A 56,394-nucleotide genomic window follows, 5' to 3' on the forward strand; every position below is an offset into this window, starting at 1 on the left:
TTACAAGAACATGAAATTATGATTGATGTGTATTTACATTTAGGAGAAGAGACCGGATCAGCTTGGGGCTGTGACTTAAGTTATGAATATGTGAAAATAAACGCTTGTTATCGTACATAAGGAGAGGGAAGATGAGCGATTATGTTGTAGTGAAATGCGGCGGTAGTATGTTGGATCAATTAAATGATGTGTTTTTTGATTGTATAAAGAAATTACAACAGAAGTATAAAGTAGTGATTGTTCATGGTGGTGGCCCAGAAATTGATGCCCAATTAAAAGATTATAACATCAACGTAGAAAAAAGAGATGGATTACGGGTAACACCAAAAGAAGTTATGGATGTTGTTCAAATGGTGTTATGTGGAAGTACGAATAAAAAACTCGTAATGAATTTACAAAAGCATAATTTACGAGCGGTAGGTTGTTCAGGATGTGACGGCAATCTACTTCAAGTTCAACCTATTAGTGAGGAGATAGGATATGTGGGAGAAGTAAGGTATGTCGAAACGGCTTTACTAAAAGGATTAATAAATATGAATTATATTCCTGTTATTGCTCCAGTCGGCATAAATGATAATGAGATTTATAACATAAATGCAGATACCGCCGCAGCTGGAATTGCGGCCGCGTTATCTGCAAAAGAACTCATTTTTATTACAGATGTAGATGGGGTATTACATGAAGGAAAGTTAGTAAAGAAAACCGATGAATTTGAGATTGTTAATTTTATAGAAAACGGTGTTATTACCGGTGGGATGATTCCGAAAGTACAGGCAGCACTAGCATCATTAAAAATGGGAGTGCAAAAGGTTAGTATCGTAAATGGGACGAAGGATTTTACCGAGGTTACAGGTGAGTGTATCGGAACGACGGTAACGAGGGGCGTGAGTATTGCATGATAAGTCATCTTTTTCAAACGTATGGGAGAAGAAAGATTGAGTTTGTAAAGGGAAAAGGAACGAAAGTCATTGATAATAACAGTAAGCAATATTTAGATTTCACATCAGGGATCGGTGTATGTAATTTAGGACATTGTCATCCTACTGTTATGAAAGCTGTACAAGAGCAACTGCATGAAATATGGCATATATCTAACCTGTTTACAAACAGCTTACAAGAAGAAGTCGCGTCATTATTAACAGAAAACATAGCATTAGATTATGTGTTCTTCTGTAATAGCGGGGCAGAGGCGAATGAAGCTGCTTTGAAGCTAGCCCGTAAGCATACTGAAAAATCTCTCGTCGTAACATGCGAGCAATCTTTTCACGGTAGAACATTCGGAACGATGAGTGCGACGGGGCAAAATAAAGTGAAAGAAGGATTTGGTCCGCTCCTTCCATCTTTTTTACATACGCCTTTTAACGATATAAAGGCATTAGAGGAAGTAATGAATGAAGAAGTTGCGGCAGTAATGATAGAAGTTGTTCAAGGAGAGGGAGGAGTCATACCTGCTGATCTATCTTTTTTGAAAGCGATTGAAGCATTATGTAAGAAGTTCGGGTCCTTATTTATTATAGACGAAGTTCAAACAGGAATCGGAAGAACAGGGACATTATTTGCTTACGAACAAATGGGAATAACACCTCATATCGTTACTACCGCTAAGGCGCTTGGAAATGGCATTCCAGTTGGAGCAATGATTGGCCGGAAAGAATTTGGAATATCGTTTCCTGCAGGGTCACATGGTTCAACGTTTGGTGGAAATTATATTGCAATGGCTGCGGCGAAAGAAGTATTGCAAATAACTAAGAAACCATCGTTTTTAAAAGAAGTAAAGGAAAAGGGCGAGTACGTATTACAGAAGTTGCAAGAGGAATTACAACATGTCGAATGTATTCAAAATATACGTGGTAAGGGGCTTATGATTGGAATTGAATGTACGCATGAAGTTGCAAGTTTTATAGAACAACTAGAAAAAGAGGGACTTCTCGTATTACAAGCAGGGCCTAATGTTATAAGACTATTACCGCCACTCATTGTAACGAATGAAGAGTTAGAACAGGCAGTATATATGATAAAAAAAGTAGTTTGTACAAAAAACGTATCAATTATATAAGGGGGAAGTTTTATGTCAACTGTACAAGTACCGAAATTAAATACGAAAGATCTTTTAACATTAGAAGAACTAACGCAAGAAGAAATTATTTCTTTAATTGAGTTCGCTATATATTTAAAAAATAATAAGCAAGAGCCTTTACTACAAGGAAAAATATTAGGCCTTATCTTTGATAAGCATTCGACTCGTACTCGTGTATCTTTTGAAGCAGGAATGGTACAGCTCGGGGGACATGGTATGTTTTTAAGTGGAAAAGAGATGCAAATGGGCAGAGGAGAAACTGTTTCAGATACTGCGAAAGTATTATCGCAGTATATTGACGGGATCATGATACGTACATTCTCACACGCGGATGTAGAAGAGCTTGCAAAAGAATCGAGCATTCCTGTTATTAACGGTTTAACGGATGATCATCATCCTTGTCAAGCATTGGCAGACTTAATGACAATATATGAAGAAGTAAATACATTTAAAGGAATAAAATTGGCTTACGTAGGTGATGGAAATAATGTATGTCATTCATTGTTGTTAGCGAGTGCAAAAGTCGGAATGCATATGACTGTTGCAACGCCTATAGGGTATGAACCGAATGAAGAGATTGTAAAAAAAGCGTTAGCGATTGCCAAGGAAACAGGAGCTGAAATTGAAATTTTGCATAACCCTGAATTAGCGGTGAATGAAGCAGATTTCATTTATACTGACGTTTGGATGAGCATGGGGCAAGAGGGCGAAGAAGAGAAATATACGTTGTTTCAACCATACCAAATTAATAACGAACTTGTTAAGCATGCGAAGCAAACATATCGCTTCTTACACTGTTTACCTGCCCATCGTGAAGAAGAAGTAACAGGCGAAGTTATAGATGGGCCAAAATCTATCGTATTTGAGCAAGCCGGTAATCGATTGCATGCGCAAAAAGCATTATTAGTAAGTCTATTTAAAAATGTAGAAGAGCTTTCCTAAATGATGTACACCTCCAGTTGTGAGACACAAATAACAATTGGAGGTGTATTTTTTTTATTGAAATGTCATATGTATATTTAGTTAACTATTTCGATATCATCTATAATAAAAGAGAAAATGAAATTTGTTTTTCGGAGTGTGTAAGGGCATACTAGGTATAAAAATATAGTTAAAGAGATGATGAGAGTGAAAACAACTAAGAAAACATATTCGTTTTTTCAGCGGATATGGAGAATATTAAAGTTTCAATATTATAAGTTGCTTCGATCACCAGAAGGAGCAAAGAAAGTATCGTTAGGTTTTGCGATTGGTTTTGGTTTAGAGATGTTGGTTATATATACGGCATCGCTCGTCTATTTAATATTTTATCCAATCGTCAGGTTAGCAAAGGGATCTTTTCCTGCCGCGGTTATTGGCAATATTATTGGGAAAATATCGTTTCTCCCAGTAGTTTTATTTCCGCTTGCGTATGCGCTAGGGAAAATGATTTATCCATTTCATGTACAAAAAATACATCATGAACCCTTTACGATATCGGACTTGTTTTCAAGTCACATTTTTACGATATTAAAGAGCTTATTACAGAGTGAAGTGTATGTATTAATTGGAATGACGATTTTAGGGGTTGTGTTTGGTGTAGTTTCATATTTCGTTGTGCATTATTTATATGAAAAGAACCGTAAGTTACGTTTGAAGAACAGAAAGAAAAGAGTGAGAGAACCACTCATGCAAATATAAAGAGTGTCACACTCATTTTCTCCTTTGAATATGTTTAAGAAAAAGGAGGAGAGAATGAATGTATTATTATTACGTACCTCAAGTATATCCATATGTAAATTATTATCCGGTTTATGATACGAGTAGGCAATACGAATTATATCGACAACAACAATTACCGCAAATACCATCGCAACAACCTACGCAAGATCAAAAACCATATTTAACGACATGGCCATATTCAAATGTATATTATGGTAATTATTACGAATCATAAAGCTGCTTCTATTTAGAAGCAGCTTTATGCGTTTGTTTTCAAAATTAAATTTTGAATGGTTTGAAGAGAGTGAATGAGCTTTTCACGTTCTGCCTCAGATAATGTTTGAAAATTTTCTTTTAGTTTGTCTAAAATGAATTGCTGATACTGATTTACTAACAATTTCCCTTCAGCTGTTAGGGAAATTAAAATGACCCGTCGATCTTTTTCGCTATAATGACGCTCTATTAGTTCTTCTTGAATCAGTTTGTTTAATAGAGGTGTCATGTTAGGCCGTGAAATCGCTAGCCGTTTGCCGATTTCGGAAACTGCTAATGTGCCATTCTCATGCAGAAGCAGTAATACTTGTGTATGTGATGGCGGCATATGTCTTTGAGAAGAAAATTCTCCAGGAAGCATAAATTTGCGATAAAAAAGAGGCACTAGCGAAAGAAGATGATCAACAATACGTTCCCACTCGCGTGATTCCATATAAAGGCCCCCTTCCACTCTCATTGTAACAAAAAAGACATGTTATAAAAATAGAATTGTTTCATGCGAATTTTAATATTTGTAGGCCAACACTTTTTTTGTAAAGGAATCGGCAATAATCGAATAGCCTTTATCATTTGGGTGTACTTGGTCAAAGAGTAAATCTTTCTTATCATTCGATATTAATTTGCGAATTGGTAAAACGATAGATGGTTGATTCGCTTTTGCAATGGAATAAACGGATTCATTCCAGCCGTCTAAAAACATATCTGCATAACTTGCGATGGAGTCATCGAGTTGTAACGGGTTATAGAGTTCAGAAAGAATGAGTAAAGCATCCGGATTTTGATCTCGGACTGTCTTTACAATACTTTTTACATCCGCTTCAAAATGAGCTTTTTCTTTATTTAACATTTTAATACCGTCTATAACACCGACATCACGATTTAAGCGAAACAAATTATTTCCCCCAATATTAATTGTAATGATATTTGCTGCTCTAATTTTTTGCTTTACATCTTCTGATTGAACCTTTTTAGCGAGACGATCTGTTGTAAGACCGTTTATCCCAAGGTTTTCTACAGTAATTGATTTATGAATTTGTGCTTCTATTTGTGTAGAGGCTAATTCAGCAAATCCCCCTTGTGTCGATCCATATCCTTTGGCAAGCGAATCACCTAGTACGAGATGATAAAAGGAATCGTTTGTTTGCTTATCAATCCAACTTGGAGTAGATGTTTTTTCTGTTTTTTCTTCGGGTTCATTTTGTTTTGTCTCATCGTTCTTTTCAAAATAAGAATAAGAAATGATTAGAAGGAGGAGACAAACAATTGTTAAGATGACTTTTTTCATAATTCATCCTCCTTGTAATTGGTAATTGTATCATATTCAGCAGTATTAGCAATGTAAGGGCATATTATATGTTTATGAAAAGTTTACAATAACTTTACAGAAAATTTGTAGAAGTATGTCAAAAAATATTGACGATATGAAAGGACATTATATATGATAATGTCAGATAAGGTGAAATTCTACATAGTGGGAGCTTTATCTCCCGTTAATTGCTAGTCTCCATCAATGGATCGTTTAAGGAGACTACTCGTTAGCGTAGGGTGAAATGAAAATCGTGTATCTACTAGAAGAAAAAAGGTATGTGGTTAGAGAATGCTAGAAATTCATTTCATTATTCTTTGGTAATTGTATAAGGGGGATTTTTTGTGAAAAAGTCAAAAAAAATGCTGGCTGGAGCAACTCTTGCTATTGGTGTCATAGCGCCGCAAGTATTGCCAACAACAGCTCATGCGGATGAGAAAGCTGGGGAGAGTACAGTTAACTTACGAATTCTAGAAACATCAGATATTCACGTTAACTTAATGAATTATGATTATTATCAAACGAAAACAGATAATAAAGTAGGTCTCGTGCAAACTGCAACACTTGTTAATAAAGCGCGTGAAGAAGCGAAGAACTCTGTCCTATTTGATGATGGGGATGCATTACAAGGGACACCGCTTGGAGATTATGTAGCGAATAAAATAAATGATCCGAAGAAGCCTGTGGATCCTAGCTATACACATCCATTATATCGTTTAATGAATTTAATGAAGTATGACGTCATCTCTCTTGGGAATCATGAATTTAACTACGGTTTAGATTATTTAAACAAAGTGATTAGTAAAACAGAGTTCCCGGTTATTAACTCAAACGTCTATAAAGATGATAAAGATAATAATGAAGAGAACGACCAAAATTACTTTAAACCATATCATGTTTTTGAAAAAGAAGTAGAAGATGAATCAGGGCAAAAACAAAAAGTGAAAATTGGTGTAATGGGATTTGTTCCACCTCAAGTTATGAACTGGGATAAAGCAAATTTAGAAGGAAAAGTGAAAGCGAAAGATATAGTTGAAACAGCGAAGAAAATGGTGCCAAAAATGAAAGCAGAAGGTGCAGATGTTATCGTTGCACTAGCGCATTCCGGTGTTGATAAGAGTGGATACAACGTCGGTATGGAAAACGCGTCGTATTATTTAACAGAGGTTCCTGGTGTAGATGCAGTATTAATGGGACATTCACATACTGAAGTGAAGGATGTATTTAATGGTGTTCCAGTTGTAATGCCTGGTGTCTTTGGAAGTAACTTAGGTATTATTGATATGCAATTGAAAAAAGTAAATGGAAAATGGGAAGTACAAAAAGAGCAATCGAAGCCGCAACTTCGTCCGATTGCTGATAGTAAAGGAAACCCACTCGTACAATCTGATCAAAATTTAGTTAATGAAATTAAAGATGATCATCAAGCGACAATTGATTATGTGAATACAGCTGTAGGAAAAACGACAGCACCAATTAATAGTTATTTCTCATTAGTACAAGATGATCCTTCTGTACAACTTGTGACAAATGCACAGAAATGGTATGTAGAAAAGTTATTTGCTGAAAATGGACAGTATAGTAAATATAAAGGAATTCCAGTTTTATCTGCAGGTGCACCATTTAAAGCAGGTGGCCGAAACGGTGCTACATATTATACGGATATTCCAGCTGGAACGTTAGCGATTAAAAACGTTGCAGATTTATATGTATATCCAAATACGTTATATGCTGTAAAAGTAAATGGGGCACAAGTAAAAGAATGGCTTGAAATGTCTGCAGGTCAGTTTAATCAAATTGATCCAAAGAAAACAGAAGAACAGCCATTAGTAAATATCGGATACCCTACATATAACTTTGATATTTTAGATGGCTTAAAATACGAAATTGATGTAACACAACCAGCGAAATACGATAAAGATGGAAAAGTTGTAAATGCTAATACGAATCGTATTATAAATATGACATATGAAGGTAAGCCAGTAGCTGACAATCAAGAGTTTATCGTCGCTACAAATAACTATCGTGGAAGTAGCCAAACGTTCCCAGGTGTAAGTAAAGGGGAAGTTGTATACCAATCACAAGATGAAACACGTCAAATCATTGTGAAGTATATGCAAGAAACACCAGTTATTGATCCGGCAGCAGATAAAAATTGGGCATTTAAACCGATTGTTGCAGATAAATTAAATACAACATTTGATTCTTCACCGAATGCACAAAAGTATATAAAGAAAGATGGGAACATATCATATGTTGGACCATCTGAAAATGAATTCGCTAAATATGCAATTGATATAACGAAGAAGAACGATGATGATAAGGAAACTGGTGGAGAGAATCCAACAACACCGCCAACAGGTGAAGGAAATAATGGAGAAAATCCAACAACACCGCCAACAGGTGAAGGAAATAATGGAGAAAATCCAACGACACCACCAACAAGTGAAGGAAATAATGGAGAAAATCCAACGACACCACCAACAGGTGAAGGAAATAATGGAGAAAATCCAACGACACCACCAACAGATGAAGGTAATAATACAGGATCTGGACAAACTACAACGGATAATCAAAACGCAAAAGAAACAACAACTGTAAGTGAAAAGAAAGAAGAACGTGATTTACCGAAAACAGGTACAAGTGTTGTTTCTACAATTGGAGCAGGTTTGGCGTTTGTTGGAGCAGGATTCCTTCTGTTATTTAGAAGAAAGAAAGCAAATAGATAGTGGAGAAATATAAAAAGGATTACCGATTCAGGTAATCCTTTTTGATATATTATGAAAGTGTTACAGCTTTTTCCTTCTTCCATGAAAGGCCAAATCCAGTAAAGCCGACGATAATTGTTACAACTGGACAAGCTAAGCAGAAGATTGCGAATGGAACGTAATCAAAAGTTGGAACGCCAAGGACGTTCGATAAGAACACGCCACTTACTCCCCATGGTACGAGCGGGTTAATAACTGTACCTGCGTCTTCTAATACACGTGATAAATTACGACGTTCTAAACCGACTTCATCATATTTATTAGCGAATGCTTGTCCTGTTAAAACGATAGATAAGTACTGCTCACCAAGTAAGAAGTTCACACCGATTGCAGTTGAAGCGGTAGAAATAATTAAGCGTGTGCTAGTTTTTACGAAGCTAGAGATGATATTCATTAGCTGCGTAATAATACCCATTCCTTGTAATAATCCTCCCATACAAAGAGCTAGGAAAATAAGAGCGATTGACATCATCATACTTTGCAGGCCACCGCGAGATAATAAGCTATCAATATCTTTCATACCCGTTTTAGAAACGTAACCGTCTTGCATAATTTTCATTAAATCAGTTAAAGAAGTACTAGGTTTAAATATAAATAGGATAATGATCCCTACTATAATTCCAGCAAGTAATGTTGGAACTGCTGGAACTTTTTTAAATGCGAATAGGAACAGTAATAAAATTGGAATAAGTGTAAAGATAGAAATCGTTGCATTTTTCTCTAATGCGCTAATGAAGTTTGTGAAGTCAACGTCTCCACTAGTACCACTTCCTAAAATGAAAAATGCGATAAAAGCAATAATGAAAGCTGGAACTGTTGTCCAAAGCATGTTACGAATATGCTCAAATAAATCTACACCCGTTACAGCTGGCGCTAAATTTGTTGTATCAGATAAAGGAGACATTTTATCTCCAAAGAATGCACCAGAAATAATTGCACCAGCGATTAGAGCAGGATCGTATCCGAGAGCACTACCCATGCCCATAAAGGCAAGTCCTACAGTTGCGGCAGTTGTAAAGGCACTACCGATACTTGTTCCAACAATTGCACAAACAACAAAAACAGTTGGAATGAAAATTTTGGGGGATACAAGCTGGAAGCCGTATACCATTAAAGTTGGAATTGTTCCAGCAGCGATCCAAACACTAATTAATACGCCTACAAGTAAGAATATAAAAATAGATGGAATACCAGCTGAAATACTACTTATCATTCCTTTTTCCATCGTAGACCAATCAATTTTTTTCATAAATCCAAATGCTAATAAAAGAACGATACCAAATAAAATTGGGATGTGTGGTGAAACTTCTAATTGAATAACACTAAAGCCAATGCAGAAAAAGATAAATACTGTTAAAAGAACAGATTCAATTTTTGAAACCATTGTTTTCCCCTCCTAAGTAATCTAAAATAGATCTTTTTTATATAAAATTCGCCAATATTGTTTATTTCCTTCTAAATTTTAGAATTTTGTGACAAATTACCGGTAATTGTTGTTTCTTTAATATGATACGGAAATGAATGGATAAAAAAACGTCCCTGCATATAATTATGCAGGGACGAAGAAATCGCGGTACCACCCTAGCTTGTGAAATGAATGTATCACAAAATAAAGGGTCGTATGATATGCGCTAATAAAATAAAAACGCCCCTGCAACATATGCAGGGACGAAAAGTTCGCGGTACCACCCTAAATTGTGAAACAGTGTCGTTTCACCACTCTTTAGATATAACGGTCTATAACCGTCTTTCACTACTCCTTACGTTTCGCAAAAGAAGCTCCAGGGGGTAATTCATAATTCGCTCTGTACTGGTTCGCACCGACCACCAGCTCTCTGAAAGCAGAAATCGAAATACTACTAAATCCTATCAATGCCGATTCATATGATGTTAGTTAAATTTTTATCATATATTCGTCTCACATGTCAATAAAAATATTCAATGATTTTTTAGGGAAATAAAGGAGAACGATTTTAATCCTATGAAAATGTGCGTTATAATGAATTTGAAAGGAGAGGAAAGAGTGAAGAAAAAAATAATTCTTTTTACCACTTTACTAGTCATTGGCGGAAGTGCTGGCATTTACACAGCTTTTGCAGCTGAATCAGAGCAGGCGAAGCAAAAGCAAATACAGCAGTTAGAAGTGAAGAAAGCGAAAGAAGCTGAAGAGAAGAAGTCGATGGAAAAAGTAGCTGATAAACTAGGGGTTTCTACGGAAGGAAAAACAAAAGAAGAGGTTGCGAAAGAAGTAAATACCGCAAGATTTGAGAAGCGCCATGATCTATTGATTGAACATGCAAAACAACTTGGAATTGAAACAGAAGGAAAAAAAGATGAAGAGATTATTTTAGAAATCGGAAAGATACAACATGGAAAGTAGAACAACTTATCTTATGATAAGTTGTTCTTTTTTAAGAACTACTTGATTTAAAAATAATTGACAGTCATTTAGATTTAATGTTAACTATATTTATAGACTAGTTAACATTAGGGGTGACAATTGTGACTTTTAGTAAGAGTACGACTGACAAACCATCACATACATATGAAGAGTTATCGGAGAAAAATAAAGCCTATGTATGGCATCCATTTACACAAATGAAGGATTATTTAGAAGAAGATCCTGTCATTATTGAACGGGGAGAGGGAAGAAAGCTATACGATGTAAATGGAAATGAATATTGGGACGGTGTTTCGTCTATTTGGTTAAATGTTCATGGACATCAAGTGCCAGAACTAGATGAGGCAATTCGTGAGCAATTAAATAAAATTTCCCATTCTACTATGTTAGGGCTTGCTAACGTTCCATCTATTTTATTAGCCGAAAAAATAATTGGAGTTGTACCAGAAGGTTTGAAGAAAGTATTTTATTCAGACTCCGGTTCTAGCGCTGTTGAAATTGCAATTAAGATGGCCTTTCAATATTGGCAGCATAAAGGAAAACCGAAGAAACAAAGATTTGTTACATTAAAAGAAGCGTATCATGGTGACACAATTGGAGCTGTTTCAGTGGGAGCAATAGACTTATTTCACCAAGTGTATAGTTCGCTTTTATTTGAAGCAATTAAAATGCCTTATCCATATACATATCGTTCTCCTTATGGAAATAATAAGGAGGAAATTGTAAAAAAACATTTAGAAGAAATGGAAGAGCTGCTGAAAGATAAACATGAAGAGATTGCGGCGATTATTGTAGAACCTTTAATGCAAGGTGCTGGCGGTATGATTACAATGCCAAAAGGATACTTAAAAGGGCTACGTAATTTATGTACAAAATATAATGTTCTATTTATTACAGACGAGGTAGCGACTGGATTTGGGCGTACTGGAAAAATGTTTGCATGTGAACATGAAAATGTAACACCGGATATTTTGACAGCCGGAAAAGGTTTAACAGGCGGATATTTACCAGTTGCAATTACTGTAACGACAGATGAAATTTATAATGCCTTTTTAGGAGGCTATGAAGAACAAAAAACATTTTTCCACGGACATAGTTATACAGGGAATCCGTTAGGGTGTGCGGTAGCAATTGCAAATCTAGAACTATACGAGAAAACAAATTTAATAGAAGAGGTGGCACGTAAAACAGAATATGTGGCGACGCAATTAGAAGACCTCTTTGCATATAAACATGTAGGGGACATTCGTCAATGCGGGTTAATGGTTGGAATTGAACTTGTGAAGAATAAGGAAACGAAAGAAGCGTTTGAATGGACAGAGAGAGTCGGTGTTCAAGTATGTAAACGCTCAAGAGAACTAGGTATGATTTTGCGCCCGCTCGGTAATACGATTGTATTTATGCCCCCTCTTGCTTCTACAATTGATGAGATTGATGATATGTTACGTATTTTGTATAAAGCAATCTCGGATGTTACGGAGGGAGAATAATGAGTGGCTTTTTTATAACAGCAACGGATACTGAAGTGGGGAAAACTGTAGTCGCCGGTGCATTAGCAGGTGTATTTAGAGAACTGGGATATAACATCGGGGTATATAAACCGTTGCAAAGTGGACATGTTGCATCAAATCCAGAAGGAGATGCAGCAAGGCTAAAGGCATTATCAGGTGTACCGACAAAAGAAGATGAAATTTGCCCTTACTCTATTGAAGAGCCGCTTGCCCCGAGACTTGCCATGAAAAGAGCTGGAAGTACAGTAACGTTAAAAGACATTATTCATCACTATAATGAACGATTGAAAGATTTTAATAGTCTACTTGTAGAAGGAGCAGGTGGATTAGCTGTTCCATATACAGAGGACGCTTTAGTAATTGATTTCGCAAAAGAATTACAACTTCCACTTATTGTAGTAGCACGCCCTACATTAGGAACAGTAAATCATACAGTTTTAACGATCGCTTACGCAAAGGCATATGGTTTAACAGTAGCAGGTGTCATTTTATCTGGCTGCAAAGAATGCGAAATGGAAAGAGTGCAAGAAAATAAAGAAATGATTGAAGAGCTAAGTGGGGTACCGGTTTTAGGTTTATTACCATTCTTTGCAGGTGAGTTTACAAGAGAAGAAGTCTTGGAATCTGCTAAAGAATATATAATGATTTCAAAATTAGAGGAGCTTATCCGAAATGAATCAAACGTGGCGCACACATCTTCAATCTAAATTGCAACAATTACATGAGCGAGAGCAGTATCGTAATTTGCATGTAACAGAACAAGCAGAAGAGACATGGCTTATTCGAGATGAGAAAAGGATGCTAAATTTAGCGTCAAATAATTATTTAGGGTTAGCTGGAGATGAAAGGTTAAAAGAAGCTGCTATCGCATGTACAAGAAAATATGGAACTGGGGCGACAGCATCAAGGCTCGTGGTAGGAAACTATTCACTGTATGAAGAGGTTGAGAGAAGTATATGCGATTGGAAAGGCACTGAAAAAGCCTTAGTTGTGAATAGTGGATATACCGCAAATATTGGAGTGATCTCTTCATTAGTGAGTCGTCACGATATTGTGTTTAGTGACAAATTAAATCACGCAAGCATTGTTGATGGAATTATATTAAGTGGGGCAGAGCATAAAAGGTATCGTCATAATGATTTGGATCATTTAGAGAAGTTATTGAAAACAGCGTCACCTGAAAAGCGGAAATTAATCGTAACAGATACGGTTTTTAGTATGGATGGTGATACTGCGTATTTAAGGGAGTTAGTAGAGCTGAAAGAGAAATACGGGGCAATTCTTATAGTTGATGAAGCACATGCGAGTGGAATATATGGAATTGGCGGAGCTGGATTATCTCATATAGAAGAAAATCTTGCTCGAAAAATAGATATACATATGGGGACGTTTAGTAAGGCTTTAGGGTGTTATGGTGCGTATTTGACAGGCGATGCAATTTATATAGAGTATTTACACAATATGATGAGAAGTTTTATTTTTACTACAGCTTTACCTCCAAGTACGTTAGGAGCAGTGCAAAAAGCAATTGAAATTGTGAAAGAAGATAATGAAAGAAGAGAGAGACTTATAGAGAATGGAGCATATTTCAGACACCATTTACGAGAAGCTGGTTTTGATATTGGAAATAGCTCAACTCATATTGTACCGATTGTAGTCGGTTCAAATGAAACAGCTTTACGGTTTAGTAAAAGGTTGCAACAGGTAGGGATTGCTGCAATTGCAATTCGTCCACCAACGGTTCCAGTTAATAGTTCACGAGTCCGTTTTGCAGTTACGTCCCAACATACAATAGCTGATTTGCAATGGGCTATCCACCATATTATACGTATTGGTAAAGAAGAGGGGTTTTTCGTATGAAAGAGCTAAAGATTATTTTTATTCCTGGGTGGGGAATGGAAGAAGGTGTTTGGACTTTAGTTCTGTCGTATTTTAAAGAATATTCTGTTCAATGTATCAATTGGCGTAATGTGAAAGAACAAAGTGAGTTTGCAGGTCGAGTAATAGATGTAGCAAAGGATGAAAATGTCATTTTAGTTGGATGGTCATTAGGGGCGTTAGCAGCAGTTCAAGCACATAAAAAGATTCAGACAAAAGGTATTGTACTAATTGGTGGTACTGCCAAATTTACAAATTCGAGCGACTATATGAGTGGATGGAATGCTTTGCATGTAGAGCGGCTGAAAAAGAATGTGGCGAGAAAGAAAGAAGATACGCTCAAGCGGTTTTATGAAAATATGTTTACAAAAGATGAACTGAAAGAGAATACGAGTTTTGAAGAGATTGCGCTGAATTTTAAAGGAGACTCGATTCAGTCATTACAATTAGGCTTAGATTATTTAATAGAAGCAGATATGAGAAACGAATTAATAGATGTCAAAGTCCCGCTGTTACTTCTTCATGGAGAACAGGATGTGATATGTCCATTATCTGCAGCTCATAGTATGACAAAGAATGCGAATGCTAAGTTAAAAGTAGTAAGTGAGGCTGGACATGCATTATGCGTAACGAATTTCGAATATTGCGCAAATGAAATCATTCAATTTGTAGAGGGGATACGACATGATCAACAAAACGTTACTACAAAAACGATTTAACGTGGCAGCTGTATCCTACGATCAATATGCAAATGTACAAAAAAAGATGGCGCATTCATTACTTTCTACATTGAATCGGCGATATAGTGCAAATTCATCGATACGTATTTTGGAACTTGGATGCGGGACAGGATATGTTACAGAGCAATTATCAAACTTATTTCCGAAAGCACAAATTACAGCTATTGATTTTGCCGAAAGTATGATTGCAGTTGCGAGAACTAGACAAAATGTAAACAATGTAACATTTTACTGTGAGGATATCGAAAGATTACGACTAGAAGAAACGTATGATGTCATTATTTCAAATGCCACATTTCAATGGCTAAATGATTTAAAACAAGTGATAAGAAATTTATTTCGTCATTTATCTATAGAGGGGATATTACTCTTTTCAACATTTGGACAGGAAACATTTCAAGAATTGCATGCTTCGTTCCAGCGGGCGAAAGAAGAAAAAAATATACAAAATGAAACATCGATTGGGCAACGTTTTTATTCGAAAAATCAGTTGCGCCATATATGTGAGATAGAAACAGGGGATGTACATGTTTCTGAAACGTGTTACATAGAGAGATTTACAGAAGTTAGGGAGTTTCTACATTCTATTCGTAAAGTAGGAGCGACCAATAGTAATGAAGAATCATATTGTCAAAGTCCCTCACTCTTTCGTGCGATGCTTCGCATATACGAAAGAGACTTCACGGGAAATGAAGGGATAATGGCAACGTATCATGCTTTATTTGTGCATATAACAAAAGAGGGGAAGAGATGAAATGAAACAAGTACAAACAAAAAGGGATTGGAAAAAACTTGCATACGACGTAGTAGAAGAAAAAATGATTACGAAAGAGGATGCAATAGCGATATTAGAAGCTAATGATACAGAAGTTTTAGAGATTATGAATGCTGCTTACATTATTCGCCATCATTACTTTGGTAAGAAAGTAAAATTAAATATGATTATTAATACGAAATCTGGATTATGTCCTGAAGATTGCGGATATTGTTCACAATCGATTATTTCAGAAGCACCGATTGATAAATATGCATGGTTAACGCAGGAAAAGATTGTAGAAGGAGCACACGAAGCAATACGCCGTAAAGCTGGTACATATTGTATTGTAGCATCTGGTCGTCGCCCGACGGATAAAGAGGTGAATCACGTAATTGGAGCCGTTAAGGAGATTCGTGAAACGACAGATTTAAAGATTTGTTGTTGTTTAGGTTTCTTAAACGAAGATCAAGCAGGACGTTTAGCTGAAGCTGGTGTACATCGTTATAACCACAACTTAAATACACATGCGAATAATTACGAAAGCATTTGCTCCACTCATACGTATGATGATCGTGTTGATACAGTTCAAAAAGCGAAACAAGCAGGTATTTCACCATGTTCTGGGGCGATTTTTGGAATGGGAGAGACAATAGAAGAGCGCGCTGAAATTGCATTTGAATTACAACGTATAGATGCAGATTCAATCCCATGCAATTTCCTTGTTGCTGTAAAGGGTACGCCGCTTGAAGGACAAAAGGAGTTAACGCCAGTAGAATGTTTAAAAGTACTGGCAATGATGCGTTTTGTAAACCCAACAAAAGAAATTCGTATTTCAGGAGGGCGTGAAATCAATTTACGTTCTGTACAGCCAATCGGTTTATTTGCAGCAAACTCTATTTTTGTTGGAGACTACTTAACGACAGCTGGACAAGAACCGACTGCAGACTGGGGTATGATTGAAGATTTAGGATTTGAGATTGAAGAATGTGCACTTTAAGATAGAAAAAAGCAAACTTGTAAAAGAGTTTGCTTTTTTTGTAAATAAAATGTAATAAATAGTTGTGAACGCTTGATACTATTGGCTTTTGAGCGAAAAAAAGAATTTTGGTGGACGAATTTTCCAAGCCCCAATTGTACATAGTAAATATGTAATTTATCCGACTTTAATGGGCAGTAAGACCCACACCTCAAAAAGCAGCGAAAGCAAAGAAGTTAGGTGGGGGTCGGGCTGCCATAAAAGTCCGATTGGTTCAACTAATAATCAGTGGGGGATGAAGCCCCCCACTGATTAAAGTTTCACTTTACATTGGGTTGGAGGATTTTACATGCACAAATATATATTAGCGATTATGACTTGTCTCATTTTACTAAAAGCGATAAGCGCTGATCCAGTTAAGGCCGCCGAAAATCCTGAACAAAAAGAGATGCAACAACGAATTGAACAACATTTTCGAACGAAAGCTGAACATTTTGGATTGAAAACAGAAGGGAAAGATTTAAAGGAAGTACGAAAAGAAATTACTATTATAGAAGAAGCGAAGAAAAGAGAGAATGTATGGAAAACAGCACAGACGCTTCGTATACAAACAGAAGGAAAGACAATGGATGAATTAATAAAAGATGTACGGAGAAAAGTGAAGAAATAAAAAAAGAGGCCGCAGCCTCTTTTTTTATGCCCATTGTTTTGATAAGTGAGCCATTTCAATTGCAGCAACTGCAGATTCATAGCCTTTATTACCAGCTTTCGTGCCCGCGCGTTCAATCGCTTGCTCGATCGTTTCAGTCGTCAATACACCGAAAATAACTGGGATGTCTGTTTGTAGTGATAAAGATGCAACACCTTTTGCTACTTCATTACAAACGTAATCGTAATGTGTTGTAGCACCACGAATGACAGTGCCTAACGTAATAACAGCATCATATTTCCCACTATTCGCCATCTTTTTAGCGATTAAAGGAATTTCAAATGCACCAGGAACCCAAGCAACATCGATATCAGCTTCTTCTACACCGTGACGCTTTAATCCGTCTAAAGCGCCGCCAAGTAATTTACTTGTAATAAATTCATTAAAACGTCCAACAACAACCCCAACTTTTAATCCTGTACCAACTAAATGACCTTCGAATACCATAATAAATCTCTCCTTTAATTATAAGTTTAGTAAATGTCCTAATTTGTTTACTTTCGTTTGTAAATACGTTTTATTCTCTTCTTTTGCTGGCATTTGTAACGGTACACGCTCGATTACTTCTAAATCGTAACCTTGTAAGCCAGCAATTTTTCTTGGGTTATTCGTTAATAATCGTAAATGTTGTAAACCTAAATCTTTTAATATTTGAGCGCCAATACCGTAATCCCGCAAATCAGCAGGGAAGCCAAGCTTTTCATTTGCTTCTACAGTATCGAATCCTTCTTCTTGTAACTTATAAGCGCGAAGCTTATTCAGAAGCCCAATGCCTCGTCCTTCTTGTCTCATATAAAGAAGAACGCCCTTTCCTTCACGCTCAATTTGAGCAAGTGCAGCATGGAGTTGTGGTCCGCAATCACATCGGCACGAGCCAAATACATCTCCTGTTAAGCACTCTGAATGAACGCGTACAAGTACAGGCTCTCCTGTTGAAATATCACCTTTTACGAGTGCGATATGCTCTTTCGAATCTAAGGAATTAGAATAGCCAATTGCATGGAAAGTACCGAAATCTGTAGGTAATGTAATTTCCACTTCTCGTGTCACTAATGTTTCATGGTGGCGGCGATAAGCAATTAAATCTTCTATTGTAATCATTTTTATATCAAATTGTTTTGCGCACTGTAGTAAATCAGGTACCCGTGCCATCGTACCGTCCTCATTAATAATTTCACAAATGACGCCAGCTGGCTCTGCTCCGCAGAGCTGTGCTAAATCGACAGCAGCTTCTGTATGACCAGCCCGGCGCAAGACACCACCTTCTTTCGCAATTAATGGAAAGATATGTCCGGGACGATTGAAATCAGCACCTTTTGATGCAGGATTTAACATTTCTCGTATCGTAGTTGCACGTTCGTGGGCACTAATCCCAGTTGTTGTAGAAACATGATCAATGCTCACTGTAAATGCAGTATGATGCGAATCTGTATTATGAGCTACCATTGGTTCTAATTGTAGACGTTCTGCGTACCCTTCTGTAATTGGTACACAAACGAGACCACGTCCATGTGTAATCATAAAGTTAATTGTTTCTGGCGTAATATACTCTGCTAAAGCGATAAAATCGCCTTCATTTTCACGGTTTTCATCATCACATACGATCACGACTTTTCCTTGTTTTAAATCTTCTAGAGCTTCTTCAATACGATGAAACATAATGCTTCCCCCTTATAGAAATCCGTTTTCTTGTAAAAAGTTTTCGGTCATTGAACCTGTTCGTTTTACAGGCTTAGTAATAAATCGTTCGATATATTTACCAATCATGTCACACTCAATGTTTACGATGTCACCGGCATTCTTTTCTCCGATAATAGATTCACTTACTGTGTGCGGGATGAGTGAAATTGTAATGGAAGATTCGTCTAGATCAAATATTGTTAAGCTCGTTCCATCAACAGCAATGGATCCTTTATGCAAACAATAGCGCAGCAGTTCATCAGAAATAGCTATTTTGTAATAGATGGCATTATAGTGTTGTTTTTTGTTTAATATCGTCCCAATGCCATCAATATGTCCTGAAACGAAATGTCCACCGAATCGTCCGTTTGCAGCCATTGCTCGCTCTAAATTTACTTTAGAGTGTAATTTGAGTAGGCGAAGTGATGTCGATTTCATCGTTTCGGGCATTGCATCCACTGTGAATGAAGTTGTTGTGAAACTCGTTACAGTCAAGCAAATACCGTTAACCGCGATGCTATCACCTAAGTGAACATCTGATAAAATTTTATTGGCATGAATCGTTAACTTCATCGCTTCGCCGCTTTGTTGCATGTTTGCAATCGTTCCTAATTCTTCTACAATTCCTGTAAACATTCCATCACCTCACTTCGGGCATGCGCAACAATTTTTATATCATCGCCAATTTGTTTCATCTCTTGAATTTCCAAGGAAAGTGCATCTTGTAATGTTGAAAAACCATTGCCGCCAAATAAAGTAGGGGCATTTTTTCCACCAATTAATTTTGGACTTATATAAGTTACAATTTCATTGAAATACTTTGTTTGTAAGAAACTTGCATGAACGGTTTGACCACCTTCGACGAAAAGAGAAAGAATTTGTTTTTCGCCGAGTAGGTGTAAAACATCCTGTATTTCAATCTGTTTCGTTTTCATTTGGAATATAGCTATATTTTCAGATTCATAAGAAGCTATTTTCTCTGGATTTACATCCGTACCAACTATAATCCATGTCGGTGCTAAACCATCTGTTATGACATGAGAAGATGGTGGCGTTCGTAAATGGGTATCTAAAATAACGCGTATAGGATTTTGCCCCCCGTTAGGAATTCTTGTTGTTAAATGCGGATTATCAGCTATAACTGTATTCACTCCAACAAGAATCGCATCGTGTGTATGACGATATTGATGAACATCAGCTCGTGCATCTTCACTTGTAATCCACTTACTTTCACCGGTTACGGTTGCTGTTTTTCCGTCTAAGCTCATCGCTGTTTTTATTGTTACAAACGGACGTTTCGTTTTCATGTAGTGAAAAAAGTAGCGATTTAATAAAACTGCTTCTGCTTCCAGAACACCGGTAGTTACTTCGATGCCAGCTTCCTCTAATCTTTTTTTTCCATTACCAGAAACGAGAGGATTGCAATCAAGAGTAGCAATTACAACCCGTTTGACTTCTTTTTTGATGAGCAATTCACAGCAAGGTGGTGTTTTTCCAAAATGGCTACATGGTTCAAGTGTTACATACACTGTGGCTCCTTTTGCTTTGTCACCAGCCATATGAAGAGCATGAACTTCTGCGTGTTCTTCACCAGCACGTAAATGAGCTCCCATACCGACGATATTTCCGTCTTTTACAACAACAGCACCAACCATAGGATTTGGACTTGTTTGCCCAGATGTTCCTTCTGCTAATTGCAGAGCAATCCTCATATATTCTTGATCTGTCATTTTCTTCACCTCTCCTAAAAAAATCAAAAAACCCCAAGGATTTTAATATCCTTGGGGCTTGGGAGACGTGATTTCTAGAAATATAGTTCGAATACGAAAGTATAGGAAAGAAACCTAACGATGATTGATATTTTGGCATAAGGAAGAAACCTAGCAAAAATATCAAATTTTTCAAACGCTAGTCGTATCTTTTTATTTCAGTATAGAAAGATAAGTATACAAAATAAAACATATATATAGATTTGAATTGAATCTATAAAAATATGCATACTGAAATAAAAGTGTATTCGCTATATAAAATTACTAGAAAACATATCCTTCTCCCATCCAGACTATACTGTCGGCCCTAGAGTTTCACTAGATCCACCGTTTTCGAGTTGAAAACGGGTCACGGACTTAGAAGTTTGCACTTCATCACCGCCGGTTGGGAATTTCACCCGACCCCGAAGGATGCTGTTTGCTCAAATTATAGCACAAAAAAAATAAAAGGCTAGTAAAAAGTATTCGAATGTGAAGAATTGTGTGAAAATATATGTAGGCTGAGATGGAGACAAAAGTATTAGAAATGTTGTAAGGAGAAGGGATATAACGGAGTTGCTAAAAAGAAAAAACATGCACAAAAAAATGTGCATGTCACATGTGAAATTATTCTGCCTCTGGTGCTCTAACAACAGATTCGAATTTACCTTTATGCGAAGCATCGCAATAAGGCATATTTTTTGATAAACCACAACGGCATAAAGAAAATGCCGGTTTTGCTGGGAATACATTCCCTTGTGAATCAACTAATTCCACGTCCCCTGTAACGCGAAAAGAGCCATTATCATTTACTTTAATTTGTACTTTAGCCAACGCTATCCCTCCTTCCCAAACGCTTAATTTCATCATATAATCAAGAGAAGTACTTGACAATATGAAAAGAGCACTTTCTTTGGAAGAGAAGAGAGTGTTATAATGTTTTTTATAACTGACTAGAGTAAGGTGACGAAAGATGGATAAACAATTACGTACATTACGAAATATTGCAAATGAGCGCACGTGGGCATCATTTTTGAATGATAATCATCCATATAGTTTGTTACACTGGTCCATTGCTGGTGTAGGACAAGAGTCAAAGGATGTTTGGTTACTGCAAGATGAGGTAACATTTCAAACGACAGAATTTCCAACGCTAGATGATGCAATAAAGTGGATTTCTGAAAATATGGAACAAGTTACAGACGTTTTAGCGCAATAAAAAAACAGGCTTATGCAAGCCTGTTTTTTGTTTCTTTTACATATGAGTTTAAAAATTGATCAACGGCTGCTTCATACTCTTCTTTATTTTCGTTATAAGAGCAAGCGTGTGCGCCGTGTTCTGCAATATAAAGTTGTTTATTGTTTTCCTTCGCTTCATAGAGCGCTTTCGTCATATCAGCTAAAATATAATCATCATCTTTACTATGAATAAAGAGGACGGGATTGTTAATGTTTTTTATACAATCGATTGGTGAAACTTCACGAATCGTATAACCGTCACGCACTTTTAAGAAAGCATTTGCTAAAGGTAATAAAGGCCATTTTGGTAAATGGAATTCAACCTTTAAACGGTGCTGTAATTGTCCGTAGAAATCAGAGAAAGGACAATCTGCAATATAGAAGTCAGCACCATCTTCTACAAGTCCTGCGTACTGAAGAAGTGTTGCAGCGCCCATCGATTCACCATGAATACCGAGTGTTATATTTGTTCCAAAACGACCTTTTAGCCAGTCAACTACAGATTTTAAATCATGCTTTTCATAGTAGCCATAGCTTGTTGTTTTTCCGCCAGTTTTACCATGACGACGATGATCATAAATAACGACATTATATCCTCTGTTTAAAAATAACCTTGCATATTTTACAGAGTTCATTTTATTTACAGTTACGCCGTGACAGAAAATCATAAACTTATTGGAATGACCAGCAGGAATGTAATATCCGTGAAGATCATATCCGAATTGCGAAGGAATATCAATTTCTTCTTTATGAAGAGCATCAAAATCCTCTATACGAAAATGTTTTTTCGTTTCTCTTTCGAGTATTTCTTCCTCTGTTTTTTTCTTTAAGTACATCACCTTATTTGTAAAGAAAATCCCAAGGGCAGTTATCGCACCTAGTATAGTAAACAATGCTGCAAAAAAACGTTTCATACTTTACCTCATCCTCCAAATACCGTTACATGTGATACACTTATATTGTATCACAAGGATAGAAAAGGGGAGAAATAGGAAATGGTGCATATACAAAAAATTACGCCAGCGATGAAAGAAACAATTCGAATGTTCATGTGTGAGAACTGGGGGAGCTCATTGATGGTTTCACGTGGTAAGGGACATCAGTTAGAAGAGTTGCCAGGATTTGTTGCGCTCTCAGAAGACAGAATAATCGGAATTGTAACGTATGAATTGATCGGAAATATGTGCGAAATTGTATCGTTAGATAGCTTTGAAGAAAGAAAAGGAATAGGGACAAAACTTGTGGATTGTGTATTAAGAGTTGCAGAAGAAGAACGGTGCAGGCAGGTTTGGCTTATAACAACAAATGATAATATGAATGCGTTACGTTTTTACCAAAAACGTAATTTTTTGATGACGAATTTATATGTAAATGCGGTGGAAGAGGCACGAAAAATAAAGAAAGAAATTCCGCGCATTGGGTATGATAATATCCCGATTTTACATGAAATTCAATTAGAATATAGTTTAGTGTAATGATGTAACAATTTTCAGAAATATAAATTATTAACCTTGACGAATATTGTAATTTAGGTTACCGTAAAATTGTAATCTATTACCATATTAAGGGGTGACGATGTGGCAACTATACGTGATGTTGCAAAATTGGCAGGTGTTTCAGTCGCAACCGTTTCACGAGTTATAAATGAAAAAGGATACGTTCATGAGGACACAGTAAAACAAGTAAAGGAAGCAATTGAGGAATTACGTTATAGGCCAAATAGTGCAGCAAAGCCACTATTTAAAGAGAATTCAACGATAATTGCATTACTTGTAGATAATCTATATGACCCATCAAACATCACTTTGCTACATTGTATTGAGGAAATAGCGTATAAAGAAGGATATCAAATTATTGTTTGTAATATAGAGAATAAAGATAGATACATACATATGTTGAAGGAAAATAACGTTGCAGGTGTTATTTTGACAAGATCCGTTTTTAAAAGTATAGGAGAAATCCCACTTCCGTTTGTTGTGATTGATGAAAAAAAATCTCATGCAAATTATTATGAAAGTGGCCAAAGAGCGGTCTTTTTATTAAAAGAAAAAGGTTGTCACTTTCTTGCTTATTTCGGTGAGGGCGAAGATAGTGAAGAAATGGAAGAGTACATATCAGGATTTTTAGACGCTGTTTGGGAGGAAGGAATCTCTTATCGAGAAGAATGTGTACAAGGGTATACGAATAAACAGTTTGTTACATTATTGCAAACTTATCCGTATATAGATGGAATTGTAACTTCAAATGATAAGATTACCTTTGAGTTAATTCGAGCAGCAAAAAAATTAAATATCCGTATACCGGATAAATTGAAAATTATTGGAATGAACGGGAGTATAGACAGTGAGTGGGCAGGTCCGTCATTTATGCAAATGGAAAGTTGTATCGAAGAAAATGGGAAAATAGCATTGCAACAATTAAAGGGAAAAATAAAAAAGTAAAAGGTGCGTATAAAACGCACCTTTTATAATGTAATTGCGGCAATAAAGCCGAATATAAGTAACGGTATATTGTAATGTAAAAAAGTTGGTACACACGTATCCCATATATGATGGTGTTGACCATCAGCATTTAAACCGGATGTTGGTCCAAGTGTACTATCTGATGCTGGAGATCCTGCGTCTCCTAGCGCTCCGGCTGTACCGATAATTGCAATGGTGGCCATTGGACTAAATCCAAGCTGAATACAAAGAGGTACAAAAATTGTTGTTAAAATAGGGATGGTTGAAAAAGATGATCCAATCCCCATCGTAACGAGCAGTCCAATTACAAGCATAAGAAATGCAGCGAGTGGTTTGTTATTCCCAATTATATGTGCACTCGTTTGTACAAGAGATTCAACATGTCCTGTTTTTCGAAGAACAGCTCCGAACCCAGCGGCAGAAATCATAACAAATCCGATAAAGGACATCATACGCATTCCGCTTGTTAAAATTGCATCAGCTTCTTTAAGAGGTAGACTACCACTAACTGATAAAACGATAATCCCCGCTAGAGCGCCGAAAATCATTGATTCTGTTGCTAATTGAACAGTTAATGTAGCTAAGATAGATACTAGCCCGAAAGTAATGCTTCGTTTTGTATAGGGAACGATTTCATTTTCAGTAGTATGAATTTGTTCTGTTTCATACGTACGAGGTTTTCGGTACGTAATAAATACTGCCACACATAATCCGATAATCATACCGATTGCTGGAATGGTCATTGCTTTTGGAATAAGTGTGACATCAAATGTAAGACCGCTTTGCGCAGCATTTGTTTGTAATACGTCATGATAAATTTTTCCGAATCCTGCTGGAATCCACATATAAGGAGTAATCAATCCGAATGTAATAATACATGTAACAAGTCTGCGATCCACTTTCAGCTCATTTAATACTTTTAAAAGTGCTGGAATTAAGATGGGGATGAAAGCGATGTGAACAGGAATCACATTTTGTGAGAAACAAGCCATCGTTAAAATGATAAATAGAATAAGTATTTTAGAGTAAACTTGTTTTTTCGTGTCTTGTTCATTGCCAATCCACTTTAATGCCGTTTGAATCATAGCATCTGGAAGTCCGGTTTTGGAAAGAGAAATAGCGAAACCACCAAGCATTGCATAACTTAAAGCGATTGGAGCACTGTTTCCAAGACCAGTTGTAAAAGTGTTAATCGTTTCTGAAATACCGAGTCCACCGATAAGTCCGCCTGTTAAAGCTCCAACAATGATGGCGACAATGACCTGGACACGTAACAAACTAAGCAATAGCATAACTGCTACTGCAATGAGTACAGCATTCATAATAAATGTAATCTCCCCAAAATTTTATTGTGTTAAGGCAAGGAAATATGAATCACCTTGCTAGATTTATACATAGTTGCGACATATTATTATAAATTGTTTTTTATGAAATGTAAAAGAGCCTTTTGTTACTAATGGTGAAAAGCTAGCTCTTGTTTAATGGATTGTAAAGAACGAGCGAATAATTCTGGCTCTTCTAAATCGGGAGAATGTGCTGAATTTGGGAACCAAATCATCTTTTTTATCGGTGCTTCTATTACATCACAATATTCCTGAACGAGTGCATAAGGAGTTTGATAATCATAGCGACCAGAACAAAAATAAACTGGAATAGATAAACTCGTAATAGAAGAAAGGAAATCGATTGTCAACATTTCTTCCCATAAAACGCCAGATTTTAAATTCCCTGCGAGAAACTTGAACCAATCTAATAGCGTATATTCAGGGGAAAAGAAGCCTTTTCGTATGAACGAAAAGGAAGATCCGTTTTGGATTGCTCCTCCGAATGTGCCAAGCCATTTTCTTTGAATAATAAGGCGTCTCGTATCTAAAAATGGCGGTTTTCCTAATTTTAAAAGGGACGCTAATGCTTTTTTATGATTATATTTTTTTGCAGAACGAATTAAATGCTGATATAGTAATTCCTCGTTTTGTTTCATATGTACAATTTGCCCAATACCGATATAAGCCTCGATATATTGTGGATAATGGTGTGCTATGTTAAGCCCGATAATACTTCCCCAAGAATGACCAGCGAGAAATAGTTTCTGTTTATTGAACTTTTTAAGTACATATTGAATCACTTCTTTTGCATCGGAAATGAATTGTTTGATTGTAAAATTTGCTCCGAAATCTTTCATTGAAAAGGATTTACCTGCCCCGCGCTGATCCCAATTAATTACGATGAAGTGTTTCTCCAATTCTTTTTGAAAATGACGAATAAATCCGATTTGTGCCATGCCTGGTCCACCGTGACAGCATAATAAAATAGGCTGCTCTACGTTTTGCCCGCGCATAAGGAGAGTTTGTTTTCGGTTGTTAATCATAACGCTTTCCATCGTAGCGATACTATTAGGAATGAGTTTTTTATTTTCATTATAGAACTGCGGGGTATTGCTACGAAAAAGCATATTGAAAACCTCCTTTTCTAAAATCGTATGAATCGCACAGGCTATTCGTTTTGCATATACTGTTAGAAAATCATTGTAACATACCATACTAGTGTCATTTCAATATGGGAGGAGGGAAATTGTGACGATTGGAGAAATTATCGATTGTTTAAATAGGCGTGAATCCATCGCTATTATAGCAAAACGTCTTGAAATAAGCCCGTATACATTATCGAAGAAATTAAGATTGATTGGATACGAATATGATGGAGAACAGAAAAAGCGTATTTTTGTAGGAGATGGAGAAGAACCGCGTCACTTACAACTCCAAGAAGCGACAGCCCTTCAATATGCGAAAACGGATTATCAACTATTAATTTATGAACAATTACAAAGTATTTATGAGTTATTAAGAAAGAAAGAAGAAGTAATTGCGCCCATGATGAATATAAGTACAGAAAAAAAGAAACGTACCTTTTCTATTAATAAAGAAATATTAGCAAAACTAGACGTTATATCAGAATCGAAAGGAATTCAAAAATCTAAACTTGTAGAAGAGGCGTTACAACAATTTTTACAACAATATGATTTTAACAACACATCACATATTGATAAATAAAGAAAAGGATACTATGTTCATTGTAAGAACGAGTATCCTTTTTAGGTTTCACATATATGACGGATAAAAGGTTTATGTGTATCTTTTACGATGAAAAATTAATATTGTTTATCTATGAGTGTACTTAATTTGTTTTTTGAATTCTACCATCGATAATTGGCTGAATAGGTTCTTTTAATTGTTTTACGTAATCGACTAGCGCTTCAAAGTCGTTTGGACCAGTCTCTGGATTTTTACCATTTTTAAATGATACAAATCCATCACCGCCAGAAGCTAAAAAGGCATTTGCCACTACGCTATACGTTTTAGATGGAGATAATTCTTCACCGTTTGTTAAACGTATATTTGTAACTTTTTCACCGTTGGGTTTATTTGCATCCCACGTATATTGAATACCTGAAATTTGAAGCATTCTCGTCGTTCCTTTTTGCCATTGTTGATTTAAAATGTCGCGAATATCTTGACCTGTTAAATCTACTTTAATTAATTGGTTTCCAAAAGGCTGAATGCCGTATAATTCGCCCCATGTAATATCGCCAGCATCTAAGTCATTACGAATGCCGCCCGGATTCATAAGTGCGATTTGAGTTTGCATCGTTTGGCGCTGGGCATCGGCAACTAAATTTCCAAGAGTGGACTCACCAGCATCGTTTTGTTTACGGTCGATAGGTGCTGTAGATTTTCCGACAACTTCATTTACAAGCGGTGCAATTTTTTCTTTATATTGATCTAGTTTTTTCTTTACTTGTTTATCAGGTTCTACACCTTCATGGTATGTTGTAACAACTTCAGCTTTTTTCTTTACAATATCTTTTGTTTTACGATCAATTGTTACATCTACATCTGAGAAAGCCATTCCGTAAGAGTTCGCTTGGACGATTAGTTTATTATTTACAGTACCATTTACATACGTATGACTATGCCCACCAAAAATAACATCAACTTCCGGATCTGTTTCATTTGCAATTCGAGTAAGGTCTCCATTTGTCACACCAGACTCATCTGTTGTTCCACCGACATGAGCAAGGACAACAATGGATTTAACACCAAGACGTTTTAATTGTTGCGCTGATTTATTAATTGCCTCTACCTCGTCAGTGATTTCTACATTTTTAAGCATAGTAGGCATCACGACATTTGGTGTATCAGTTGTAACGACGCCAATGAATCCTATAGGCACACCGTTTACCATTTTTACAGTAAATGGCGGTAAAAATAAGCGACCAGTGGATTTATTATAGAAGTTTGCAGCGACATAAGGGAAGTTAGCTCCTTTGAAATTGCCTGTTTTTTCGTGATATCCACCGTAAATGAGGCGTTTCATTTCATCGATACCTTCATCAAATTCGTGATTTCCAATTGTACCAACATCAAACTTTAAGTCATTTAAAAATTCAATCGTTGGTTCGTCCTGTAACAACGCTGAAACTGGTGGACTAGCTCCGACAATATCGCCAGCATGTACGAGAAGTGTATTAGGATTTTGCTTTTTACGTTCTTTTAAATAAGTAGCTAAGTAATCAGCGCCACCAGCTTCTTTGTTATTAATTTTTTTAACAGTATCTAGTTGTCCATGGAAATCATTAATACCAAGCATTTGTACGTCTATGTAGCGGTTTTGTTCAGCTGGAGTCTGAGATGGGGGAGCGGCAAATACGCTTGAAAAAGTAATGGTACTTAAAACGGCAACAGTAGGAATAATTTTCTTCCACATAATATAATTCTCCTTTTTTTATAATCTGACATCATACGACATAATTTTAATAGATTCATAGGATTATATCTATATAAAAATTTAGTTTTTTCGAAAAATTAACATATTTACAAAGAGTGAATAATAGAGTAACGCTCCTTTTTTGTTGTCGATTTCATGGTGTATCTACTATAATGGAGAAAAAAGTAAAAGGTGAGCAGCATGAAGAAAAAGAAACAAAGACAAATGCAAAGACAATCGCAAGTGAATCAACCAAAGAAAGAATCTCTTACATTAGGTGATCAATTAAATGATTCACTTATGCAGCAATTAAAGAATAAGAAAAAAGAGTTGCAAGTGAGAGAAGAGAAAAAAGAGGCAGCAGAACTGGAAAGAAAGCGTCAAGAACAAAAAGAACGTGAAAAGAATAAATCATTTGAAGAACTGTTAAGTGAAAGTAACCTTACTTGGAAAGACTTTAAATAATAACAAAAATGATCAGTGAAATAACGCTGATCATTTTTTTGACGAGCTTGTAAGAAAAGGGGAGTTAGAATGAGAAAAATTGTAGTTGTTCCGCATGAAAATCATTGGGGGGAAAAATTTCAAATAGAGGCTGAAAGATTAAAAGCAGCGATGCCAGAAACGGTGAAAATGCATCATATTGGAAGTACGTCAGTGCCGGGACTGGCAGCTAAACCAATTATAGATATGATTATGGAAGTGGAGAGTATCGACAGAGTAGATCATTGGAATGAATGTTTTGAAAAGCTTGGTTACATCGCAAAAGGGGAGAATGGTATTTCAAGACGCCGCTATTTTATTCATGGAACGGAGGAAAAACGTTCGTATCACTTACATGTGTTTGAAAAAGGAGATCCTGAGATAGTAAGGCATTTAGCATTTCGTGATTATATGATGGCTCATTGTGAAGAAGCTGAGGCATATGCAACTTTAAAGACAGAATTAGCTGAAAAGTATACATATGATGGTGCGTTATATTCGGAAGGGAAAACTGAGTTCGTACGTAATATTGATGAAAAAGCGAAGAAATGGATAGAAAATAACGTGAATGAATGAATTCGTATTATTGATGAATGTGTATAAATTTATTATGTAAACTGTACGTATGTTTTGACTTTTTGGTTGAATCTTGTTCAAATAAAGTGGTGGCTTATAAAAAAATGTAATAATGAAAGGGAGACGACTGTGCACATTCCAACAACTACACTTCATAATGGCGTAAAAATGCCGATGATTGGTTTAGGTGTTTATAAAGCGAAAGAAGGCGACGAAGTAAAACGAGCAGTAAAAACAGCGTTAGAAGTTGGATACCGTTCGATTGATACAGCAACTGTATATGAAAATGAAAGCGGTGTCGGAGAAGCGGTTCGTGAATCAGGGATTCCAAGAGAAGACATTTTTATTACAACAAAAGTTTGGAATGACGATCAAGGATACGAGGAAACACTTGAGGCGTTTGAGAAAAGCTTAAAAAAATTACAAATGGACTATGTAGATCTATATTTAATACATTGGCCAATAAGAGGGAAGTATGTTGATACGTACCGAGCGTTAGAAAAACTGTATGAAGAAGGTAAAGTGCGCGCGATTGGCGTTTCTAATTTCCATAAACATCATTTAGAACTGCTATTACCAAATTGTAAAGTAAAGCCGATGGTAAACCAAGTGGAACTTCATCCGATGTTAACACAATTTGAATTGCGTAATTTCTGTCAAGGTGAGCAAATTCAAATGGAAGCATGGAGCCCATTAATGAGAGGCGGCGAAGTATTTCAGCATCCGATTATTCAGGCTATTGCTACTAAATATGAAAAAACACCTGCGCAAGTTATACTAAGGTGGGATATTCAAAGCGGGATTGTGACGATTCCTAAGTCTGTTACACCATCTCGCATTCAGGAGAATTTTTCTATCTTTGACTTTTCATTAACAGAAGAAGAGATGACTCAAATTAATACGTTAAATCGTAATTTACATGTAGGAACGAATCCTGATAAATATGATACGTTATAAAAAGACGCTACCAGTATGGTAGCGTCTTTTTATCGGTGTAATGCGTACGTATCACATTTCACAATTTGCTGAAGCTGTGTATATTCTGCTGTTGTTAACTGTGTTTGTTTACTAGCTTGTACATTTTCTTGCAATTGCCCAATAGAGCTTGCACCAGGTATAACAGCTGCAACAGTTTCGTTATGTAAGCAATATTGAATAGCTGTTCCAGTTAAGGAGTTTTCTCCAATTATTTCTTTTACATTCGCAAGCGTCGCATATAATTCATCGTAAGAATAAGAAAGGTAATCTTTTTCTTTTACTCTTTCTATCTTTCTTGTATTGTTATCAGTTAATATTCCTTTCGCAAGTGGTCCGCGAGCAATGACGCTAATTTGATGTTCATTAAGAAGCTGGAACCATTCTTCAGGGCGACGATTCAAAAGGCTATATTCCATTAGAACACTAACGATATTTGAACGCTGTGCATATTCACGGATGACATTTGGACGTATAGAAGAAATACCGTAATAGCGAATGATACCTTCTTTTTTCAATTCTTCAAAGGCTTCAATTACTTCATCTATAGGATCTTCAATCGTCCCGCCGTGAAGTTGATAAAGATCAATATAATCAGTTTGAAGTCTACGTAAACTTTCTTTCACTTCAGCCTTTATGTAATTTTTAGAAGGATCCCAAGACCAGCCGTTTTTTTCTTCTGTCCATCGATTCCCAACCTTCGTTGTAAGGATAATTTGGTCTCGTTTTCCTTTTAAGGCTTTTCCAACAAATTCTTCGTTTAATCCATAATCATATAAATCCGCTGTATCAAAAAAATTGATTCCTAAATCGATTGCTTCGTCGATAATACGCAAGGCTTCTTTTTCAGATGTACCGAGGGACATACAGCCAAGTCCCATTTCTGTCACAAATAAATCTGAGTTTCCTAATTGACGTTTTTTCATAGTTCAACCTCCTTCTCCTTATTCTTATTGTACGCAAGGGAAAAGAGGTTGACAAACGTTTACTTTTTAGTTGCTGTAATCCACTCTTGTACAGTTGTATACTCTTTGCCATATTGTTTTAGCTTATGGCGAATTTGCCATGCTTTTCCGACTAAAGTGACGCGATTTGGTAAAATATAAACTTTCATTTCTATCACGCTCCTTTCAATGTGGTAAAATGTATGAGGAAAGAATAGGAAATAGAACAGGGAGATGAAGTAGTATGAGTAATCTTGCAGAGAGAACAGTAAAAACTGAGCCGATTTTTGATGGTAGAGTTATAAAAGTTCGTGTTGATGATGTAGTATTACCAAATGGAGCAATGAGTAAACGTGAAATTGTAAATCACCCTGGTGCAGTTGCTATTATTGCTATTACTGATGAGGGGAAAATTGTACTTGTTGAGCAGTATCGTAAAGCGCTTGAAAAGGCGATTATAGAAATTCCGGCTGGCAAGTTAGAACCTGGTGAAAAACCTGAGGTGACAGCAGTTCGTGAATTAGAAGAGGAAACAGGTTATGTATGTGAAAATATGGAGCTTATTACTTCTTTCTATACATCTCCAGGATTTGCAGATGAAATTTTATATGTATATAAAGCGACAGGTTTGACGAAAAAAGAAAATAAAGCTGCGTTAGATGAAGATGAGTTTGTGGAATTAATGGAAGTATCATTAGAAGAAGCAACTACTCTTATGAAAGATCTTCGTATTCACGATGCGAAGACGATGTTTGCAGTACAATATTTACAACTACAAAAATAAACACTCGCCAAAGGCGAGTGTTTTTAATTAATTTTTGCATATACGCGTGCATCACGTAAGCTACCATCTGGTGCTATGAAATCATTTTCCATTGTACCTTCTAGAATAAATTCTAAACGTTCTGCTAAGTTACATGCATTTGTATTTGTTGCATCAATACGAATTTCAATTCTTCGAGCGCTTAGCTTATCAAAGGCAAATTGAATGGCACCTTTCACAGCTTCGGTCATATAGCCTTGTTTTGTATAAGCGCTATGTAGCCAGAAGTGAAGTGAAAACTTTGGAATATCCCAGTTTTCAGGCTTGAGCGTTATAGCTCCGATGAATGTACCAGATACTTTATCGTATAAGTGAAAATCAAGTGTTTCACGAAGTAAAAACTGTCCGTGAGCGTTACGAACGATTTCTTCAGCACTTTCTTCTGTTTCAGCATTAATTGGCATCCACGGTACTAAGTCTTCTAGAGAAGCTTGTATTGCTTCATACACTTCTGCACCATCACCTGGAAATGGCTTACGAACCTGTAAGCGTTCAGTTTGAAATAATGTTGGAAAATCTAATAATAATGGTTTCAAGAGAAATCCCTCCTATTCTCTACTTTTTAGTTTAGCAAAGTAGAGCGGAATTTCAATGTTAATTCGTCATACTTTTTTCTTTCTTTCATACATTTTTAGTAAGAGTGTGAACGGAGGGAAGAAAAATGTGGAGAAAAACTTGGCAAGACCGTGTAATGTCTCACATACAGGAAAACTCTTCATTATATATATTTAACGCTGTTTTGTTATTGATGGGAGTAATATTTGGAGCGATTCTTGTAAATAGTTTACAATTAAATCAAAAACAAGATTTATCATTTTATTTGCAACGTTTTTTTGGACAAGTTTCTAAAGGAGAATTTGCTATTGCAGGCGAAATGTTTCGAGAAAGTTACTTTTCACAATTAAAATACATTGGATTTATTTGGATTTTAGGGATTTCAATTATTGGATTGCCACTCATTTTTATTTTATTATTTGCAAAAGGAGTAGTTGTCGGATTTACAGTAGGTTTCTTAGTAAGTCAGCATGGATGGAATGGATTATTATTAGCATTCGTTTCTGTATTGCCACAAAATCTCATTATCATCCCAGTATTTCTCGTTATGACAACAATTGCCGCAAGTTTTTCCTTACGCATGATTAGGCATCAATTTATCCGAAAAATAACTGAGCCGCTATTACCATTATTGATCCGTTATACATGCTTCTTTCTTGTAATTGGAGCGGTGTTAGCTCTTGCTTCTAGTGTAGAGGCTTATGCATCACCAGTTTTAATGAAAGAAGTCGTTGAGGCTATTAATAAACAATAAATACTTTATGAGAATAATTATCAATTTGTTTTTATTGTTTTTCTTTTGACAGAAGCCCTTCTTCTGATATAATGGTGTAAGAGTGGCGAGGAGGGAGTAGTACCGAATGGAAGAAAGAATTGAACGAATTAAGAAGCAATTACATGCAGCGAGCTACAAATTAACACCGCAACGTGAAGCAACAGTTCGTGTGCTGCTAGAAAATGAAGAAGATCATTTAAGCGCAGAAGATGTTTACCTCCTTGTAAAAGAAAAGTCGCCAGAGATCGGATTAGCAACCGTCTATCGAACTTTAGAACTATTATCTGAGTTAAAAGTTGTCGATAAGATTAACTTCGGAGACGGTGTTTCACGCTATGACTTACGCCAAGAAGGTGCGCAGCGTTTCCACCATCATTTGATTTGTACACAATGTGGTGCTGTACAAGAAATACAAGAAGATTTACTTGGTGAAGTGGAAAGGAAAGTAGAACATGACTGGAGCTTTAAGGTGAAGGATCATCGTTTAACATTCCATGGGATTTGTAAAAATTGTCAAGAAAATGAAACGGATGAAAAATAACCTTTTCCTATTTAACTAGGAAGAGGTTTTTTATTTGAATAAGGTATAAATTGGTGAAAGCTTGGCATATGTTGTAATAACTTATATTTTGGAGGAATTTACAATGCGCCGAGCTTTAAAATTAACTTTTGATGGGATAAAAGTATTTTTATTATTTACAAGTTGTACGATTTTGTTTTATTTCGCTATACTATGGATAAATGAAGAATATGAAAGCTATCATCGTTATGAAAAGCCAAAAGAAGAGACTGTAGAAAAAGTATCAGGGAATGAAGAGCCGGCAAAGGATGCTTTCGTAAATAGAATGATGTTTTTCTATGAAAATGGGGAGTAGTGTAGATTGGAAGATCAATTAAAAGATTTTATTCATTATATGGTTGTTGAAAAAGGACTAGCGAAAAATACAGTAGTATCTTATGAACGTGATTTAAAAAGTTATGTAAAGTATTTGCAAAATGTAGAACAAGCGAAAAGCTTTCACGAAGTGACACGCTTGCACATTGTTAACTTTCTGCAGCACTTAAAAGAAAACGGAAAATCTTCGAAAACATTAGCACGTCATATTGCATCGATTCGTTCGTTTCACCAATTTTTACTTCGTGAACGAGCGGTAGAGCACGATCCATCCGTACATATTGAAACGCCGCAAGGAGAACGGAAATTACCGAAAGTATTGTCAGTTGATGAAGTAGAGGCGTTACTGCAGACACCAAAAATGACGAGCGCTTTTGGGGTTCGTGATAAAGCGATGCTAGAGTTATTGTATGCAACAGGGCTTCGTGTTTCAGAATTAATTGCATTAAATTTAGAAGATGTACATTTAACGATGGGATTTGTTCGATGCATAGGGAAAGGGAATAAAGAAAGAATTATTCCACTAGGAAGTTTAGCGACGGAAGCGATTCAAAAGTATATTGAAAAGGGAAGAAGAGAATTGATGGGGAAAAAAGTAGTAGATGCACTCTTTTTAAACCATCATGGCAATCGATTATCAAGACAAGGATTTTGGAAAATTTTAAAACGATTAGCGAAAGAAGCAAATATTGAAAAAGAGCTTACACCTCATACGTTGCGTCATTCTTTTGCTACGCATTTATTAGAAAATGGAGCAGACTTACGTGCTGTGCAAGAAATGCTTGGACATGCAGATATTTCAACGACACAAATTTATACGCATGTTTCAAAAACTAGATTAAAAGATGTATATAAACAGTTTCATCCGAGAGCATAGGTACTATGCTCTTTTTTCATAGATTCAAAAGGCTATAGCACTTCACAGAAACTTCACAAACATTTCGTACATTGTTTTCAGCAGAAGACTAGAATATTACAATGTATTTCCTCTATACTAAATAAAGTATGAAGGAGGAAATGATGATGAAAAAACTTATTATGACTTTATTTATCGCGATGCTAGCATTGGCTGGCTGTAATACAAACAAAGAAGAACCGAAAAAAGAACAGAAACTAGAAGCTGTAAAAGTAGCAGTTCAAACAAATCCGAAAGAAATTAAACCTGGTGAAAAAACAGAAGTACAAGCACTTGTTACACAAGGAAAAGAAAAGGTAACAGATGCTGATGATGTAAAGTTTGAAATTTGGAAAGCTGGCGACGAAAAGCACGAGATGCTAGAAGGTAAGCATAAAGGAAAAGGTGTTTATGCTGTAGAGAAAACGTTCGAGACGGATGGCGTATACCATATTATCGCTCACACAAATGCGCGTGAAATGCATGTTATGCCAGAAGTAAAAGTGGCTGTAGGAAATGCGAAAGTAGAAGATGCGAAAAAAGAAAATAGTGATCATGGTGCAGGACATGGCGATCATAAAAGCGATACAATGATTCACCTTATGGCTGGTGACATAAAAGCAAATGCTGAATCAACAATGAAAGTTCATTTAAAACAAAAAGAAGAAGCTTTAACTGGTGCTGAAGTACAACTTGAAATTTGGAAAGATGGTGTGGAAAAACACGAATTCATTCCAGCAAAAGAAGGAAATAAAGGGGAGTATGAAACGAAACATACTTTCAAAGAAAAGGGTTCTTACAAAGTGAAAGTTCATGTTAAAAAAGGCGAATTGCATGAACATAAAGAAGAAACAGTAGAAGTAAAATAAAAAGGTAGCTCTTGAGAGCTGCTTTTTTTATTTTTATTCTGAAAATGATTAATGGGAAAGAACAAAACCGCCACTGATTAAAATTTCACTTTATATGAAGAAATAAATCATAAAATGATTAGCACTTCTGTGCATAATGGATTACAATAGAAGTGTGAAGAAAATGAGAAATTCTACGAAAATGTATTAAAAAGAAAGCGTAAACATGTTATGATATCAGTATCAGATGTCTGACATCTGACTTAGAAAAAACTAGAAATGTTTTTGCGTCGTTTCAAGGTAAACGAAATAGGTTAGAGAATGATTTAAAGAAGTACTGTTTGATAATGAGAACGAAAGATAATTCTTATGGAGAACAGTTTCACTTTATAGCGTTTTGAACATACTACAAGAAGTAGAACTGAACTTATAGGAGGTCGCAGTTATGAATAAATATAAACGTATATTCCTAGTCGTAATGGACTCTGTTGGAATCGGTGAAGCACCAGATGCTGAACAATTTGGTGATTTAGGATCTGACACAATTGGTCACATTGCTGAACATATGAATGGGTTACAAATGCCTAACATGGTGAAATTAGGTCTTGGTAACATTCGTGAAATGAAAGGCATCTCTAAAGTAGAAAAACCACTTGGATATTATACAAAAATGCAAGAAAAATCTACTGGTAAAGATACAATGACAGGCCACTGGGAAATCATGGGTCTTTACATTGATACACCATTCCAAGTGTTCCCAGAAGGATTCCCAAAAGAATTACTTGATGAATTAGAAGAAAAAACAGGCCGTAAAATCATCGGTAATAAACCAGCTTCTGGAACTGAAATTCTTGATGAACTTGGTCAAGAACAAATGGAAACAGGCTCTTTAATTGTTTACACTTCTGCTGATAGCGTACTACAAATCGCAGCACACGAAGAAGTAGTGCCGCTTGATGAGTTATATAAAATTTGTAAAATTGCACGTGAATTAACGTTAGATGAGAAGTACATGGTAGGCCGTGTTATTGCTCGTCCATTCGTTGGTGAGCCTGGAAACTTTACACGTACACCGAACCGTCATGACTATGCATTAAAACCATTCGGCCGTACAGTAATGAATGAATTAAAAGATAGTGATTATGATGTGATTGCTATCGGTAAAATCTCTGACATCTATGATGGTGAAGGGGTAACTGAATCACTTCGTACGAAGTCTAACATGGATGGAATGGATAAGCTTGTAGATACATTAAATATGGACTTTACAGGTCTTAGCTTCTTAAACTTAGTTGACTTTGATGCGCTATTCGGTCACCGTCGTGACCCACAAGGATACGGAGAAGCTCTGCAAGAATATGATGCACGTCTTCCAGAAGTATTCGAAAAACTAAAAGAAGATGATCTATTATTAATTACAGCAGACCACGGTAATGACCCAGTTCATCATGGTACTGATCATACACGTGAATATGTACCGTTATTAGCATATAGCCCAAGCATGAAAGAAGGCGGACAAGAATTACCACTTCGTCAAACATTTGCTGATATTGGTGCAACTGTAGCAGAAAACTTCGGTGTGAAAATGCCAGAATACGGAACAAGCTTCTTAAACGAGCTAAAGAAATAGGGGGATAAACAAATGAATCGTGAACTTATTACAAAATCAGCTTCATACTTAAAAGAGAAATTTCAAGAGACACCACAAGTAGGACTAATCCTTGGATCTGGACTAGGTGTATTAGCAGATGAAATCGAGAACGCAGTAACAGTACCTTACAGTGAAATCCCTGAATTCCCAGTTTCAACTGTAGAAGGCCATGCTGGTCAACTAGTATTCGGTACACTTCAAGGTGTAACAGTAGTAGCAATGCAAGGACGTTTCCACTTCTATGAAGGATACGATATGCAAAAAGTAACATTCCCAGTTCGTGTCATGAAAGAACTAGGAGTAGAAACAGTTGTTGTAACAAATGCAGCTGGTGGTGTAAATACATCATTCGAACCAGGCGATCTTATGTTAATTTCAGACCACATTAACTTCATGGGTACAAATCCATTAATCGGACCAAATGATTCTGAAATGGGTGTACGTTTCCCTGATATGTCTACATCATATACAGTAGAGCTTCGCGAAATGGCGAAACAAGTTGCAGCAGACTTAAATATTAAAGTACAAGAAGGCGTATACGTTGGAATGACAGGTCCTGTATATGAAACACCTGCTGAAATTCGTATGCTTCGTACACTTGGTGGAGATGCAGTTGGTATGTCAACAGTACCTGAAGTAATTGTAGCGCGTCACGCTGGTATGAAAGTACTTGGTATTTCTTGTATTTCAAATATGGCAGCTGGTATTTTAGATCAGCCACTTCACCACGATGAAGTAATCGAAACGACAGAACGTGTTAAAGCTAACTTCTTAGCATTAGTAAAAGCAATCGTAAAACAAATGAAGGGGTGACCTCACAATGAGAATGGTGGACCTAATTGCAAAAAAACGTGACGGACATGCATTAACGACAGAAGAAATTAACTTTATTGTTGAAGGATATACAAATGGTGATATTCCTGATTATCAAGTAAGTTCACTTGCAATGGCAATTTTCTTCCAAGATATGAACGATCAAGAACGTGCAGATTTAACGATGGCAATGGTAAATAGCGGTGATACAATCGACTTATCAGCTATTGAAGGAGTAAAAGTAGATAAGCACTCGACAGGTGGCGTTGGTGATACAACAACACTTGTATTAGGTCCATTAGTAGCCGCTTTAGGTGTACCGGTTGCAAAAATGTCTGGACGTGGTCTAGGACATACTGGTGGTACAATTGATAAATTAGAAGCAGTTCCAGGATTCCATGTTGAAATCGAAAATGATGAATTCATGCGTCTTGTAAATGAAAATAAAATCGCAGTTATTGGTCAAAGTGGAAACTTAACACCTGCGGATAAAAAATTGTATGCACTTCGTGATGTAACGGCAACAGTAAACTCAATTCCGCTTATTGCAAGCTCAATTATGAGTAAAAAAATTGCTGCTGGTGCAGATGCAATTGTTCTTGATGTAAAAACTGGAGCAGGTGCATTTATGAAAACAGATGAAGATGCAAAACGTTTAGCAGAAGCAATGGTGCGCATTGGTAATAACGTTGGTCGTAATACGATGGCTGTTATTTCTGATATGAGTCAACCACTTGGTGAGGCTATTGGTAACGCACTTGAAGTACAAGAAGCAATTGATACATTACAAGGTAAAGGACCGAAAGATTTAGAAGAGTTATGTTTAACGCTTGGAAGTCAAATGGTATACCTTGCTGGACAAGCTTCATCTCTAGAAGATGCACGTGAGAAATTAATTGAAGTAATGAACAACGGTAAGGCGCTAGAATCATTTAAAACGTTCTTATCAGCGCAAGGCGGCGATGCATCTGTTGTTGATAATCCTTCTAAATTACCACAAGCACAATTTAAAATTGAAGTGGAAGCGAAGGAAGACGGTTATGTATCAGAAATCGTTGCAGATGAAATCGGAACAGCAGCAATGCTTTTAGGAGCAGGACGTGCGACGAAGGAATCTGAAATTGATTTAGCAGTTGGCTTAATGCTTCGTAAAAAAGTAGGGGACAGCGTGAAAAAAGGTGAATCCCTTGTTACCATTTACGCAAACCGTGAAAATGTAGAAGACGTAAAAGCAAAAATTTATGAGAACATGAAGATCTCTAAAGAGCATGTAGATGCACCAACATTAGTGCATGGCATCGTTACTGAATAATAAAGAAGGGCCAGGGAGTATTTCTCCTTGGCTTTTTTTACTATTTTTTGTTTATAATAATAATGGGTGAAAATATGATTAGAATTTGTGCAATAACAAAAACAGATGAAGTATTATATGATGTTTCGCTAGAGGAAACAAAGAAAGACCATATTGTATGGTATTGGCTAGATTTATATAAGCCAACGAAAGAAGAGTATACATACATTTTGCAAGATCATTTTAAGTTCCATCCCCTTGCAATTGAAGACTGCATAGAATATGTACAGAGGCCAAAAGTTGATTTTTATGATGGATATAACTTTTTAGTTCTTCATGCATTTGGTGAGGATGGATTAGAACCGCACGAGATTGATTTATTTATTAGTGATCGTTATATTGTTTCTTTCCACTTTTCTCATAACAATGCAATTGAAAGAGTATGGAAAACGCTTGGAGAAAAGAAGCGTATTAAAAATAGTCCCCTGCACGTAGCGCATACAATTATCGATCAAATTGTAGATGACTATTTTGCGCCTGTATATTACATTGAGGATCATTTAAATGCAATTGATGATAATTTAACGGGTGAAACGGCAGGAAGTGTACTAGAAGAAGTATTTGATATACGTGCAGATTTATCGAAGTTAAGACGTACAATTATTCCGATGCGTGATTTATTGTATCGTATTTTAAATTCGACTCGTTTTTACGGTATAAGTGATCATGAAATTTATTTTAAAGATATACATGATCATTTGCTTAAACTGACCGAAATGATTGAAGCAAGCCGGGAGTTAACAGCAGATATTCGAGATAGCTATTTTTCATTAAACTCGCATCATATGAATAACATTATGAAAACATTAACTGTATTCTCGACTATTTTCATGCCATTAACATTTATTGCGGGAGTATACGGAATGAACTTTGAGCATATGCCAGAGCTTGGTGGACAATATAGTTATTTTATTTGTTTACTTATCATGGCTTTAATTGGCGGTGGCATGATGGTTTGGTTTTATAAAAAAGGATGGTTTAAGTAAAAAACACCGAGGGAAAATTCCTCGGTGTTTTTACTTAACCAATAGCATGTAATACGAACATGGCTAAGAATAAGCATGTAATGATATACATAGACGGTGCGACTTCTTTACGCTTTCCAAGAGCAACTTTTAAGATAGGATAAGCAATAAATCCGAACGCAATGCCATCAGCGATACTATATGTGAGCGGGATCATGACGATAATTAAGAACGCTGGAAATCCTTCTGAAAAATCGTTCAGAGGAATTTGTTGAATGCTTGTAATCATCAGGCCGCCAATAATAATTAAGATTGGTGCAATGGCACTATCAGGAATTAGTTTGACAAACGGAAGTGCAAACAGTGATGCAAAGAATAACAACCCTGTAACGATAGACGTCAGACCTGTCTTTCCGCCTGCAGTAATACCTGCGGCACTCTCTACTGTTGATACGGTAGGGCTTGTGCCAAATAGACCACATGTCATTGCTGAAATTGCATTGGCTTGGTAAGCACGTGGGAATTTACGGTCATCTTCTAATAAACCGTGCAGAAGTCCCATGTTCTCAAAAATAAGCACCATGCTTAAGGAGAATGTTGCAATCCAAAACGGTAAGGAAGAGAGTTTGCCAAATGACATAGCTCCAAACACATCGCCGTAATTAGCGAATGAGAATGAACTATTTCCAATTTGACTTGTATCCACAAGACCAAATAGCCATGCGATACCAGTTCCTATTGCAATCGTCCATAAAAAGTTTCCACGTACGTTACGAATAAATAATACGAGTGCAACGATAAGAGTAAGCACGGTCGCAAGAACGACAGGGCTACTTAATTTCCCCATTGCAACAGCAGTATTTGGATTCGAAACGACTAAACCACCTTTTTGCAATCCGATAAATGCTAAAAACAATCCGATACCAACAGTAATAGCTTCCTTTAATGACTTTGGAATCGATACGGAAAGCACGCGAGCGATTGGTGTAAACGCAGCAATTGCAAAAATAATACCAGAGATGAAGACAGCTGCTAATGCTTCCTGCCAAGTTAATCCGAGCGTATGGACAGCAGTGTACGTGAAGAATGCATTTACACCCATACCAGGGACAAGAATAGCAGGTGCATTTGCCCAAAATGCCATGAGCAGACATCCGACAAATGAACTGAAAACAGTTGCTAAAATTCCAGCTTCAAGAGGAATGCCAGCATCGGATAAAATGGATGCATTTACAATCATAATGTATACGATTGTGAAAAATGACGTAACTCCAGCTAAAACTTCTTGTTTTGGTGATGTTTCGTGTAAACCTAATTTAAATGTTCTTTCAAGTATTCCTTTCATGTTAAACCTTCTTTTTCATATCCCTCTCCCACCCGTGATATCTCTTTCGTAAGAGCTCACCGTCCTTTATTATATCAGAACATCATGTTTTTACAACAAGGAAAATGATAACGTTTACTTATAAATGAAATTATTTATAAGTACGTAAAAATTGCCCGTATTGTAGAAATGATTTCTAATTCTCCCGATTGAATGGGAGGAGACGCTTGTGCATGTAAAGTAGCATAGGAAGCGACTTCCCTTGGTAATTGAGCAGATTCTTCAACGAATGAGAGTGGAACAGGATTAATGTTTAAATTGTATGTACTCGCAATAGCACGAGCTTTTTCTACAGCTTGTTGCAGAGCTTGAATGAGAGCTTGCTCATAATATTTATTTGGGTGAGATATTCGAAACCGTAAACCTTTTGCTACGTTTGCTCCATTTGAAACGGCTATATCATATACTTCCCCTGCTTTTTGTACATTTAAAACGGTAATTTCATACAAATGTTCCACCCGATATCCTTGTAGTAATGCTTTATCATTTACATACTCGTATTGAGGAGTGATCGTATAAGAAATCGTTTCTATATCTTTATCAGCGATACCAAGCTGTTTAAGTGCATCCAGCAATTGTGTTGATTGTACTGCATTTTCTTCTTGCGCTTGTTTCACATTTTTACTATCAGTTCGAATGCCAAGTGTTAGTATAACGACATTTGGTTTTGCTTTGACAACACCTTCACCTTGTACAGTAATAGTCGCTTCTTTACCAGTATTAGCTGTGCGTACGTTGTGTAAATAAGGATTCATTCCACCTTGCATTTTCCATCACCATCCTTTTTATATGTATATGTGTGAACAAAAAAGAAATTTGTATGAAAAAGTTACATAAATGGGAATGTTAAAGAAAGAAAGCATATACAACGAGGGTATTTATAGATTATAATATGTGTAAATATGATAAAAAAGGGACGAGGCTAGTGAACGAAAAAAGAGAAACACTGATTTTAGAGTTATCCGGATCATTTCGAAAGATGATACGTTTATTACAAAATGATATTAATACACGTTTTGCAGAACATATGCCATATAATGAATTTTCTGTATTACGCGCGTTATTTTTAAACAGTCCACAGATGGCTTCGCAAATTGCGAGTGAAGTAAACGTAACCTCCAGTCATATTACAGCTGTTACAGATCGTCTTGTACGAAAAGGATTAGTAGAAAGAAAACGTTCTAATTCAGATCGTCGTATCGTGTACTTAGAAATTACAGAGCACGGAAGAGAAGTAACTGAAAAACTAGAAGCTGTACGAAAAGAATATTATAAAGAGAGATTTAAAGGTTGGAGCGACCAAGAAATAGAAATGGTGTTAGAGCTATTTGGCCGCGTATTATAATAAATGAGGATAGGGAGCGACAGCTTTCCTATCCTTTTTCTTTTGAATAAAAACATTTTGAAACTCCAATACTTTAATTAAAAGATCGGAGGAAAGATTATGAAATATATTGCTGCACTTACCATTTTATTTGGTGGTTTTTTCTATTTTCAAACATTCGCGTACGCAGATACGCCTATCCAAGTGGTGCGAAAAGAAGTGAAGTACATTGAAAACGATAATACAGTCTTATATTCAAAATTATGGGTTCGTTCTATGCAAAACACAGTATTATTCCACCATAGCGATAATATTCGTAATCAGGACACATTACGTAATGTAACAAGTTCATCGCTTGTTAAAGCGAAGCAACTATCTTTTCAGAAAGCAGCACTCTATATACCGAGACTATCGCAATACGTATCAAAAATAGGAAAAGAAAATATTCAAGTGTACTACATTGCGATTCACTATAATGTGAAAAAAGAAAATGCATATCAATTAGATGGCATGAACTATTTTCTACAAGTATTTGTGAAAGAGCGTGGGGAATGGAAAATTGCTGAAAGTGTAGTTGCACCGACAGAGCAAATTGTGCAAAATGGTGATGGATTTGGGATGAAAGAAGAGATGGTGTATGGGGATAGGAGAGAGAATGTGAAATAACCTCCTCAATAAGAGGAGGTTATTTCATTTAAAATTCCAAGAGACTTTCCATTTTAATATTTTAGATAGGAAGAAATACGTAATAAAACTAGTTACTAAAAATCCGATGTAAAAGCTGGACAATGAGTGCGCTCGACTTAGTATTAAACCTCCAACGATCCCACCAAAGAAAATAGCGCATGCCATTACTAACTTTTGTAACTTTGGATATAATAGATAGTTACCATTTCGCTCATTGATTGAACGGGCATATAAATATATACCGAGTGGTAATAAAAGAATAATATGTGCAATAGGTCCAATCAATGTTTTTGCCGGTGGAATCTTTGTAAAGTTTGGTTCGTTATGACGTACTCCATTTTGATCAGTATAAGCGCTCTGTGGATCATAATTAAAGTAAATACGAAAATCTTCTGCTGGGCTAGAGATACGTATGTTTTCCATCACATCATGTATAAGGCTGTTGTCTTCATGAAATTCAGTGTTTGAGTGAACAGCAATGACTCCGGAGATAAGTGATGGAAGTAAAGCTGGAAAGATTAATATAGTTGTAGTGAGAAATCCTTGCGATATAATATTCCCTGTAATTGTACCTACACATAAGGTAATTGTATAAATAGCGATTAATACAATTAACATGTATATAAAATAACTATGAAAGGGAGAGAATACTTGATATTTATTATGAAAAGTTAACTTTTTCATAATAGCAAATAGCCCCCAGTTTAAAATGACAACTGCGACGATATTACAGATTCCAAATAACCACTTTGTTATATAAAGGTGCGAACGTTTAAAGGGCATAGACCATAACAAGTCGCTAGCGTTATTTTGTCTTTCCCATCCAATTAACGTACAAGCTAGAACGATAAGTACACTACCTAACAGCAGAACAGAATCTAGAAGTGTTAAATCAAAATGGTAATGATATACATAGTTCCACTTTTTATTGTCATTTAGAAATTGTTGCTCTTGAATAGAAGTCATATAGTATTGATATGACAAAGTATAGAAGCTGACGAGCCAAAATAACCATACAATATATTTACTTTGTTGATACGTTCTTAGCCACAGTGCTTTTTGAAACATAGGATCTCTCCTTTAAAAAACTTTATAATTTGTTAGGCGTGATAATATAACATAAGTAATGATTCCGGTTAGAAACAAACCGATATAGTAACTAGGTAAGAAATTAAAATGGTTTATTTTATAGCCGCCTAGTAATGCAAAGTAAATGGTTGAGCCCCATATCCATATCGGTAAACTCTTTTGGAACATAAATATCTTCTGAGTGTTTTCATTTGGTGATCTTGTATATAAATATGTTCCAAGTAGTAAGTAAACTAATGTATAAAAAATTGGGACTAACATTGATTTTGCTGAATAATATATATGAGATGCTGGATCTCTTAAAGCAGTTGGATTGTTCTCGATCTTACGGGATTCCGGATCATAGTAATAATTGATAGAAAAATGACTAATTGGTGCAGCTGTATTTGTTTTTTGATTGATTTCATAAAGTTGTCGATATAAGTTTTCATTTTTAATATTTGCAGCGTATAAATGGTTAGTTGTAAAAGTGTATAGTAATGTAATAAATGTAACCCCTGCTAGTAACCATGGAACACAAAAAATAATCTGCGAAACGATGCTTCCAGTAAAAGTACCGATACATAAGGCAGCTGTATAGACTGCAACATAAGAAACTATCGCATAAAGAAAGTATCGATGAAACGGACTAAAAGATTGATAATCAAAATGAATCGTTGTTCTATAAATAACATACATAAGAACCCAATTGATAAGTAATGAGCCCACAATACAAAATGAACCGAAAGCCCATTTAGATAAGAAAACATCTTTTCTTTTAAATGGCAATGTCATAAGTAGTGTATTAGATTGGTAGCTGCGTTCCCATCCTATCAATAAGCAGGCTAAAGCAATGATAAGAACAGTTAACCAAAAACTATTACTTTCTCCTGAAGAAAAAATATAAAAATAATAATACTGTTTCCCTTTTTCTTGTAATTCATAATACGCATCAAGTTGTTGCTGAGCACTTCTATAGTAGCCAAAAGGTAACAAGTAAAACGAACTAAAGAAGAATAGTAACACAGCATATTTTCCGCGCTTCCAATTCCACATCCATAACGCCTTATGAAACATACCCATCCTCCTCCAGTGTTGTAACGAAGACATCTTCAAGTGACATTGTTAATTCTTCAATGAGTATAGGTTGTTCTTTATAAAACTTCTCCAGTGTTGTAGCCACATTTCCCTCGATTAAGATTGTATACACTTTTCCTGTTTGATTTAATATTTTAATATTGCTTAAGTTTTCTAGTTTTTGAGGTAATGAACGTTCGTAAGCAACTTGTATTTTAGCAAATCGTGATTTTGCATCGTCTAGTGATGTAATAGAAGATATAGTATGGCCTTTTAATATAATGATTGTATCTGCAATTTGTTCTACTTCATCTAAATGATGAGTTGAGACGAAAATCGTAATCTCTTTTTCTGCAACTTCTCCAACGAGAAACTGTAAAATTTGCCTTTTCACGATAGGATCAAGTCCATTTGTCGGTTCATCTAAAATGATATATTCTGCTTTTGTAGAAATAGCTAAAATGATGGCAAGCAGTGCTTTCATTCCTTTTGAATAACTACGAATTCGTTTGTTTGGTAAGTTAAAACGTTCTAACAGTTCATAGAAATATACTTCATCAAACGCGGTATAAACGGTTTTATAAAACCTTACAATTTCTTTTACTGTATATCCGTTCAATATGTTAGTAGAATCCGGAACATATACGATTTTTTGTTTCGTTTCAGGATTCTTATGAATGTCAGTATCCCCATATGTAACAGATCCTTCATCAGGGTCTAAAATACCGACCATCGTTCGTAATAAAGTTGTTTTCCCCGCACCGTTTCTTCCGAGTAATCCGATGATACTTCCTCTCTGTAATGTGAAAGAAACATCGTCTAAAATCGTTTGACTATCAATCGTTTTCTTCAAGCTTGTCACTTTCAACATCCGCATTTCCTCCAATCTCTTTGTAGTATGAATCTATCCAATCATGAATTTTATCTTTCGTAACACCAAGATAAGAGGCTTCTAATAGTAATTGATGAAATTGCTTTTCAACCATCGCGATTTTCCTTTCGTCTAATGTTGGGGTAATCGATTGGGATACAAATGTTCCTTTTCCTCGTAATGTTTCAATAATCCCTTGTCGCTCTAACTCTTGGTACGCTTTACTCACTGTATTTGGATTAATAACGAGTAAAGAAGCGAGTTCACGTACAGAAGGAAGTTTATCACTTGGAGCTAACATGTTTTTCAATACGAGTTCTTTTATATTTTGAACAATTTGTTCCCATATCGGAGTGTTGCTTCTTGGATCAAGTTGAATATGCAAGAGCAATGTCTCCTTCCTGACATGTATTAAGTGTACTAATGTGTGTAGTACACTTAATACGATATAGGTGATGAATGTGTTTGTCAACTGAAAATGTTAGAAAAATATGGTATTAAAAAATAATAAATTGGAAAAAATAGGTTTGATATAGAATGGAGGGTTGGTCATGAAGCGAGTTTTTGGAATACTTGTTTGTTTCATGTTATTGCTTTCTGGTACTTCAGTTAGTTTCGCACAATCTGAGAAAACGAAGCAGGATAAAACAGAAGAAACAACGCCGAAGTTAGCAGAACAAGCGTCGTCAGCAATCGTAATTGAACAAGATACAGGTAAAGTTTTGTTTGATAAAAATCCAAATGAGAAATTACCGCCTGCTAGTATGACGAAGATTATGACAATGCTATTAATTATGGAACAAGTTGAAAAAGGAAAATTAAAACTGACCGATAAAGTTAGAGCGAGTGAGCATGCAGCTTCAATGGGTGGATCACAAATCTTTTTAGAGCCTGGAGAAGAGATGACTGTAAATGAAATGCTAAAGGGTATTGCAATTGCATCTGGAAATGATGCGTCTGTTGCAGTAGCGGAGCATATCGCTGGTTCAGAAGAAGGTTTTGTAAATATGATGAACAAAAAAGCGAAAGATTTAGGGCTGAAAAATACTCATTTTCAAAATCCAACAGGTCTTCCGGCTAAAGACCATTATTCTACAGCAAATGATATGGCTATCATGGCGAAAGAATTGATGAAGTACCCACTTATTCGCAAATACACAGGTAAATACGAAGACTATTTACGTGAAGATACGGATAAGAAGTTTTGGCTCGTTAATACGAATAAGTTAGTACGTTTTTATCCTGGAGTAGATGGTGTAAAAACGGGCTTTACGACAGAAGCAAAATATTGTTTAACAGCATCGGCTGAGAAGAATGGGATGCGTGTTATTTCAGTTGTTATGGGAGCACCTACATCAAAAGAACGGAACAATCAAGTAACGAAGCTTCTTGACTACGCATTTGGTCAATATATGACAAAGAAATTGTATACACGAGGCGAAAAAATTAAAACTGTCCAAGTAGGAAAAGGGAAAAAAGAAAAAGTAGATTTAGTTGCGTCAGACAATGTATCTCTTCTTATGAAGAAGGGCGAAAATATGGACAAGGTAAAGCAAGAAGTAATTGCTGAAAAGAAAGTGAAAGCGCCGATTAAAAAAGGTGATGCACTTGGTACGCTTGTTATTAAAAAAGATAAAGATGTTTTATTAAAACAAACAATTGTAGCAAAAGAAGATGTTGCTGCAGCGAGCTGGTGGGAGTTATTTAAAAGAAGTTTTGGGATGTTTTCAACATCAAAATAGCGGCAAATATTTTGCCGCTTTTCTATTCGTATGTAAGTAAATAATTGCTGAATGGTTTCACTTTATGGCGAAATAGTTCTTCTTTTGTCAGTAGGAAGGATTCTTATGTTGTATCACGAAAATCTTTATGTATGTAAATGAGTAAAGTTTGAGCATAAGGAGGAAATCGTGTGAGTCTTTCCATGCAATTAGAAGTAAAACGTGACGTCCTATGTGTGAGACTAGCGGGTGAATTAGATCATCATACTGCTGAAGAGTTGCGAACGAAAGTAACAGATATGATTGAGACACATGGTGTTCATCATATTGTTTTGAGCCTAGAGAACTTATCGTTTATGGATAGTTCTGGTTTAGGTGTTATATTAGGCCGATATAAGCATGTAAAGGGATTAGGTGGAGAAATGGTTGTTTGTGCAATTTCACCTCCTGTTAAACGTTTATTTGAAATGTCGGGCTTATTTAAAATTGTTCGTCTAGAAGAAAGTGAAGCGCATGCGCTCGCGACGTTGGGGGTGGCATAAATGAGAAATGAAATGAACCTTCAATTTTCAGCATTAAGTCAAAATGAATCGTTCGCTCGCGTTACAGTAGCTGCTTTCATTGCACAACTAGATCCTACGATGGAAGAACTTACAGAGATTAAAACAGTTGTGTCAGAAGCGGTTACGAATGCAATTATTCATGGGTACGAAGGAAATGCAGAAGGTGTTGTTTATATTTCTGTAATTTTGGAAGAAGCAATGGTGAAACTCACGATTCGAGATGAAGGGATTGGCATCTTTAATTTAGATGAAGCGAGACAACCCCTTTTTACAACTAAACCTGAATTAGAGCGTTCCGGAATGGGATTTACTATCATGGAAAATTTTATGGATGAAGTAGAAGTTATTTCAAACGAATCTTTCGGGACAACAATCCATTTGACAAAATACTTATCAAATAGTAACGCTCTATGCAATTAAGGAGAATAGCCTATGGACATAGAGGTCAAAAATGAGAAGAAGAAACCTCAGTTAAAGGACCACGAGCTAAAAGCGTTAATTCAAAAAAGTCAAGATGGAGATCAACAAGCAAGAGATACAATTGTTCAAAGTAATATGCGTCTCGTATGGTCGGTTGTGCAACGTTTTCTTAATCGCGGATACGAACCAGACGATTTGTTTCAAATTGGATGTATTGGACTCTTAAAATCGGTAGATAAATTTGATTTATCTTTCGACGTGAAATTTTCAACATATGCAGTTCCCATGATTATTGGCGAAATACAACGATTTTTACGTGATGATGGATCGGTGAAAGTAAGTAGGTCTTTAAAAGAAACAGGAAATAAAATTCGAAAGATGAGAGATGAGCTTTCGAAAGAATTCGGAAGGGCTCCAACGATTAATGAAGTAGCTGAAGCGTTAGAACTAACGCCAGAGGAAGTGGTTCTGGCGCAAGAAGCGAGTCGTGCCCCTTCATCTATACATGAAACGGTGTATGAAAACGACGGAGATCCAATTACTATTTTAGATCAAATTGCAGATCAATCTGAAACGAAATGGTTTGATAAAATTGCTTTAAAAGAAGCAATTAGAGAATTAGATGAGAGAGAGCGTTTAATTGTATATTTACGCTATTATAAAGATCAAACGCAATCAGAAGTAGCAGAGCGAATAGGTATTTCGCAAGTACAAGTTTCAAGACTTGAAAAGAAAATATTAAAACAGATGAAAGATCGAATAGATGAATAGTTATCTATTCGATCTTTTTTTATGAATGTAATAGGAGGGTATTATAAACTTTCGTAAAAATTAACAGAATTTATTGATAATTTAGTAAATTTAAAATATAATCCAATTATGAACTTGTCACAAAGGGGGAAGGAAATATGGAAACGAGGCAACAATGGGGAACGAGGGCTGGATTTATTTTCGCAGCGGTCGGCTCTGCCGTTGGATTAGGAAACATATGGCGTTTTCCTTATACAGCGTATGAAAATGGAGGAGGCGCATTCTTTTTACCGTACTTATTCGCATTATTAACGACTGGTATTTCATTGTTAGCATTCGAATTTGCTCTTGGGCACCGTCACCGTGGTTCAGCACCACTTACGTTTTTCCGTATTCATCCGCGTGCTGAATTTATCGGTTGGTGGCAAATGTGTGTAACATTTATCGTTTCAACATATTATGCAGTAATTATTGCTTGGTCTATTTCGTATACGTATTTTGCAATTACTGGCGCATGGGGGAAAGACACGGAATCATTTTTATTTAAAGAGTATTTGCATGTTGCAGATAAGCCTGGACAGTTTGGAGGGCTCGTACCGGAAGTATTAATTCCACTAGCTCTCGTTTGGATTATTGTGCTTGGTGTTGCATTTAAAGGAGTTAAAAAAGGAATCGAAGTTGTGAACCGTATTTTCATCCCTTTACTAGTTGTTATGTTCCTTATTATCGTAGTTCGTGCGGTGACAATGGAAGGTGCGATGCAAGGATTAGATGCATTCTTTAAACCAGATTGGAGTCGCATTTTTGATGGGAAAGTATGGCTTGCTGCTTACGGTCAAATCTTCTTTAGTTTATCTTTAGCATTTGGAATTATGATTACGTATTCTAGTTATTTACCGAAAAACTCAGATACAACAAATAATGCCTTTATTACTGGATTTGCAAACTCAGGATTTGAATTATTAGCAGGGATTGGGGTCTTTGCGGCTCTTGGATTTATGGCACACAATATGGGAGTACCGGTTGATAAAGTAGCAAGTGCGGGTGTAGGGCTTGCGTTCGTAGTATTCCCGCAAATTATTAATGAATTACCGATGTCACCGTTATTTGGTGTATTATTTTTCTTATCATTAACAGTTGCTGGAATTACATCCCTCATTTCGCTTGCGGAAGTATGTTTTGCTGCTGTATCTGAAAAGTTCAGCTTAAGTCGCCAAAAAACAATTGGAATTATGGGGACGCTTCTCGTACTAGTTTCTCTCGTTTTTGCAACACGTGGCGGGCTTATGTTCCTAGATGTTGTCGATTATTTCGCTAATAACTTTGGATTAATCACAATTGCACTAGTGGAAGTAGTTACGATAGGGCTCATTCTACGCCGTTTACCAGTTTATCAAAATCACGCAAACTTCGTATCTGATATTAAGTTAGGGACGTTTTGGAGAGTGAGTTTACTCGTTATTACTCCGCTTATGTTAGGTTACATGTTAATTGATGGTACAATCCAAAATATTAAAAAGAACTATGGAGGTTACCCAACGGAGTTTGTCGTAACATATGGTTGGTCAATTGCAGCAGCGTTCCTTATCGTTGCGCTAATTATTAGTCTGAAAAAATGGAATGCACAAATACATTCAGATTCTGCTAAGCTTGAAAAAGAATGGAAAGATCGAGGTGTTTCATAATGAGTGGATCAGCGATTATGATGATGGTTATTGGAATAGTAGTCATTTGGGGAGGGCTCGCATTAAGCATTGCAAACTTATTTAAGAAAAAAGCATAAACAAAAAAACATCTGTACCGAAATGGTACAGATGTTTTTTTGTGAAAAAATTGTATTAGAAAAAAATTGAATAACCATACTACAACTACGAGGAAGAGTGAAGAGGTGAATGGAAATTGGAACAAACAATTTATATTAAAATGCGTAATCGATTAAAAGTTTCTCCTACGTATGAAGTAAAGCTTGGTGATGTTGCTCAACTTGCCGGAGATGCTGTAGTAGTTCAGTCGTTACAGGATGAGGTAATTTATAAAATTACAGCGCGTGATAAAACGCATGTTGTCATTGATGTTATGAAAATAATTGAGATTATTAGGCAAAAAGCCGCTCATATACAAATTAATTTACTCGGTTCTGGACAAACTCTTGTTGAAATTATATATGAAAAAAAGAAAGTACATCCGATTTTCTTCGGACTTGTATGGTTGTTACTTTTCATTGGAGCGGCTCTTGCCATCATATATTTCCATGAAGATGTAAGCATGCAACAAGTGCATCAACGGTTATACTACATGATTACGGGAGAATTTAAGGCGCAACCACTCTTATTTCAAATTCCTTATTCATTAGGTCTTGGGTTAGGTATGGTCTTATTTTTTAATCATGTATTTCAAAAGCGAATTAATGAAGAACCGAGTCCGTTAGAAGTGGAAATGTTCCAATATCAGCAGTCACTTGACCAATATGTAATTGTTCATGAAAACAAGGATAATATGAAACAACTTACCGATGATTGAGTCTGGATTCGTTATTTTAATTGCTTTAGCAGGAGGAATTGCTGTAGGTAGCGGATATGTTGCATTTTTAGCTGTACTTGGTATAATCCCCCGTCTAGCTCAATTAACGAGAAGTGGAAAGCACATTCAATATTTTGAGTGGGCAGTTATTGCAGGTACGTTAACAGGAGCTGGGTGTAGTTTGAAAAACATTACATTTCAAACGTCGCAATATTGGCTTGTTATATTAGGAATATTTTGTGGCACATTCATTGGAATGCTCGCTGCCGCATTAACGGAAGTGTTAAATGTTCTACCTATTTTAGCGAAACGAGTAGGGGTAGAGGGGAAGATTGTTATTTTACTCGTTGCTCTTGTACTTGGAAAAGTAATAGGCTCGTTGTTTCACTGGATTTATTTCGTAAAGTAGGAGGCAATATATAAATGACAGGGCGAAAACTAAAGGACGATTACGTAAATAAAGTGAAGGAATACCATCCGAAGCCAAATTATTTTATAAATTGTGTTAAGGCATTTTTTGTAGGTGGACTCATTTGTACAATCGGAGAAGTATTGATGAAATTTTATATACATTATTTTCATTTTAGTGAACAAGAGGCAGGGAATCCAACAGTCGCAACTCTTGTACTATTATCGGCGATTTTAACAGGTTGTGGTGTATATGATAAAATCGGTCAATTTGCTGGAGCTGGATCGGCCGTACCTGTTACAGGATTTGCGAATTCTATGGCGAGCGCTGCGCTAGAACATAAGAGTGAAGGCATTGTGCTAGGGATTGCTACAAACATGTTTAAGCTAGCGGGAAGTGTTATCGTTTTCGGGGTCGTTGGAGCATATATTATTGGGTTAATAAGATATACGTTTAAAATTTTTATGTCTTAAAGGAGGGGCTAATATGAGGTTGACAGGAAAACAAACGTGGGTATTTCAAAATGATATTTATGTGAATGCAACCGGTACTGCTGTCGGTCCAAAAGAAGCTGAAGGCCCTCTTGGAAAGGATTTTGATATTTCATATGATGATTTACATTGCGGAGAGGAAAACTGGGAGCTTGCTGAACGAAGATTAATGTCAGATTCGATTCAACAAGTTTTGGAAAAAGGAAATGTAAAAACATCACAAATTGATTTCTTTTTAGCGGGTGACTTATTAAATCAAACAGTGACAGCAAATTACGTTGCGCGTAGGTGGGGAATTCCCTTTTTAGGCATGTTTAGTGCTTGTGCGACCTCGATGGAGACTTTAGCGGTCGGATCAGCCTTTATAGATGGTGGATTCGCAAATCGTGTTTTAGCGACGGTAAGTAGTCATAATGCAACAGCTGAAAGACAGTTTCGTTATCCAACAGAGTATGGGGGACAAAAACCAGGAACAGCAAATTCCACTGTTACAGGTGCGGGATCCATATTAATTAGTAAAGAAAAAAGTGCCATTAAAATTACGTCGGCTACGATTGGAAAAGTACAAGATTTAGGAATTGCGAACCCTTTAGATATGGGATCGGCGATGGCACCTGCTGCAGCTCATACAATTCAGCAACATTTTGAGGATTTGAAGAGAAGTGCAGCCGATTACGATTTGATTGTTACCGGTGATTTATCAGCTATTGGGACACCAATCGCGAAACAACTGTTACTGGAAGAAGGTTATGATATTGGGCATATATATAACGATTGCGGATTAATGATTTATGATCCCGGTCAAGAAGAAGTATTTGCTGGTGGTAGTGGTTGTGCTTGTTCAGCTGTTGTCACATATGGTCATTTATTAAGCGAGATGCAAAAAGGGAATTTACAACGAATTTTTGTCGTTGCTACTGGTGCGTTATTAAGCCCGATGATGATGCAGCAAAAAGAAACAATTCCAACAATTGCACATGGTGTCGTATTTGAGAGAGTGAAGGGAGAGTGAATTGTGGATTATATATATGCATTTCTTGTAGGAGGCGCTATTTGTGTAGTTGGGCAAGTATTGTTAGATTTCGCAAAGTTAACACCAGCCCATTTAATGGCTACCTTTGTAGTGATAGGAGCGGTTTTAGATGGATTCGGATTGTACGATAAGCTTATAAAGTTTGCTGGTGCTGGGGCGACAGTTCCTATTACAAGTTTTGGACATTCCCTATTACACGGGGCAATGCATGCTGCAGAGAAACACGGATATATAGGGATTGGTATGGGTATGTTTAGTTTAACGTCTGCAGGTATTTCAGCAGCAATATTATTTTCATTTTTTATAGCACTTATATGTAAACCGAAAGGATAAATCAAATGAGACGAAGGGTTGTTTTGGTCACAGATGGAGATGAATATGCAAAGCGAACAATTGAGCTTTTAACGAAGGAATTTGGGGGAAGGTGTATTTCAGCATCACAAAGTAATCCAACCAAATTGACAGGGAAGAAAGTTGTTGAGCTTATTATGCAAACGCCATATGACCCTGTATTTGTCATGTTTGATGACAGTGGAT

67 protein-coding genes, 1 riboswitch and 1 other annotated feature (2 of these 69 cut by a window edge) are annotated in these 56,394 nt (G+C 36.2%); of the genes, 46 read left to right on the top strand and 21 right to left on the bottom strand.

Annotated elements, in window-relative coordinates:
* From argJ to RCJ96_RS03880, 6 genes are all read left to right on the top strand, one after another.
* A protein-coding gene (gene argJ, locus RCJ96_RS03855; protein WP_416503947.1) for a bifunctional glutamate N-acetyltransferase/amino-acid acetyltransferase ArgJ crosses the window boundary here: on the top strand, nt 1-120 show its 3' portion. Its footprint begins 1,104 nt before the window's first position; the window shows 120 of its 1,224 coding nt (coding positions 1,105-1,224); the start codon falls outside the window, past its left edge; its stop codon occupies nt 118-120.
* 11 nt (nt 121-131) lie between these two features.
* A complete protein-coding gene (gene argB, locus RCJ96_RS03860) occupies nt 132-899 on the top strand; it encodes an acetylglutamate kinase (protein ID WP_416503946.1) in 768 nt (255 codons plus the stop codon).
* Nucleotides 896-2,056 (top strand): acetylornithine transaminase, encoded by a 1,161-nt coding sequence (argD, locus tag RCJ96_RS03865; protein ID WP_416503945.1) that lies wholly within the window; start codon nt 896-898, stop codon nt 2,054-2,056. Before argB ends, argD begins: the two co-directional genes overlap by 4 nt.
* Before the next feature lie 12 nt (nt 2,057-2,068).
* Nucleotides 2,069-3,019 (top strand): ornithine carbamoyltransferase, encoded by a 951-nt coding sequence (gene argF, locus RCJ96_RS03870; RefSeq protein WP_074606945.1) that lies wholly within the window; start codon nt 2,069-2,071, stop codon nt 3,017-3,019.
* Between the two features lie 177 nt (nt 3,020-3,196).
* Complete coding sequence (locus RCJ96_RS03875; protein ID WP_074606943.1) at nt 3,197-3,757, top strand: DUF2062 domain-containing protein; 561 nt, start codon at nt 3,197-3,199, stop codon at nt 3,755-3,757.
* A gap of 58 nt (nt 3,758-3,815) precedes the next feature.
* Nucleotides 3,816-4,013, top strand: coding sequence for a hypothetical protein (locus tag RCJ96_RS03880; RefSeq protein ID WP_000291952.1), 198 nt, complete (start codon nt 3,816-3,818; stop codon nt 4,011-4,013).
* Between the two features lie 24 nt (nt 4,014-4,037).
* Here the strand turns inward: RCJ96_RS03880 and RCJ96_RS03885 are convergent, their stop codons facing one another.
* Nucleotides 4,038-4,484, bottom strand: coding sequence for a MarR family winged helix-turn-helix transcriptional regulator (locus tag RCJ96_RS03885; RefSeq protein WP_416503944.1), 447 nt, complete (start codon nt 4,482-4,484; stop codon nt 4,038-4,040).
* A gap of 72 nt (nt 4,485-4,556) precedes the next feature.
* Nucleotides 4,557-5,336, bottom strand: a complete 780-nt coding sequence (locus RCJ96_RS03890) for a GDSL-type esterase/lipase family protein (RefSeq protein WP_416503943.1) — start codon at nt 5,334-5,336, stop codon at nt 4,557-4,559.
* A 365-nt stretch (nt 5,337-5,701) separates the two neighbouring features.
* Between RCJ96_RS03890 and cpdB the strand changes: the two genes are divergently transcribed.
* A complete protein-coding gene (gene cpdB / locus RCJ96_RS03895) occupies nt 5,702-8,086 on the top strand; it encodes a bifunctional 2',3'-cyclic-nucleotide 2'-phosphodiesterase/3'-nucleotidase (protein ID WP_074606939.1) in 2,385 nt (794 codons plus the stop codon).
* A gap of 49 nt (nt 8,087-8,135) precedes the next feature.
* Here the strand turns inward: cpdB and nhaC are convergent, their stop codons facing one another.
* Nucleotides 8,136-9,509, bottom strand: coding sequence for a Na+/H+ antiporter NhaC (gene nhaC / locus RCJ96_RS03900; protein ID WP_074606938.1), 1,374 nt, complete (start codon nt 9,507-9,509; stop codon nt 8,136-8,138).
* Nucleotides 9,510-9,786: 277 nt separating this feature from the next.
* Nucleotides 9,787-10,007: a binding site (T-box leader), on the bottom strand.
* A 141-nt stretch (nt 10,008-10,148) separates the two neighbouring features.
* Here nhaC and RCJ96_RS03905 point away from each other — a divergent pair.
* From RCJ96_RS03905 to RCJ96_RS03940, 8 genes are all read left to right on the top strand, one after another.
* Entirely contained in the window at nt 10,149-10,505 is a 357-nt protein-coding gene (locus RCJ96_RS03905; protein ID WP_139302729.1) for a hypothetical protein, read from the top strand.
* A gap of 122 nt (nt 10,506-10,627) precedes the next feature.
* Complete coding sequence (gene bioA, locus RCJ96_RS03910; protein ID WP_074606935.1) at nt 10,628-12,016, top strand: adenosylmethionine--8-amino-7-oxononanoate transaminase; 1,389 nt, start codon at nt 10,628-10,630, stop codon at nt 12,014-12,016.
* Nucleotides 12,016-12,744, top strand: coding sequence for an ATP-dependent dethiobiotin synthetase BioD (bioD, locus tag RCJ96_RS03915; protein WP_416503941.1), 729 nt, complete (start codon nt 12,016-12,018; stop codon nt 12,742-12,744). Before bioA ends, bioD begins: the two co-directional genes overlap by 1 nt.
* Nucleotides 12,710-13,897 carry an 8-amino-7-oxononanoate synthase gene (gene bioF, locus RCJ96_RS03920; protein WP_074606934.1) on the top strand — a complete coding sequence of 396 codons (1,188 nt, stop codon included), beginning with the start codon at nt 12,710-12,712 and terminating at the stop codon, nt 13,895-13,897. Before bioD ends, bioF begins: the two co-directional genes overlap by 35 nt.
* Nucleotides 13,894-14,634, top strand: coding sequence for an alpha/beta fold hydrolase (locus RCJ96_RS03925; RefSeq protein ID WP_074606932.1), 741 nt, complete (start codon nt 13,894-13,896; stop codon nt 14,632-14,634). Before bioF ends, RCJ96_RS03925 begins: the two co-directional genes overlap by 4 nt.
* Nucleotides 14,600-15,409 carry a malonyl-ACP O-methyltransferase BioC gene (bioC, locus tag RCJ96_RS03930; protein ID WP_000608933.1) on the top strand — a complete coding sequence of 270 codons (810 nt, stop codon included), beginning with the start codon at nt 14,600-14,602 and terminating at the stop codon, nt 15,407-15,409. Before RCJ96_RS03925 ends, bioC begins: the two co-directional genes overlap by 35 nt.
* 1 nt (nt 15,410) lies before the next feature.
* Nucleotides 15,411-16,409: a biotin synthase gene (bioB, locus tag RCJ96_RS03935; protein ID WP_416503940.1), complete on the top strand. Its 999-nt coding sequence runs from the start codon at nt 15,411-15,413 to the stop codon at nt 16,407-16,409.
* Between the two features lie 328 nt (nt 16,410-16,737).
* Nucleotides 16,738-17,058 (top strand): hypothetical protein, encoded by a 321-nt coding sequence (locus RCJ96_RS03940; protein ID WP_000549777.1) that lies wholly within the window; start codon nt 16,738-16,740, stop codon nt 17,056-17,058.
* A 24-nt stretch (nt 17,059-17,082) separates the two neighbouring features.
* Here RCJ96_RS03940 and ribH read toward each other — a convergent pair whose 3' ends face one another.
* From ribH to RCJ96_RS03965, 5 genes are all read right to left on the bottom strand, one after another.
* Complete coding sequence (ribH, locus tag RCJ96_RS03945; RefSeq protein ID WP_000230889.1) at nt 17,083-17,544, bottom strand: 6,7-dimethyl-8-ribityllumazine synthase; 462 nt, start codon at nt 17,542-17,544, stop codon at nt 17,083-17,085.
* 18 nt (nt 17,545-17,562) lie between these two features.
* Nucleotides 17,563-18,756, bottom strand: a complete 1,194-nt coding sequence (gene ribBA, locus RCJ96_RS03950) for a bifunctional 3,4-dihydroxy-2-butanone 4-phosphate synthase/GTP cyclohydrolase II (RefSeq protein ID WP_074606928.1) — start codon at nt 18,754-18,756, stop codon at nt 17,563-17,565.
* 12 nt (nt 18,757-18,768) lie between these two features.
* The gene (gene ribE, locus RCJ96_RS03955) at nt 18,769-19,413 is read right to left on the bottom strand and encodes a riboflavin synthase subunit alpha (protein WP_416503939.1); all 645 of its coding nucleotides are present in this window, start codon (nt 19,411-19,413) and stop codon (nt 18,769-18,771) included.
* On the bottom strand, nt 19,395-20,507 hold the full coding sequence (gene ribD / locus RCJ96_RS03960; RefSeq protein ID WP_074606924.1) for a bifunctional diaminohydroxyphosphoribosylaminopyrimidine deaminase/5-amino-6-(5-phosphoribosylamino)uracil reductase RibD: 1,113 nt from the start codon (nt 20,505-20,507) through the stop codon (nt 19,395-19,397). The genes ribE and ribD overlap by 19 nt, the downstream gene beginning before the upstream one ends.
* A 311-nt stretch (nt 20,508-20,818) precedes the next feature.
* Nucleotides 20,819-20,962: riboswitch (FMN riboswitch) on the bottom strand.
* Nucleotides 20,963-21,152: 190 nt separating this feature from the next.
* Entirely contained in the window at nt 21,153-21,359 is a 207-nt protein-coding gene (locus RCJ96_RS03965) for a CDGSH iron-sulfur domain-containing protein (RefSeq protein ID WP_001151582.1), read from the bottom strand.
* Nucleotides 21,360-21,498: 139 nt separating this feature from the next.
* On the opposite strand from RCJ96_RS03965, the gene RCJ96_RS03970 reads away from it, so the two are divergent.
* Nucleotides 21,499-21,744 (top strand): YqkC family protein, encoded by a 246-nt coding sequence (locus RCJ96_RS03970; RefSeq protein ID WP_000360809.1) that lies wholly within the window; start codon nt 21,499-21,501, stop codon nt 21,742-21,744.
* A 10-nt stretch (nt 21,745-21,754) separates the two neighbouring features.
* Here RCJ96_RS03970 and RCJ96_RS03975 read toward each other — a convergent pair whose 3' ends face one another.
* Nucleotides 21,755-22,678: an alpha/beta hydrolase gene (locus tag RCJ96_RS03975; protein ID WP_416503938.1), complete on the bottom strand. Its 924-nt coding sequence runs from the start codon at nt 22,676-22,678 to the stop codon at nt 21,755-21,757.
* A gap of 81 nt (nt 22,679-22,759) precedes the next feature.
* On the opposite strand from RCJ96_RS03975, the gene RCJ96_RS03980 reads away from it, so the two are divergent.
* Both RCJ96_RS03980 and RCJ96_RS03985 read left to right on the top strand, forming a co-directional pair.
* Entirely contained in the window at nt 22,760-23,239 is a 480-nt protein-coding gene (locus RCJ96_RS03980; protein WP_046197871.1) for a GNAT family N-acetyltransferase, read from the top strand.
* Nucleotides 23,240-23,341: 102 nt separating this feature from the next.
* A complete protein-coding gene (locus RCJ96_RS03985; protein ID WP_416503937.1) occupies nt 23,342-24,205 on the top strand; it encodes a LacI family DNA-binding transcriptional regulator in 864 nt (287 codons plus the stop codon).
* Between the two features lie 23 nt (nt 24,206-24,228).
* Here RCJ96_RS03985 and RCJ96_RS03990 read toward each other — a convergent pair whose 3' ends face one another.
* Both RCJ96_RS03990 and RCJ96_RS03995 read right to left on the bottom strand, forming a co-directional pair.
* On the bottom strand, nt 24,229-25,548 hold the full coding sequence (locus RCJ96_RS03990; protein ID WP_074606918.1) for a Na+/H+ antiporter family protein: 1,320 nt from the start codon (nt 25,546-25,548) through the stop codon (nt 24,229-24,231).
* Nucleotides 25,549-25,679: 131 nt separating this feature from the next.
* Nucleotides 25,680-26,678, bottom strand: a complete 999-nt coding sequence (locus tag RCJ96_RS03995) for an alpha/beta fold hydrolase (RefSeq protein WP_446699722.1) — start codon at nt 26,676-26,678, stop codon at nt 25,680-25,682.
* Nucleotides 26,679-26,799: 121 nt separating this feature from the next.
* Here RCJ96_RS03995 and RCJ96_RS04000 point away from each other — a divergent pair, with 121 nt between their 5' ends.
* Nucleotides 26,800-27,276, top strand: a complete 477-nt coding sequence (locus RCJ96_RS04000; protein WP_000151910.1) for a ribbon-helix-helix domain-containing protein — start codon at nt 26,800-26,802, stop codon at nt 27,274-27,276.
* A 124-nt stretch (nt 27,277-27,400) separates the two neighbouring features.
* On the opposite strand, the gene RCJ96_RS04005 is transcribed toward RCJ96_RS04000, so the two are convergent.
* On the bottom strand, nt 27,401-28,990 hold the full coding sequence (locus RCJ96_RS04005) for a bifunctional metallophosphatase/5'-nucleotidase (RefSeq protein WP_316149401.1): 1,590 nt from the start codon (nt 28,988-28,990) through the stop codon (nt 27,401-27,403).
* A 201-nt stretch (nt 28,991-29,191) separates the two neighbouring features.
* On the opposite strand from RCJ96_RS04005, the gene RCJ96_RS04010 reads away from it, so the two are divergent.
* From RCJ96_RS04010 to RCJ96_RS04020, 3 genes are all read left to right on the top strand, one after another.
* The gene (locus tag RCJ96_RS04010) at nt 29,192-29,455 is read left to right on the top strand and encodes a YqkE family protein (RefSeq protein ID WP_001976363.1); all 264 of its coding nucleotides are present in this window, start codon (nt 29,192-29,194) and stop codon (nt 29,453-29,455) included.
* Between the two features lie 69 nt (nt 29,456-29,524).
* A complete protein-coding gene (locus RCJ96_RS04015; RefSeq protein ID WP_074606911.1) occupies nt 29,525-30,049 on the top strand; it encodes a GrpB family protein in 525 nt (174 codons plus the stop codon).
* 129 nt (nt 30,050-30,178) lie between these two features.
* Nucleotides 30,179-31,006: an aldo/keto reductase gene (locus RCJ96_RS04020; protein WP_316149404.1), complete on the top strand. Its 828-nt coding sequence runs from the start codon at nt 30,179-30,181 to the stop codon at nt 31,004-31,006.
* A 29-nt stretch (nt 31,007-31,035) separates the two neighbouring features.
* Here the strand turns inward: RCJ96_RS04020 and RCJ96_RS04025 are convergent, their stop codons facing one another.
* Entirely contained in the window at nt 31,036-31,950 is a 915-nt protein-coding gene (locus RCJ96_RS04025) for an aldo/keto reductase (RefSeq protein WP_316149406.1), read from the bottom strand.
* A 59-nt stretch (nt 31,951-32,009) separates the two neighbouring features.
* On the bottom strand, nt 32,010-32,138 hold the full coding sequence (gene mciZ / locus RCJ96_RS04030) for a Z-ring formation inhibitor MciZ (RefSeq protein ID WP_000870299.1): 129 nt from the start codon (nt 32,136-32,138) through the stop codon (nt 32,010-32,012).
* 74 nt (nt 32,139-32,212) lie between these two features.
* Here mciZ and RCJ96_RS04035 point away from each other — a divergent pair, with 74 nt between their 5' ends.
* Nucleotides 32,213-32,752, top strand: a complete 540-nt coding sequence (locus RCJ96_RS04035; RefSeq protein WP_000067038.1) for an NUDIX hydrolase — start codon at nt 32,213-32,215, stop codon at nt 32,750-32,752.
* A gap of 23 nt (nt 32,753-32,775) precedes the next feature.
* Here the strand turns inward: RCJ96_RS04035 and RCJ96_RS04040 are convergent, their stop codons facing one another.
* Nucleotides 32,776-33,327, bottom strand: coding sequence for a GNAT family N-acetyltransferase (locus tag RCJ96_RS04040; protein ID WP_000803491.1), 552 nt, complete (start codon nt 33,325-33,327; stop codon nt 32,776-32,778).
* Nucleotides 33,328-33,482: 155 nt separating this feature from the next.
* Here RCJ96_RS04040 and spoIIM point away from each other — a divergent pair, with 155 nt between their 5' ends.
* The 9 genes from spoIIM (at nt 33,483) to corA (ending at nt 41,560) form a co-directional block, all read left to right on the top strand.
* Nucleotides 33,483-34,100 carry a stage II sporulation protein M gene (gene spoIIM, locus RCJ96_RS04045; protein WP_223290733.1) on the top strand — a complete coding sequence of 206 codons (618 nt, stop codon included), beginning with the start codon at nt 33,483-33,485 and terminating at the stop codon, nt 34,098-34,100.
* Between the two features lie 106 nt (nt 34,101-34,206).
* Nucleotides 34,207-34,662 carry a ferric iron uptake transcriptional regulator gene (gene fur / locus RCJ96_RS04050; protein ID WP_000392655.1) on the top strand — a complete coding sequence of 152 codons (456 nt, stop codon included), beginning with the start codon at nt 34,207-34,209 and terminating at the stop codon, nt 34,660-34,662.
* 103 nt (nt 34,663-34,765) lie between these two features.
* A complete protein-coding gene (locus tag RCJ96_RS04055; protein WP_001250432.1) occupies nt 34,766-34,996 on the top strand; it encodes a YqzK family protein in 231 nt (76 codons plus the stop codon).
* Between the two features lie 6 nt (nt 34,997-35,002).
* A complete protein-coding gene (gene xerD, locus RCJ96_RS04060; RefSeq protein ID WP_000390084.1) occupies nt 35,003-35,893 on the top strand; it encodes a site-specific tyrosine recombinase XerD in 891 nt (296 codons plus the stop codon).
* 143 nt (nt 35,894-36,036) lie between these two features.
* Entirely contained in the window at nt 36,037-36,780 is a 744-nt protein-coding gene (locus RCJ96_RS04065) for a FixH family protein (RefSeq protein WP_001993299.1), read from the top strand.
* A 424-nt stretch (nt 36,781-37,204) separates the two neighbouring features.
* Nucleotides 37,205-38,389 (top strand): phosphopentomutase, encoded by a 1,185-nt coding sequence (deoB, locus tag RCJ96_RS04070; RefSeq protein WP_001046083.1) that lies wholly within the window; start codon nt 37,205-37,207, stop codon nt 38,387-38,389.
* A 12-nt stretch (nt 38,390-38,401) separates the two neighbouring features.
* On the top strand, nt 38,402-39,223 hold the full coding sequence (locus RCJ96_RS04075; RefSeq protein ID WP_001078446.1) for a purine-nucleoside phosphorylase: 822 nt from the start codon (nt 38,402-38,404) through the stop codon (nt 39,221-39,223).
* A 7-nt stretch (nt 39,224-39,230) separates the two neighbouring features.
* Complete coding sequence (locus RCJ96_RS04080) at nt 39,231-40,535, top strand: pyrimidine-nucleoside phosphorylase (protein ID WP_316149414.1); 1,305 nt, start codon at nt 39,231-39,233, stop codon at nt 40,533-40,535.
* Nucleotides 40,536-40,597: 62 nt separating this feature from the next.
* The gene (corA, locus tag RCJ96_RS04085) at nt 40,598-41,560 is read left to right on the top strand and encodes a magnesium/cobalt transporter CorA (RefSeq protein ID WP_139302727.1); all 963 of its coding nucleotides are present in this window, start codon (nt 40,598-40,600) and stop codon (nt 41,558-41,560) included.
* A gap of 34 nt (nt 41,561-41,594) precedes the next feature.
* On the opposite strand, the gene RCJ96_RS04090 is transcribed toward corA, so the two are convergent.
* Together RCJ96_RS04090 and RCJ96_RS04095 are read right to left on the bottom strand one after the other, a co-directional pair.
* Nucleotides 41,595-42,884, bottom strand: a complete 1,290-nt coding sequence (locus RCJ96_RS04090) for an NCS2 family permease (RefSeq protein WP_000676253.1) — start codon at nt 42,882-42,884, stop codon at nt 41,595-41,597.
* Nucleotides 42,885-43,018: 134 nt separating this feature from the next.
* On the bottom strand, nt 43,019-43,690 hold the full coding sequence (locus RCJ96_RS04095) for an SIMPL domain-containing protein (RefSeq protein ID WP_074606904.1): 672 nt from the start codon (nt 43,688-43,690) through the stop codon (nt 43,019-43,021).
* A gap of 158 nt (nt 43,691-43,848) precedes the next feature.
* Between RCJ96_RS04095 and RCJ96_RS04100 the strand changes: the two genes are divergently transcribed.
* Nucleotides 43,849-44,268, top strand: a complete 420-nt coding sequence (locus tag RCJ96_RS04100) for a MarR family winged helix-turn-helix transcriptional regulator (RefSeq protein ID WP_001003315.1) — start codon at nt 43,849-43,851, stop codon at nt 44,266-44,268.
* A 99-nt stretch (nt 44,269-44,367) separates the two neighbouring features.
* Nucleotides 44,368-44,913: a hypothetical protein gene (locus tag RCJ96_RS04105; RefSeq protein ID WP_316150494.1), complete on the top strand. Its 546-nt coding sequence runs from the start codon at nt 44,368-44,370 to the stop codon at nt 44,911-44,913.
* A 24-nt stretch (nt 44,914-44,937) separates the two neighbouring features.
* Here RCJ96_RS04105 and RCJ96_RS04110 read toward each other — a convergent pair whose 3' ends face one another.
* From RCJ96_RS04110 to RCJ96_RS04125, 4 genes are read right to left on the bottom strand one after another with little or no spacing between them, the layout of a single operon-like run.
* A complete protein-coding gene (locus RCJ96_RS04110) occupies nt 44,938-46,002 on the bottom strand; it encodes an ABC transporter permease subunit (RefSeq protein WP_316150491.1) in 1,065 nt (354 codons plus the stop codon).
* Between the two features lie 12 nt (nt 46,003-46,014).
* Nucleotides 46,015-47,079, bottom strand: a complete 1,065-nt coding sequence (locus RCJ96_RS04115; protein ID WP_074606898.1) for an ABC transporter permease subunit — start codon at nt 47,077-47,079, stop codon at nt 46,015-46,017.
* The gene (locus RCJ96_RS04120) at nt 47,069-47,950 is read right to left on the bottom strand and encodes an ABC transporter ATP-binding protein (protein WP_000922161.1); all 882 of its coding nucleotides are present in this window, start codon (nt 47,948-47,950) and stop codon (nt 47,069-47,071) included. The genes RCJ96_RS04115 and RCJ96_RS04120 overlap by 11 nt, the downstream gene beginning before the upstream one ends.
* On the bottom strand, nt 47,916-48,335 hold the full coding sequence (locus RCJ96_RS04125) for a GntR family transcriptional regulator (RefSeq protein WP_000548036.1): 420 nt from the start codon (nt 48,333-48,335) through the stop codon (nt 47,916-47,918). The genes RCJ96_RS04120 and RCJ96_RS04125 overlap by 35 nt, the downstream gene beginning before the upstream one ends.
* Nucleotides 48,336-48,501: 166 nt before the next feature.
* On the opposite strand from RCJ96_RS04125, the gene dacF reads away from it, so the two are divergent.
* The 12 genes from dacF to RCJ96_RS04185 form a co-directional block, all read left to right on the top strand.
* On the top strand, nt 48,502-49,692 hold the full coding sequence (gene dacF / locus RCJ96_RS04130; protein ID WP_000831985.1) for a serine-type D-Ala-D-Ala carboxypeptidase DacF: 1,191 nt from the start codon (nt 48,502-48,504) through the stop codon (nt 49,690-49,692).
* Between the two features lie 170 nt (nt 49,693-49,862).
* Nucleotides 49,863-50,213 (top strand): anti-sigma F factor antagonist, encoded by a 351-nt coding sequence (gene spoIIAA, locus RCJ96_RS04135; protein WP_000059133.1) that lies wholly within the window; start codon nt 49,863-49,865, stop codon nt 50,211-50,213.
* Complete coding sequence (gene spoIIAB / locus RCJ96_RS04140) at nt 50,214-50,654, top strand: anti-sigma F factor (RefSeq protein ID WP_001243400.1); 441 nt, start codon at nt 50,214-50,216, stop codon at nt 50,652-50,654.
* Nucleotides 50,655-50,666: 12 nt separating this feature from the next.
* Complete coding sequence (gene sigF, locus RCJ96_RS04145) at nt 50,667-51,425, top strand: RNA polymerase sporulation sigma factor SigF (protein ID WP_000350729.1); 759 nt, start codon at nt 50,667-50,669, stop codon at nt 51,423-51,425.
* Nucleotides 51,426-51,562: 137 nt separating this feature from the next.
* Nucleotides 51,563-53,089 (top strand): sodium-dependent transporter, encoded by a 1,527-nt coding sequence (locus tag RCJ96_RS04150; protein ID WP_000450062.1) that lies wholly within the window; start codon nt 51,563-51,565, stop codon nt 53,087-53,089.
* The gene (locus RCJ96_RS04155; RefSeq protein ID WP_000016826.1) at nt 53,089-53,187 is read left to right on the top strand and encodes a methionine/alanine import family NSS transporter small subunit; all 99 of its coding nucleotides are present in this window, start codon (nt 53,089-53,091) and stop codon (nt 53,185-53,187) included. Before RCJ96_RS04150 ends, RCJ96_RS04155 begins: the two co-directional genes overlap by 1 nt.
* A gap of 116 nt (nt 53,188-53,303) precedes the next feature.
* Nucleotides 53,304-53,924, top strand: coding sequence for a stage V sporulation protein SpoVAA (gene spoVAA, locus RCJ96_RS04160; RefSeq protein ID WP_074606896.1), 621 nt, complete (start codon nt 53,304-53,306; stop codon nt 53,922-53,924).
* Nucleotides 53,917-54,333: a stage V sporulation protein SpoVAB gene (spoVAB, locus tag RCJ96_RS04165; RefSeq protein ID WP_316150476.1), complete on the top strand. Its 417-nt coding sequence runs from the start codon at nt 53,917-53,919 to the stop codon at nt 54,331-54,333. The genes spoVAA and spoVAB overlap by 8 nt, the downstream gene beginning before the upstream one ends.
* A 14-nt stretch (nt 54,334-54,347) precedes the next feature.
* Entirely contained in the window at nt 54,348-54,806 is a 459-nt protein-coding gene (gene spoVAC, locus RCJ96_RS04170; protein ID WP_048530883.1) for a stage V sporulation protein AC, read from the top strand.
* A gap of 13 nt (nt 54,807-54,819) precedes the next feature.
* A complete protein-coding gene (gene spoVAD, locus RCJ96_RS04175) occupies nt 54,820-55,836 on the top strand; it encodes a stage V sporulation protein AD (RefSeq protein ID WP_074606894.1) in 1,017 nt (338 codons plus the stop codon).
* 3 nt (nt 55,837-55,839) lie between these two features.
* On the top strand, nt 55,840-56,190 hold the full coding sequence (spoVAE, locus tag RCJ96_RS04180; protein WP_000384636.1) for a stage V sporulation protein AE: 351 nt from the start codon (nt 55,840-55,842) through the stop codon (nt 56,188-56,190).
* 5 nt (nt 56,191-56,195) lie between these two features.
* Nucleotides 56,196-56,394 carry the 5' portion of a stage V sporulation protein AE gene (locus RCJ96_RS04185; RefSeq protein WP_001254415.1) on the top strand. Its footprint extends 371 nt past the window's final position, so the window shows 199 of its 570 coding nt (coding positions 1-199); it begins with the start codon at nt 56,196-56,198; its stop codon lies beyond the right edge, outside the window.

The sequence above is a fragment of the Bacillus sp. BSL6 genome (assembly GCF_052928345.1).

What these genes read in the sequence shown, in the direction of transcription:
- argB (WP_416503946.1), top strand. Translation starts at nt 132, where the DNA reads ATGAGCGATTATGTTGTAGTGAAATGCGGCGGTAGTATGTTGGATCAA.
- argD (WP_416503945.1), top strand. Translation starts at nt 896, where the DNA reads ATGATAAGTCATCTTTTTCAAACGTATGGGAGAAGAAAGATTGAGTTT.
- argF (WP_074606945.1), top strand. Translation starts at nt 2,069, where the DNA reads ATGTCAACTGTACAAGTACCGAAATTAAATACGAAAGATCTTTTAACA.
- RCJ96_RS03875 (WP_074606943.1), top strand. Translation starts at nt 3,197, where the DNA reads ATGATGAGAGTGAAAACAACTAAGAAAACATATTCGTTTTTTCAGCGG.
- RCJ96_RS03880 (WP_000291952.1), top strand. Translation starts at nt 3,816, where the DNA reads ATGTATTATTATTACGTACCTCAAGTATATCCATATGTAAATTATTAT.
- RCJ96_RS03885 (WP_416503944.1), bottom strand. Translation starts at nt 4,484, where the DNA reads ATGGAATCACGCGAGTGGGAACGTATTGTTGATCATCTTCTTTCGCTA.
- RCJ96_RS03890 (WP_416503943.1), bottom strand. Translation starts at nt 5,336, where the DNA reads ATGAAAAAAGTCATCTTAACAATTGTTTGTCTCCTCCTTCTAATCATT.
- nhaC (WP_074606938.1), bottom strand. Translation starts at nt 9,509, where the DNA reads ATGGTTTCAAAAATTGAATCTGTTCTTTTAACAGTATTTATCTTTTTC.
- bioD (WP_416503941.1), top strand. Translation starts at nt 12,016, where the DNA reads ATGAGTGGCTTTTTTATAACAGCAACGGATACTGAAGTGGGGAAAACT.
- bioF (WP_074606934.1), top strand. Translation starts at nt 12,710, where the DNA reads ATGAATCAAACGTGGCGCACACATCTTCAATCTAAATTGCAACAATTA.
- RCJ96_RS03925 (WP_074606932.1), top strand. Translation starts at nt 13,894, where the DNA reads ATGAAAGAGCTAAAGATTATTTTTATTCCTGGGTGGGGAATGGAAGAA.
- bioC (WP_000608933.1), top strand. Translation starts at nt 14,600, where the DNA reads ATGATCAACAAAACGTTACTACAAAAACGATTTAACGTGGCAGCTGTA.
- bioB (WP_416503940.1), top strand. Translation starts at nt 15,411, where the DNA reads ATGAAACAAGTACAAACAAAAAGGGATTGGAAAAAACTTGCATACGAC.
- RCJ96_RS03940 (WP_000549777.1), top strand. Translation starts at nt 16,738, where the DNA reads ATGCACAAATATATATTAGCGATTATGACTTGTCTCATTTTACTAAAA.
- ribH (WP_000230889.1), bottom strand. Translation starts at nt 17,544, where the DNA reads ATGGTATTCGAAGGTCATTTAGTTGGTACAGGATTAAAAGTTGGGGTT.
- ribBA (WP_074606928.1), bottom strand. Translation starts at nt 18,756, where the DNA reads ATGTTTCATCGTATTGAAGAAGCTCTAGAAGATTTAAAACAAGGAAAA.
- ribE (WP_416503939.1), bottom strand. Translation starts at nt 19,413, where the DNA reads ATGTTTACAGGAATTGTAGAAGAATTAGGAACGATTGCAAACATGCAA.
- ribD (WP_074606924.1), bottom strand. Translation starts at nt 20,507, where the DNA reads ATGACAGATCAAGAATATATGAGGATTGCTCTGCAATTAGCAGAAGGA.
- RCJ96_RS03970 (WP_000360809.1), top strand. Translation starts at nt 21,499, where the DNA reads ATGGATAAACAATTACGTACATTACGAAATATTGCAAATGAGCGCACG.
- RCJ96_RS03975 (WP_416503938.1), bottom strand. Translation starts at nt 22,678, where the DNA reads ATGAAACGTTTTTTTGCAGCATTGTTTACTATACTAGGTGCGATAACT.
- RCJ96_RS03980 (WP_046197871.1), top strand. Translation starts at nt 22,760, where the DNA reads ATGGTGCATATACAAAAAATTACGCCAGCGATGAAAGAAACAATTCGA.
- RCJ96_RS03990 (WP_074606918.1), bottom strand. Translation starts at nt 25,548, where the DNA reads ATGAATGCTGTACTCATTGCAGTAGCAGTTATGCTATTGCTTAGTTTG.
- RCJ96_RS03995 (WP_446699722.1), bottom strand. Translation starts at nt 26,678, where the DNA reads ATGCTTTTTCGTAGCAATACCCCGCAGTTCTATAATGAAAATAAAAAA.
- RCJ96_RS04005 (WP_316149401.1), bottom strand. Translation starts at nt 28,990, where the DNA reads ATGTGGAAGAAAATTATTCCTACTGTTGCCGTTTTAAGTACCATTACT.
- RCJ96_RS04010 (WP_001976363.1), top strand. Translation starts at nt 29,192, where the DNA reads ATGAAGAAAAAGAAACAAAGACAAATGCAAAGACAATCGCAAGTGAAT.
- RCJ96_RS04015 (WP_074606911.1), top strand. Translation starts at nt 29,525, where the DNA reads ATGAGAAAAATTGTAGTTGTTCCGCATGAAAATCATTGGGGGGAAAAA.
- RCJ96_RS04025 (WP_316149406.1), bottom strand. Translation starts at nt 31,950, where the DNA reads ATGAAAAAACGTCAATTAGGAAACTCAGATTTATTTGTGACAGAAATG.
- mciZ (WP_000870299.1), bottom strand. Translation starts at nt 32,138, where the DNA reads ATGAAAGTTTATATTTTACCAAATCGCGTCACTTTAGTCGGAAAAGCA.
- RCJ96_RS04035 (WP_000067038.1), top strand. Translation starts at nt 32,213, where the DNA reads ATGAGTAATCTTGCAGAGAGAACAGTAAAAACTGAGCCGATTTTTGAT.
- spoIIM (WP_223290733.1), top strand. Translation starts at nt 33,483, where the DNA reads ATGTCTCACATACAGGAAAACTCTTCATTATATATATTTAACGCTGTT.
- fur (WP_000392655.1), top strand. Translation starts at nt 34,207, where the DNA reads ATGGAAGAAAGAATTGAACGAATTAAGAAGCAATTACATGCAGCGAGC.
- RCJ96_RS04055 (WP_001250432.1), top strand. Translation starts at nt 34,766, where the DNA reads ATGCGCCGAGCTTTAAAATTAACTTTTGATGGGATAAAAGTATTTTTA.
- RCJ96_RS04065 (WP_001993299.1), top strand. Translation starts at nt 36,037, where the DNA reads ATGATGAAAAAACTTATTATGACTTTATTTATCGCGATGCTAGCATTG.
- deoB (WP_001046083.1), top strand. Translation starts at nt 37,205, where the DNA reads ATGAATAAATATAAACGTATATTCCTAGTCGTAATGGACTCTGTTGGA.
- RCJ96_RS04075 (WP_001078446.1), top strand. Translation starts at nt 38,402, where the DNA reads ATGAATCGTGAACTTATTACAAAATCAGCTTCATACTTAAAAGAGAAA.
- RCJ96_RS04080 (WP_316149414.1), top strand. Translation starts at nt 39,231, where the DNA reads ATGAGAATGGTGGACCTAATTGCAAAAAAACGTGACGGACATGCATTA.
- corA (WP_139302727.1), top strand. Translation starts at nt 40,598, where the DNA reads ATGGGTGAAAATATGATTAGAATTTGTGCAATAACAAAAACAGATGAA.
- RCJ96_RS04090 (WP_000676253.1), bottom strand. Translation starts at nt 42,884, where the DNA reads ATGAAAGGAATACTTGAAAGAACATTTAAATTAGGTTTACACGAAACA.
- RCJ96_RS04095 (WP_074606904.1), bottom strand. Translation starts at nt 43,690, where the DNA reads ATGCAAGGTGGAATGAATCCTTATTTACACAACGTACGCACAGCTAAT.
- RCJ96_RS04105 (WP_316150494.1), top strand. Translation starts at nt 44,368, where the DNA reads ATGAAATATATTGCTGCACTTACCATTTTATTTGGTGGTTTTTTCTAT.
- RCJ96_RS04110 (WP_316150491.1), bottom strand. Translation starts at nt 46,002, where the DNA reads ATGTTTCAAAAAGCACTGTGGCTAAGAACGTATCAACAAAGTAAATAT.
- RCJ96_RS04115 (WP_074606898.1), bottom strand. Translation starts at nt 47,079, where the DNA reads ATGTTTCATAAGGCGTTATGGATGTGGAATTGGAAGCGCGGAAAATAT.
- RCJ96_RS04120 (WP_000922161.1), bottom strand. Translation starts at nt 47,950, where the DNA reads ATGTTGAAAGTGACAAGCTTGAAGAAAACGATTGATAGTCAAACGATT.
- dacF (WP_000831985.1), top strand. Translation starts at nt 48,502, where the DNA reads ATGAAGCGAGTTTTTGGAATACTTGTTTGTTTCATGTTATTGCTTTCT.
- spoIIAB (WP_001243400.1), top strand. Translation starts at nt 50,214, where the DNA reads ATGAGAAATGAAATGAACCTTCAATTTTCAGCATTAAGTCAAAATGAA.
- sigF (WP_000350729.1), top strand. Translation starts at nt 50,667, where the DNA reads ATGGACATAGAGGTCAAAAATGAGAAGAAGAAACCTCAGTTAAAGGAC.
- RCJ96_RS04150 (WP_000450062.1), top strand. Translation starts at nt 51,563, where the DNA reads ATGGAAACGAGGCAACAATGGGGAACGAGGGCTGGATTTATTTTCGCA.
- RCJ96_RS04155 (WP_000016826.1), top strand. Translation starts at nt 53,089, where the DNA reads ATGAGTGGATCAGCGATTATGATGATGGTTATTGGAATAGTAGTCATT.
- spoVAB (WP_316150476.1), top strand. Translation starts at nt 53,917, where the DNA reads ATGATTGAGTCTGGATTCGTTATTTTAATTGCTTTAGCAGGAGGAATT.
- spoVAC (WP_048530883.1), top strand. Translation starts at nt 54,348, where the DNA reads ATGACAGGGCGAAAACTAAAGGACGATTACGTAAATAAAGTGAAGGAA.
- spoVAD (WP_074606894.1), top strand. Translation starts at nt 54,820, where the DNA reads ATGAGGTTGACAGGAAAACAAACGTGGGTATTTCAAAATGATATTTAT.